Below are 56,674 nucleotides of genomic sequence, written 5' to 3'. Positions count from 1 at the left end.
GTCGCCGCCGAGCGCACGCGCCTCGACAAGGAGATCGGGAAGGCCGACGCCGACGTCAAGCGCGCCGAGTCCAAGCTGGCGAACGAGAAATTCGTCGCCAACGCGGCCGAGGAGGTCGTCGAGGAGGAGCGCGAGAAGCGTGAGGCCGCACTCGCCCGCAAGGCCAAGCTGCTGGAGGCGCTGGAGCGGCTGAAGCTGGCCTCTTAGGCCGACTTCGGAAACGGCTTGCTGAGGAATTTCGAGCCCTTGACGCCATAGCGCCAGGGCAGCTCGACGGCCTTGGTGATGCCGATCCGGATTCCGGCCACCACCTCCAAATCCTCCGTCCGCGCATGCAGCGCGATCGGCGGACGGTCCAGCGGCAGGGCATTGTGCGCGATGGTGATGCCGAGCGCTTCGGTCAGCTTGCCCGGGCCCGAGCACAAGGTCTGCAGATCGACCGCATGGCGGCGGCGACGCATCGCGGCGATGCCATGCGTCGGCTCCAGCGCGCGGATCAGGACGGCGCTGGCCGAGCCTTCTTCCTCACAGACGAAGTTCACGCACCAATGGATGCCGTAGGAGCGGTAGACATAGGCAAAGCCGGGCGGGCCGAACATCACCTGGTTCCGCGGCGTCGGGCCGTTGTAGGAGTGCGCCGCCGGCTCGGTATGATGATAGGCCTCGACTTCGACAATGAGGCCGCCGACGCCGTCGACCAGCATGGTCGCACCGATCAGGTCGTGCGCGACCTCGTGGACGTTGCGCGCGAAAAAGGCACGCTTCAAGGCTTTGCCGAGCCGGGGAATAGAGGTCTTCGAGACTGGAGCCATTCGAGGTGAGAATCGCCAGAGAACAGAGCAGGATATTGCCCATATCTGCCATGTTCCCTGAAGCAGGGCGAGCCGGGTTGCGATGCGTGGCGAGACCGACTAGGTAGGACCTGAACAGACCGGACACCCCATGGTCGTTATTGTCGATACCATCTCGAACCCGCTGCGCCCGCGTCATCCCGAAAAGGTGAACCGCCCCGATTCCGCTTCGCCGCCGAAGCCGGACTGGATCCGCGTGCGCGCGCCCAACACCCGCGGCTATGCCGACACCCGCAACATCGTGCGCGCCAACGGCCTGCACACGGTGTGCGAGGAGGCGGGCTGCCCGAATATCGGCGAGTGCTGGGACAAGAAGCACGCGACTTTCATGATCATGGGTGACACCTGCACCCGCGCCTGCGCCTTCTGCAACGTCAAGACCGGCATGCCGAACGCGCTCGACGCGGCCGAACCGCAGAACGTCGCCGAGGCTGTGGCCAAGCTCGGCCTTGCCCATGTGGTCATCACGTCCGTCGACCGCGACGATCTCACTGATGGCGGCGCCGAGCATTTCGCCCGGACCATCCGCGCGATCCGCGCCGCGTGCTCCTCGACCACGATCGAGATCCTGACGCCCGACTTCCTGCGCAAGGAGGGCGCGCTCGAGGTCGTCGTCGCGGCGAAGCCCGACGTGTTCAACCACAATCTCGAGACCGTGCCGTCGTGCTATCTCACGGTGCGGCCGGGCGCGCGCTATTTCCATTCGATCCGGCTGTTGCAGCGGGTCAAGGAGCTCGATCCCACCATCTTCACCAAGTCCGGCATCATGGTCGGCCTCGGCGAGGAGCGCCACGAGGTGCAGCAGGTGATGGACGATCTGCGCTCCGCCGACGTCGATTTCCTGACCATCGGGCAATACCTGCAGCCGACCCGCAAGCATCACGCCGTGATGCGCTATGTGCCGCCGGACGAGTTTTCGTCCTACGAGAAGGTCGCCTACACCAAGGGCTTCCTGATGGTGTCGGCGAGCCCGCTCACCCGTTCGTCGCACCATGCCGGCGAGAATTTTGCGAGACTGAAGGCCGCGCGGGCCGCGACGGCCCGCTGAATCGCCATGCCTAAATTTTCGAGCAAGCGCCGTGTCGATCACAGCGCGTCCGAGATGTTTGATCTGGTCGCCGATGTCGAGCGCTACCCGGAATTCGTGCCGCTGTGCAGCACGCTGAAGGTCCGTCAGCGCATGGCGAAACCCGACGGCACCGAGGTGCTGGTCGCGGACATGACGGTGTCGTTCAAGCTGGTCAAGGAATCCTTCACCAGCCGCGTGACGCTCGACCGTGCCAATTTGAAGATCCTGGTCGAATATCTGCAAGGTCCCTTCAGCAATCTGGAAAACCGCTGGACGTTCGAGCCCAAAGGCCAAGAAGAGGGCAGTGGCGTGTGCGACGTCGGTTTCTTCCTCGCCTACGAGTTCAAGAGCCGCATGCTGGCGCTGCTGATGGGTTCGATGTTCGACGCCGCATTCGCGCGATTTTCCATCGCGTTCGAGAAGCGGGCGGACGCGATCTACGGCCGGCGGAAGCTGGCGTCGTCGTAGTGGTTGCGATGGGGCACACTCCCTCCGCCGTCATTGCGAGGACTTGCTACTAAGCAATCCAGAATCCCTCCGCGGAGAGACTCTGGATTGCTTTGCTTCGCTCGCAATGACGAAGATGATCAATCCACCGCCTTCACCACATCCGGCGGCTGCGAGGCATAATACGGCCGCGGCCTGCTCGATCTCCTGCGGCATCATCGCACGCGCAATGTTGCGCATCTGCAAACACAGGTTTGCAGTCTCGCGACGTATCTCGCCCGAGTTTGCTTTTTGGCGCCGCCCCCAATTGTCAAGGGCGCAGGGAAGACCGGGTGCCGGCAGGCACCCACGGTCCACTGTGCGAAGGTTGCGCTACAAGAGGCTGCACAGCGGCATACAGGTGAAGCCCAACACACGGCCTTCCCTGCGCAGTGGTTTGACGGCTTATGCCGTGTTCTCCCCGGGGGACGACACGGTTTTGCCGTACGCTGATAGCACCGGTCGTGCGCGCGACGCCTTCGCTCACGGTTGCCCGCCCTACGATGCCCTTCGCGCCGATGCTGCCTGCGTCCACCGCAGCTCATCCCGCGTTTCGTGACGATCGCGATACGCCCCTCTGACAGGGATGAGGTGGCGCATGACTACGCCAAAGCCGAATTTCGGTAAAGTGGAATATTTTCGCTTGGGCGGATTGACCCGTTATTTGTGCGTTTTGCCCGTCGGGCAACACAACGGATGGTAGCTCCGGATCGCGCTTCGCTCCATCCGCGCTACTTGTGTTCCCTCCACGACAATCGCAGGGATCATTTCGCGCCGCCACGAGTTCTCTCGGGATTGTCCCGGGTTGGAGACCTCATGACCATCAATTTCGACACGCTGAAAGCATCGCTGGTCCTGTACGGATTGAATGCGATCTACGCGATCCTGCTGCTCGCTGTGGGCTGGTATCTGTCCGGCACCATGCAGCGTTTCGTCACGCGCGTACTGAACGTCGGGCATCGGGTCGATCCGCTCGTGACGTTGTTCGTCTCCAGCGTGACGCGCTATGGCGTGCTGGCAGTGGTCGGCATCGCCGCACTTCAACTGTTCGGTATCCAGACCGCGAGCCTCGTTGCCGTGCTGGGCGCGACATCACTCGCCATTGGGCTCGCGTTACAGGGCACGCTGTCCAATCTCGCCGCCGGCGTGATGCTGCTGTTGTTCCGGCCCTTCCACATTGGCGATGACGTCGAAGTCGCCGGCAAGGCTGGGAAGGTGAAGTCGCTGTCGCTGTTCATGACGGAACTGGTCGCGCCCGACAACACGCAGATCCTGTTGCCGAACGGGCAGGTGTGGGGCGCAGCCATCGTCAACCACAGCGCCTATCCCGGCACCGGCGAGGTCACCGTGGCGTTTCCGGTCCCGGCAGGTGCTGCCAATGCGCTAGCCGACCGGATCCTGAAGGAGTTGCGCAGCGACTCCCGCATCGACGATCAGGCAGAGCCTGCCGTCCGCGTCTCCAAGGTCGTCGACGTCGCCAATCCGGCAGCGCCGATCCTGGAATTGACGGTCAGCGCAAAGGCGAAGCCGTCCGAAGCCGATGCGGTCAAGCAATGCGTGCTCGATCATGCGAGTGCGTTGCTCGCGGCTGCGTGAGGGATCTCAACCCCGCGGCGAGCGCGGAGTCCTGCGCTTCACGGCGTGCCGGCGCGGCGAGCGCGTCACACGTGGTCGCAGGCGGGTTGCTGCGGCGGCGCGTTTCGGCTTGGCCGTAACTTGCGGCCCGCGGGCGAGGTCCATCAGCATGCGCAGCGCCTCGACCACCGAGCGGGCGCGCACCGCGGTACGGCCGATGGCGCCAAAGCGATGCTCGCGGTGGACGATGCGACCGTCGCGCGCGGCGACGGCAAAGTGAACGAGGCCGACCGGCTTGCCCGGCGTGGCGCCGCCGGGGCCGGCGATGCCGGTGATGGCGACGGCGAGATCGACGCCGGCTCGCTCCAGCGCGCCGACCGCCATAGCTGTTGCGGTCTCCTTGCTGACGGCGCCGAAATTCGCGAGCGTGCCCGCCTCGACCCCTAGCATCGCGCGCTTGGCGTCGTTGGAATAGGTGACGAAGCCGCGGTCGATGACATCAGAGGAACCGGGGATGTCGGTCAACGCGCCCGCCACGAGCCCGCCGGTGCAGGACTCAGCGGTCGCGATCGTCAGCTTGCGCATGCGGCACAGATCGAGCAGCGAACGGGAAAGGGCGCGTGCGTCGCTGCCGCCCATGATCCTACATGCTCCAATTCTTGTCGTTGAATGGCAGGCGGATGGTGGCGCTCGCGGTGGCCGCGATGCCTTCCTCGCGGCCGGTGAAGCCGAGCCGCTCGCTGGTGGTCGCCTTGACCGCGACGCGGGAGATGTCGACGCCGGAAATCTCGGAGATGCGCGCCCGCATGGTGTCGCGCAACGGGCCGATCTTCGGCCGCTCGCAGATCATCGTCACCTCAAGATTGGCGATGCGGCCGCCGCGCTGGGTGACGCGCTCGATGGCGTATTTCAAAAACTGGTCGGAGGAGGCGCCCTTCCATTTCGCATCGCTGGGCGGGAAGTGCGAGCCGATATCGCCGTCGGCAAGCGCGCCGAGGATGGCGTCGACCAGCGCATGCAGGCCGACATCGCCGTCGGAATGGGCCAGGAAGCCTCTGGTGTGCGGCACGCGCACGCCGCAGATCATGAGATGGTCGCCCTCGCCGAAAGCGTGCACGTCATAGCCCGTGCCGGTCCTGATGTCGCCGAGCAGGCTGGCCAGCCGCGCTTCCTCGCGCACGAAATCCTCAGGGGTGGTGAGTTTCATATTGGCAACATCGCCTTCAAAGGTTGCAACCGTCAATCCCGCCCATTCGGCAATCGCGGCATCGTCGGTGAAATCGCTGCGCCCGTCCTTGGCCGCGCGACGATGCGCCTCGAGGATGATTTCGAAACGAAAGGATTGCGGCGTCTGCGCGATTCGCAACCGGGCCCGGTCCGGCGTGTCCTCGACATTGCCGTTCTCGCCGGTAAGCTTGATGGTGTCGGTGACGGGAACGGCGGGGATCGCGGCGCCGGTGCGGCTGGCCGCATCGATCGCGCGAGTGATCACGCCTTCCGAGACGAAGGGGCGCGCGGCGTCGTGGATCAGGACGATGTCGGGCTTGTGCTTGGCGAGGGCTTCGAGACCGGCGAGCACCGAGGCCTGCCGGGTCGCGCCGCCATTGGCCGGGACCTCGTGCCTGAGCCCTGCGACCGCTGTCGTGAAGATGGCGCTGTCGTCGGGGTTCACGACCGGCTGAACCGCAAACACGTCCGCGTGGCGGCTGAAGGCCTCCATGGCGCGATAGATCACGGGCACACCGCCGATCTCGCGATATTGCTTGGGACCACCGGCGCCTGCGCGCAGGCCGCGTCCGGCCGCGACGAGAACGACTGCGGTGCGCTGTGATTTCGCCATAGGACTCAAATACTCATTTGGTGATGAAGAGAGTCGGGGAGTGGGGTGATTGCCGCATGCCTCTAGCACGGCAGGCCCGCAAAAAAAGGGGGTTTCCCCGGATTGTGGGAAACAGCATTTTGTTGCACTGCACTTGAAAGCTTTGCAGAACTGTCTAAACTGTAGGCATGACGCTTGACTGCACAAGAATTGTGCGCAAGATAGGTCATGGCAGGCGCGATGATGCCCTGCCTACGTAACGAGATCCCTGTGACCGGTTCGGCAGTATCAGGCTCTAAGCCGCTGAAAATAGGCGACATTGATGTCGCCACTCCGGTCTTCCTGGCGCCGATGTCGGGGGTGACTGACTCGCCCGTCCGCCGGCTGGCCGCCGAGCTCGGGGCCGGCCTGGTCGTGTCCGAAATGACGGCCAGCGACGAACTCGCCAACGGCCATCGGATGTCCCGGTTGCGCTGCGAAGCCACCGGAATCGGTCCGCACGTGGTCCAGCTCGCCGGTTGCGAGACGCATTGGATGGCGGAGGGTGCCCGGATCGCCGAAGCCGAAGGCGCCGACATCATCGACATCAACATGGGCTGTCCGGCCCGTCACGTCACCGGCGGCCAGTCCGGCTCGGCCCTGATGCGCGACCTCGACCATGCCGTCAGCCTGATCGAAGCGACGATCGCGGCGGTGAAGGTCCCGGTGACGCTGAAGATGCGGCTCGGCTGGGACGACCGCAGCCGCAACGCGCCGGAACTGGCGCGGCGCGCGGAAGCATCAGGCATCAAGCTGGTCACCGTGCACGGCCGCACCCGCTGCCAGTTCTACAAGGGCGAGGCCGATTGGGACGCGATCCGCGCCGTGCGCGCGGCCATCTCCATTCCGCTCGTCGTCAATGGCGACATCACGACTTACGAGAAGGCGCTCGCGGCGCTCGAGGCCTCCGGCGCCGATGCCGTGATGATCGGCCGCGGCGCGCAGGGCCAGCCCTGGCTGCCCGGCGAGATCGGCCGACGCCTGAAGGGCGGGGCCGCCGAAGCCACACCGTCGCTCGAGACGCAGCTGCATTATGTCCGCACGCTCTACGAGGGCGTCTGCGCGCTCTACGGCCTGCGCATCGGTCTCAGGCACGCACGAAAACATCTCGGCTGGGCGCTCGATGTCGCGGCCGATGTGAGCCGTGCGCCGGCCGAGAAGCTGAAATCCTGGCGCCAGAAGATCCTCACCTCGGAGGATCCGCGCCTCGTCCACCGGTCACTGCAAGATGCCTTCGACGACTTCGCATGGAGCGCCGCTGCATGAGCTCAGCCGCTGAACATCGTCGGCCGCTTCCGTCCGACAGCGACGCCATCCTGGACGCACTTCCCAATCCCGTGCTCATGATCGGGCCGGACGGCAAGATCGTCGCCGCCAACATCGCAACCGAAGCCTTCTTCGATATCTCGACGCAGTTTTTGAAGCGGCAGTCGCTGAAAGAGCTGGTGCCGTTCGGCAGTCCTTTGCTGGCGCTGATCGACCAGGTGCGCTCGTCGAACGCGCCCGTCAACGAATACAAGGTCGATCTGGGCACGCCGCGCATGGGCGGAGACCGCCAGGTCGATCTGCATGTAGCCCCGCTGACGGAGCGGCCCGGCCATATCGTCGTGATGCTCCAGGAGCGCTCCATCGCCGACAAGATGGACCGCCAGCTCACCCATCGCAGCGCCGCGCGCTCGGTGATCGCGCTCGCCGCGATGCTGGCGCACGAGATCAAGAACCCGCTCTCCGGCATCCGCGGCGCGGCCCAGCTTCTGGAGCAGCAGGCCTCCTCGGAAGACCGCATGCTGACGCGGCTGATCTGCGACGAGGCCGACCGCATCGTGACGCTGGTCGACCGCATGGAGGTGTTCGGCGACGAACGTCCCGTGGTGCGCGGTCCCGTCAACATTCATTCGGTGCTCGATCACGTCAAACGGCTGGCGCAGTCCGGCTTTGCCCGCAACATCCGATTCGTCGAGGACTACGATCCGTCGCTGCCGCCGGTGCTGGCGAACCAGGATCAGCTCATCCAGGTGTTCCTCAATCTGGTCAAGAACGCCGCCGAAGCCCTGATCGACGTTTCCGACGGCGAGATCCAGCTCACCACCGCGTTCCGTCCCGGCGTGCGCCTGTCAGTCCCCGGTCAAAAATCCCGTGTATCCCTGCCGCTCGAATTCTGCGTGAAGGACAACGGACCAGGCGTGCCGGACGATCTTCTGCCCAACCTGTTCGATCCCTTTGTAACCACCAAGCAGACCGGCTCGGGTCTGGGTCTCGCCTTGGTCGCAAAGATCATCGGAGATCACGGGGGCATCATCGAATGCGAATCTCAGCCGCGTAAGACCACCTTCCGCGTGCTGATGCCGATGTATTCCACATCGGTGAAACATGCCGATCAAAGCAGTCGCGACGGCTCTGCCGGGAAGTCGTCGTCTGCGTCACAGGGGGCAAAATGAGGATTAACGATGCCCGCAGGTAGCATTCTCGTTGCTGATGACGACACCGCCATCCGCACGGTTCTCAATCAGGCACTATCCCGCGCCGGCTACGAAGTGCGGCTGACCGGCAATGCCGCGACGCTGTGGCGCTGGGTCAGCCAGGGGGAGGGCGATCTCGTCATCACCGACGTGGTGATGCCCGACGAGAACGCGTTCGACCTGTTGCCGCGGATCAAGAAGATGCGGCCGAATTTGCCGGTCATCGTCATGAGCGCGCAAAACACCTTCATGACGGCGATCCGCGCCTCAGAGCGCGGGGCGTACGAATATCTGCCAAAGCCCTTCGACCTGAAGGAGCTGATCGCCATCGTCGGTCGCGCGCTGGCCGAGCCGAAGGAGCGGGTCTCGACGCCGAACGAGGACGCCGAGATGGAGGCGATCCCGCTGGTCGGCCGTTCGCCGGCGATGCAGGAAATCTATCGCGTGCTGGCGCGCCTGATGCAGACCGACCTCACCGTGATGATCACGGGCGAGTCCGGCACCGGCAAGGAGCTGGTGGCGCGCGCGCTGCACGACTACGGCAAGCGCCGCAACGGCCCGTTCGTCGCGGTCAACATGGCGGCGATCCCGCGCGACCTCATCGAGTCCGAACTGTTCGGCCATGAGCGCGGCGCCTTCACCGGCGCCAACACCCGCGCCTCCGGCCGGTTCGAGCAGGCCGAAGGCGGCACGCTGTTTCTCGACGAGATCGGCGACATGCCGATGGAGGCCCAGACCCGCCTGTTGCGCGTGCTTCAGCAGGGCGAATACACCACGGTCGGCGGCCGCACCCCGATCAAGACCGACGTGCGCATCGTCGCGGCTTCCAACAAGGATTTGCGCGTGCTGATCCAACAGGGCCTGTTCCGCGAAGATCTGTTCTTCCGCCTCAACGTCGTGCCGCTGCGGCTGCCACCGTTGCGCGAGCGCATCGAGGATCTGCCCGATCTCATCCGTCATTTCTTCGCGCTCGCCGAGAAGGACGGACTGCCGCCGAAAAAGCTCGACTCGCTGGCGCTGGAGCGGATGAAGCAGCACCGCTGGCCGGGCAACGTGCGCGAGCTCGAGAACCTCGCCCGTCGCCTCGCGGCGCTCTATCCGCAGGACGTGATCACGGGCTCGGTCATCGACGGCGAGCTGGCGCCACCCACGATCAGCCCGGGTGCCGCAGTCCAGCAGGGCGTCGACAATCTCGGCGGTGCCGTGGAGGCGTATCTCTCCTCGCACTTCCAGGGCTTCCCGAACGGCGTGCCGCCGCCCGGCCTCTATCACCGAATCCTCAAGGAGATCGAGGTGCCGCTGCTCACGGCCGCACTCGCCGCCACCCGCGGCAACCAGATCCGCGCCGCAGATCTGCTCGGCCTCAACCGCAACACGCTGCGGAAGAAGATCCGGGATCTCGATATCCAGGTCTATCGGAGCGGGGGCTAAATTAGTCTTCGCGGAACGGACGGTGGCTCAGCTCCCCCTACCAAAGCGGAGCTGAGCCTGTCCGGATCGCGTTGGCCGTTGTGGCTGACGCGGTGGACAGAAGTCCTGATCAGACTGAAATGTTCCGCTGGAACATTCAAATGGTCATCCAGCCGCGGGACGCGGCCTCAGCCCTATCTGACAGACCGGTCTGATGCCGGCATCATGCTGGCGACATGTGCCGACGGCTCCTGCAGACCGGGGCCGTTGACCAGAAGGTCGGCGGCCACGATCAGAAGCAGCACGGCCGACACCATTACCGCGAGAAAGAATCTATCCATGCCGGTCAAGCCGCCGGGGCGGGCATCCGTTCCCGCAAGCTAGGTCTGTCAAGGGAGCAGCCTGTGGATGCGCCGGTCGGTCGCGGCGGGAGCGCCGCGGAATTGTCGCAATTCGGCAACAATGTGGTACGAATACATCAGTGTCCGCCCCGCCGCGGCCCCCCGTTTTCAGCACCCATTGCCGGAATGATCAGCGCAGACACCTCGGCCGCATCCTTTGACACGGCCCCAGCGGAAGAGCCCCGGCGTTGGTCGGCGCGACGCTGGCTGGCGCCGTTCGCCGTGGCGCTGGCACTGCTGTCGGCCTTCCTGACCTTCGTGGTCCTGACCGGACTGACGAACATCGAGCCGACGCCGGCGGTTGTCCGCTCGTTCTATCTGATCAATGCGGGCACGATCCTGCTGCTGGTCGGGATCATCATCCGCGAGCTCTGGCAGCTGATCCTGGCGCGACGGCGGGGCAGGGCGGCGGCGCGCCTCCATGTCCAGATCGTCAGCCTGTTCTCGATCGTGGCGGTGCTGCCCGCGGTGCTGGTCGCCGTCGTCGCCAACGTCACCATCGAGCGCGGCCTCGACCGCCTGTTCTCCGGCCCGACCAAGGAGGTGATCCAGAACTCGCTGACGATCGCCCGGGCCTACATGCAGGACCATGCGCAGCTGATTCGCGGCGATATTCTCGGCATGGCCAACGACATCGCGCATGCGCGGCCGCTCTACGACCAGGATCGCCGCTCGTTCCGCGAGCTGCTGACCTCCAGCGCCGGCTCGCGCAATTTGCCGGGCGCGATGATCATCGACAAGAACACCAACATTCTCGAATCCGCCGACACCGGCATGCGGCTGGCCTATTCGCCGCCGGCACCGGACTTCCTCAGCAACGTCAACGAATCCGAGCCCGAGATCGCGGTGCTGCCCGATGCGAGCTTCGTCGCCGCGGTGGTCCGCTTGCGCGCCTTCAGCGACACCTTCCTCTACGTCGCGCGGCCGCTCGATCCCAACGTCGTCAACCAGCTCAAGCAGACCGAGGTCAGCGTCGCCGAATACGCCCAAATCGAGTCGCGCCGGCTCGGCATTCAGGTCGCGTTCGCGCTGATGTTCGCGGTGATCGCACTGACCATCCTGATGGCCTCGGTGCTGATCGGCCTCAACTTCGCCAACTCGCTGGTTTCGCCGATCCGGCGGCTGATGAACGCGGCCCAGACGGTCTCGACCGGCGATCTCCATGTGAAGGTGCCGGTGCACCAGTCGGAAGGCGACCTCGCCCAGCTGGGCGAAACCTTCAACAAGATGACGGAGGAGTTGCGCAGCCAGCGCGACGAGCTCGTCAACGCCAGCGACCTCATCGACAGCCGCCGCCGCTTCATCGAGGCGGTGCTATCCTCCGCAAGCGCCGGCATCATCGGCGTGGATACCTCAGGCAGCGTCGGCATCCTCAACCGTTCCGCCGAAAAGCTGATCGGGCACTCCGAAGCCGAGACGCTCGGCCATCCGCTCTCGGACGTGCTGCCGGAGCTCGAGGAGATGATGAAGACGGCGCGGGAAGGGACCCAGCGCCTGGTGCAGGGCCAGATCACGATCACCCGCGACGGGCAGGAACGCAATCTGTCGGTCCGCGTCAGCGCCGAGAAGACCAGCCAGCCGCACGACAGCTACATCATCACGCTCGACGACATCACCGAGCTGGTCTCGGCGCAGCGCACCTCGGCCTGGGGCGACGTCGCGCGCCGCATCGCCCACGAGATCAAGAACCCGCTGACGCCGATCCAGCTCTCGGCCGAGCGCATCCGCCGCAAATTCGGCAAGGCCATCACCGAGGCCAAGGACAAGCAGATCTTCGAGCAGTGCACCGATACCATTGTGCGCCAGGTCGACGATATCCGCCGCATGGTCGACGAGTTTTCGCGCTTTGCGCGGATGCCGAAGCCGGTGATGGAGGGTGAGGACGTCGTGGACACCGTGCGGCAGGCGGTGTTCCTGATGAAGGTCGCCCATCCCGAGATCGATATCGAGGCCGAGTTCAAGGAAGACCCGCTGCGCGCCCAGTTCGACCGGCGGCTGATCTCGCAGGCGGTCACCAACATCGTCAAGAACGCCACCGAGGCGATCGAGCAGGTCCCCCTGGAGGAGCTCGGCAAAGGCCGGATCGACGTCGTGGTCTCGGGCGAGGGCGAGGACGTCCTGATCGACGTCGTCGACAACGGCATCGGCCTGCCCAAGGTGGCGCGCTCGCGCCTGCTCGAGCCCTATGTGACAACACGCGCCAAGGGCACCGGCCTTGGGCTCGCGATCGTCGGCCGCGTGCTGGAAGACCACGGCGGGCGCATCGAACTGAAGGACGCTTCCGACTTCCGCGAGGGCCAGCGCGGCGCCTGGATGCGGATGCGGTTTGCGATCTCCGGCGCTCCCGCGAAAAGCGAGGAGGCCGAACCGGCCGCCGATGCAACGACCAAGCCGGAAATCAAGGAAGCGGTCACGGAATCCGTCAAGGCACCGGAAACAAAAGAGCCGGCCGCCGAAACCAAAGAGCGGGCTGAAAAGACCAATGATTCAACGAAGATCGAAGCCTCAACAGGCAACTGAGAAAACAGGCGCGACCCATGGCAAGTGAAATTCTGATTGTCGATGATGAGGCCGATATTCGGGATCTCGTTGCGGGCATCCTCGAAGACGAGGGTTTCGTGACCCGGACCGCGCGCGACAGCGATACGGCGCTCACGGAGATCGCCAACCGCAGGCCGCATCTGGTGTTCCTCGACATCTGGCTGCAGGGCTCCAAGCTCGACGGCTTGCAGCTGCTGGAGCAGGTCAAGAAGGACAACCCCGATCTGCCGGTCGTGATGATCTCCGGCCACGGCAACATCGAGACCGCGGTCGCCGCGATCAAGCGCGGCGCCTACGACTTCATCGAGAAGCCGTTCAAGACCGACCGGCTGATCCTGGTCGCGACCAGAGCGCTGGAGAACTCGCGGCTCAAGCGCGAGGTCAAGGAATTGAAGCAGCTCGCGCCGAGCGCAAGCTCGCTCGTCGGCCGCTCGCCCAGCATGAACCAGCTGCGCCAGACCATCGAGCGCGCGGCCAAGGCCAACAGCCGCATCCTGATTGTCGGCCCCGCCGGCGCCGGCAAGGAGCTGACCGCGCGCACGCTGCACACGGCCTCGGGCCGCGCCGAAGGCCCCTTCGTCGTCATCAACGCCGCCGCGATCACGCCGGAGCGGATGGAGCACGAGATGTTCGGCACCGAGCAGTCCAACGGCGAGCACGCGCGCAAGTCCGGCGCGCTCGAAGAGGCCCATGGCGGCACGCTGTTCATCGACGAGATCGCGGACATGCCGCGCGAGACCCAGAACAAGATTTTGCGCGTGCTGGTCGAGCAGTCGTTCCAGCGCGTCGGCGGCACCGCCAAGGTGCAGGTCGACGTGCGCATCATCTCATCCACCGCGCGCAACCTCGAAGAGGAGATCGCGGCCGGCCATTTCCGCGAAGACCTCTATCATCGGCTCTCGGTGGTGCCGATCCGCGTGCCCGCGCTGTCGGAGCGGCGTGAGGACATTCCGGAATTGATCGACTACTTCATGGAGCAGATCTCGGCGGGCAGCGGCCTGCCCAAGCGCCAGATCGGGCAGGACGCGATGGCGGTGCTGCAGTCGCATGTCTGGCCGGGCAATGTGCGCCAGCTCCGCAACAACGTTGAGAGAGTCATGATTCTGGCCGCGGGCGGGCCGGAGGTCATCATCACTGCCGATATGTTGCCGCAGGACGTCGGCTCCATGGTGCCGGCGATGCCGACCAGCAACAATGGCGAGCACATCATGGGCCTGCCGCTGCGCGAAGCGCGCGAGGTGTTCGAGCGCGACTATTTGATTGCACAGATCAGCCGTTTTTCAGGAAATATTTCTCGTACGGCCGAGTTCGTTGGCATGGAGCGCTCGGCGTTGCACCGGAAATTGAAGGCGCTCGGTGTCGGCTAGCGCCGCGACGTCGCGGGGATAGGCGAGGAAAATCATCGATTTCCGTAGTTTTTCGGGGCAATACGGCGTGGGCTGACGCGTGAAGCGGCTTGCCTAATAAGCTCACCTGTCCTCTAATTGCACAGCTGTTCCTTCCGAGGGGGATCTCATGAGGGACGGCAACCGGGAGAGGCTCCGAATTTCACAAAGAGGGCCGCAACCGGCGCAATAAAAAGAAACTCAAAGCGAGAAAAAAACAATGGCGGCAGACCGCGCACAAAACCTGCAGGACACCTTCCTTAATCACGTTCGCAAAACCAAAACGCCACTGACGATCTTTCTGGTCAACGGAGTGAAGCTCCAGGGCATCGTGACCTGGTTCGACAATTTCTGTTTGCTGCTTCGGCGCGACGGTCACTCGCAGCTCGTCTACAAGCATGCGATCTCGACCATCATGCCGGGCGCTCCGATCCAGTTGTTCGAAGGCGGCGAGGATCAGCCGGCTTGAGAGTGATCTGATTGGAACCCCGGAATTTCGACGGGGATGCCGACCGTCCGCGGTCGGCAGGGGATAAGCAGACGGGGCGGGTGCTTGTCATCGGCCCCTATTTGCGGGTGCGCGCAGGCAATGCCAACGCGCAATCGGAGAGCCATATCCTGCGTGATGCCGAGGCCCGCCTCGATGAAGCCGCGGGCCTCGCGCGCGCGATCGATCTCGTCATTGCCGACGCCATCATCACGCCGATCAGCCAGATCCGGCCCGCGACTTACATCGGCAAGGGCAAGGTCGAGGAGATCGCCGGGCTCGCCAAGAGCCTCGATGTCGACCTCGTGGTGATGGATTGCGCGCTGGCGCCGATCCAGCAGCGCAATCTCGAGAAGGAGTTGCACGCCAAGGTGCTCGACCGCACGGGCCTCATTCTGGAAATCTTCGGCCGCCGCGCCAAGACCAGGGAAGGCTCGCTCCAGGTCGAGCTCGCGCATCTCAACTACCAGCGCTCGCGCCTCGTCCGCTCCTGGACCCATCTCGAACGCCAGCGCGGCGGCTTTGGATTCATGGGCGGTCCCGGCGAGACGCAGATCGAAGCCGACCGCCGCCTGATCCAGGAGCGTATCTCCAAGCTCGAGGGCGACCTGAAGAAGGTGCAGGCGACGCGGCGTCTGCATCGTGCAGGACGCCAGCGCGTGCCGTATCGCGTGGTCGCGCTGGTCGGCTACACCAATGCCGGCAAGTCGACGCTGTTCAACCGCCTGACCCGCGCCGACGTGCAGGCGGCCGACATGCTGTTCGCCACGCTCGACCCGACCCTGCGCGCGCTCACCCTGCCGCATGGCGGCAAGGCGATGCTGTCCGATACCGTCGGCTTCATTTCCAACCTGCCGACACAGCTCGTCGCCGCCTTCCGCGCCACGCTGGAGGAGGTGCTGGAGGCCGACGTAATCCTGCATGTGCGCGACATCTCGCACGACGACGCCGAGGCGCAGCAGAGCGACGTCGATGCCGTGCTGCGCCAGCTCGGCATCAATCCTGATGACAGTGGCCGCATCATCGAAGTCTGGAACAAGATCGACCGTTACGATACCGAACAGCGCGAAGAGCTTTTGAACATCGCCGCGCGCAGGCCGGAGGATCACCCGGCGATGCTGGTCTCGGCCGTGTCAGGCGAGGGCATCGACGCACTGCTTGCCGCGATCGAGGAGCGGTTAGCGGCAAAACGCACCACGCTCGACCTCTCGATCGACGCCGCCGACGGCGCCGGCATCTCCTGGCTGCACCGCAACGCCGAAGTGCTGGCCAAGGAGCTGCACGACGGCCGCTTCGACATGACGGTGCGGGTGGACGAGACCAAGCGGGATATCGTGGTCAACCGCTTCGACGCCGTGCCGCGCGTGGCGTGATCTCTCCCCAGGTGGTCCCGGACAAGTGCGCCCCAAGCACGCGCCGATCCGGGATCCATAATCACAGCAAGCAGTTCGGTGCACGGTACTAACCTCGTCGTGCTGCGGAGAGATCACGCGGTATGGGTCGCGGCCTCGCGTGCGCAATTGCGCACTCGGCCAGGACGACATTGGAATTAGCGGCGTGCTTCCTTGCGTCCCTCTGACTCCGGCTTTTCCTCGCCCTTCGCCGCATTCCACAACGCGTCCATCTCCGCCAGCGACGCCTGCTCGAGGGTCCGCCCCTGCGCCTCCAGCGCCCGTTCGATATAGGCAAAGCGCCGCTCGAACTTCGCGTTGGTCGCACGCAGCGCGGCTTCGGGATCGGCATCGACATGGCGGGCGAGGTTGACGAGTGCGAACATCAGGTCGCCGGTTTCTTCCGCGAGGCCTTTGCTGTCGTTGCGATCGAGGGCGGCCTCGATCTCGTCGGCTTCCTCGCGGATTTTCGCCAGCACCGCGCGCGGATCGTTCCAGTCGAAGCCGACGGTGGAGGCCTTGCGCTGCAGCTCCATGGCGCGCGTCAGTGCGGGCTGGCCGGCCTTCACGCCTGACAGCAGCGATTTGTGCGAAATCTCCTCCGGCGGCCGGCGCGCGGCGCGCTCGGCTTTCTCCTCGGCCTTGATGCGGTCCCAGACGTGCTTGACGTGAGAGGAGGCGAGGTTGCCGTCCTTGTCGGCGAAGACGTGAGGATGGCGCCGGATCATCTTGCGGGTGATGGCCTCGACGACATCGCCAAAAGCGAACGCGTTCCGCTCCTCGGCCATCCGGGCGTGAAACACCACCTGCAGCAGGAGATCGCCGAGCTCCTCGCAGAGATCGTCGAGATCGCCGCGGCTGATGGCCTCGACCACCTCATAGGCCTCCTCGATCGTGTAGGGCGCGATGGTCGCAAAATTCTGCTCGAGGTCCCAGGGGCAGCCGGTGACCGGCGTGCGCAGCGCCGCCATGATCTCGATCAGACGGGAAATGTCGCGGGAAGGGGTCATTGCGGGGCAGTCTCCTGGCTCTCAAGCCTTATGCCAAAAGCGGCCCGCCGTTCCCAGCGGCATGCGGCGGAACAGGGTGATTTCCACCGATTGGCGGGCCAGATTGGCGAGCAGCGTGCGCAGTGCTAAAGCGCGGCCATGAGTGACGCATTTTCACCCGAAACCGCGCTGGTGCTGTTTTCCGGCGGCCAGGATTCCACCACCTGCCTCGCCTGGGCGCTGAATCGTTTTGCGCGCGTGGAGACGCTGGGGTTCGATTACGGCCAGCGCCACGCCATCGAGCTTGCCTGCCGCGACCAGCTGTTCGACGGCATCAGGGGCCTGCGCGCGGATTGGGCTTCTAGGCTCGGCGAGAGCCACACGCTGTCGATCCCGACGCTGGCGGCCGTGTCCGAGACGGCGCTGACGCGCGACGTTGCGATTGCGATGGGCGCCGACGGGCTCCCCAACACCTTTGTCCCCGGCCGCAACCTCGTATTTCTGACCTTCGCCGCGGCGCTGGCCTACCGGCGCGGGATTACGCACATCGTTGGCGGGATGTGCGAGACCGACTATTCCGGCTATCCCGACTGCCGCGACGACACCATTCGCGCCATGCAGGCGGCCCTCTCGCTCGGCATGGCCCGCAAGTTCGAGCTGCATACGCCGCTGATGTGGATCGACAAGGCCGCGACGTGGCAGCTCGCGCACGATCTTGGCGGCGATGGGCTGGTCGATCTCATCCGCGAGCAGTCGCACACCTGCTATCTCGGCGAACGCGGCGCGCAGCACGATTGGGGCTATGGCTGCGGCGAGTGCCCGGCGTGCAGCCTGCGGGCGAAGGGGTGGCGGGAGTATGTGGCGGGACGGTGACACGATAGACTCGGTGTCATCACCCGCGAAAGCGGGTGATCCAGTATTCCAGAGACGGTGCTTGAGCCGAGAAGCCGCGGCGTACTGGATTCCCCGCCTGCCGCCTACGCTAAAAGCTTCGGCGCCCCTGGACCTCAACCTCGGCGAAGCCTTGGCGTAGCCGGGTCGCGGGGAATGACTGTGTTGGTTGGGACAACGTGGGCCCACACAGCGCGCAACCAGCTTACCGAAAATCCTCCGGCCGCAGCTCGATCGGCTTGCCGTGCGGGGTGCGATCTGCCGCATGGTCCCATGCGTCGCGGTAGCGATGCAGCGTGTCGGTCGAGGCAACGCCTTTGCGCGCAACCAGTCCTTCCAGCGTGGCGAGCCAATGCAGATAATAGGTCTCGCCCGTATCAGGATCGCCGGCGGCTTGCGCGCGCTTGATCTCGGAGGCCAGGGCTGCTGCCCATTCGGGCCAGGTGAACACGCCGCGCTCGTGCAGGGTCAGCGCCATCGCAAACGCGTGCGCCTCCCAGGGCGCGCGGAACACCGGGCCGTCGTCATCGCGGGGAATGCTCGGGATCGCTGCCGTCGCGGCCGCAGCAAGCGTGCTGCCCATTACGCCGGGTCCAGATAGGGTTCGAACGCGTCGATGGAAACCTTCAAGGTCGGGTCACCGTCCGCACCCCAGAGATCGCGGCCCTCAAACACCACCGTGTAGAGCCATTGCGGATTCTCGCCGAGCTCCATCGCCGCCGAATCCGGAAACACGTGACAGCCGTGGTTGAGCTCGACGACACCGACATGGCCGCGCACGTAGCGCGGCAGCCGCGTGTGCGTCGCCGGGTGGATGTTTTTCGCGCGCACGCGATCGCCGATCCCAAACTTGGCCGGCGCCGGAGCAGGGCGGGCGAACTTGCCGCGCACCATGGTGCGCTCGACATCGTCGCGCTCCAGCCTGCCGTGCTTGAGCGCCTTGGCCGGATGCACCGCATGCCCGGCGGCAACGTCCTCCCGGGTGAGATAGCCCTTCTCGATCAGCATCTCCTCGAGCCCGAGGAACCATTTCTTGTAGTAGGAGCTCGAGAGATAGACGTGCGGCGGGATCGTCTCCCGATAGAAGCGCGAGGTGTCGATGTTGAAGGCGCCGGCCGCGCCCATCGCGCGCACCATCGCCAGCACCCGCGCTTCCCATTCCGCATGGAACACCGGCTCGTTCGGCTCGGCCTCGACCTTGCCGAACCCGTCCATGCCGCCCATGTCATGCACGCCGTTCATGACGGCGATCCGGGAAAGCCGGTGCCGATCATGGAATCGCGCGTGACGAGCCCGGCGAGCCGTTCCTCGCTCCAGCCGTCGGTGCCTTCGGGGCGCATCGGCAGCACCAGGAAGCGGGTCTCTGCGGTGGAATCCCAGACACGGATCTCGATGTCCTTAGGCACCGCGACGCCGAAATCGGCGAGCACGCCGCGCGGGTCCTTCACCGCGCGGGAGCGGTAGGGCGCGGCCTTGTACCAGACCGGCGGCAGCCCCAGCATTTCCCAGGGGTAGCAGGAGCACAGGGTGCACACGACCATGTTGTGACGCTGCGGCGTGTTCTCGACCACGACGAGATGGTCGCCGACGCGGCTGACATGGCCGAGCGTGCCGATCGCCTTGGAGCCGTCCTCCAGCAGTGCCTTCTTGAACGCCGGATCGCTCCAGGCCTTGGCGACGACGCGCGCGCCGTTATGGGGGCCGATCCTGGTCTCATAGGCCTGGATGATGGCGTCGAGCGCGGCCGGCTCGACATAGCCTTTCTCGGTCAGGATCGTTTCGAGCGCACGCACGCGCAGCTCGGTCTCCGACAGCTCGGAATGGTCGTGATCGTGGTGATGACGATGCTCGCTCATGGAGCAAAGATAGTCCCAGAATCCGGGCGTTGTCGAGGCGAAGACTCTGCTAACATCGCACCATGGGCTGGGCTGCAAGAACCGGAATAGCCGCCGCAATCGCGGCTCTTGGCGCATTCGCGGCGCAGGATGCGCGCGCCGCGAATGGCGCCTATGCGGTCGATGCCGCCGACATTTCCGAGGTCGGCTCCTGCAAAGTGGAAAGCTGGATGTCGAGTGCGACCAACACCGATTTTTCCGCGGTCGCCAATCCCTCCTGTGTCGTCGATCCCTTCAGGCCGATCGAGCTGAGCATGCAGACCATCCGGGCCCGGAGCGATGGCGACTGGAGCACGACGGTCGCTCCAAAAGCCAAGACGAATTTCGTCCCGACCGGAATAGGCCGGTGGGGATTGTCGGCGTATGGCGGCGGATCGTTCGATGCGGCGACCGGCGATGCCCTGTCCGCCTTTGTCGTCATCCCCGCGACCTTCCGCCTGTCGGAGACCATGCGCATCAACGTCAATGGCGGCTGGCTCTGGGATCGCACGGTGGATCGCCACTACCTGACCTGCGGCATCGGCTTCGATTGGAAATTCACCGACACCTTGCAATGGACGATCGAGGCGTACGGGCAAGCCGGCGCCTCCGAGATCGCAAGCGTCGTCCAGCCGCGTTTCCAGACCGGCGTCCGCTACCGACCGAACGAGATATTCTCCGTCGACGTGATCTACGGCCACAACATCAGCGGCGAAAATGCCAACTGGATCACCATCGGCACCACGATCCGGTTTCCGGTTCGCGGCGGCGAGCCCGAGCATCACCGCACCGGGCATCTGTGAGCACGAGGAAAATCAGGGCCGGGGAGGCAGAACGTCGGCCAGGGCATTGATCGCGCCGCGGACAATCCGTATACGCCGCGTTGGGACAAAAGCGGCTCGTTCAACGGGCCGGTAGAACACGACGGCAATCGAGGGGGAGGGCCCATGACCGCTAGCTCGCAGGCGCCTGAGGCGAAAGGGTTTCGCTGGAAGCTGATCGCGCCGATCGCGGTGTGGCTGGTGATCTATCTGTGGCCGGTGCCGACAGGGCTCAATGTCAATCAGTGGCACTATTTTGCCGTCTTCGCGGCCGTCATCACCGGGCTCATCCTGGAATCGATGCCGGTCGGCGCGGTCGGCCTGATCGGGCTGACGGTTGCCGGCATCAGTGGCTATATCGATCCCGATCCGACCAAGTCGCTGCGCTGGATGCTGGCGGGCTTTGCCGAGAGCACGGTGTGGCTGATCGTCGGCGCCTTCGTGTTCTCGATCGGCTATCGCAAGAGCCAGCTCGGCCGGCGCATTGCGCTCGTTCTGGTACAAAAGCTCGGAGGGAACACGCTCGGCCTCGGCTACGCGGTCGCGATGTCGGACTTCCTGCTGGCTCCGGCGACGCCGTCCAACACCGCACGTAGCGGCGGCATCGTCTATCCCATCATCAGCAACATCCCGCGCATCTACGGCTCCGAACCGGGGCCGACCGCCGGCAGGATCGGCACCTACGTGATGTGGACCGCGTTCGCGTCCACCGCCGTGACCAGCTCGCTGTTCTTCACCGCGCTTGCGCCCAATGCGGCGGCGCTGGCGATCGCCAAGAAGACCGTCGGGGTCGAGGTGAGCTGGGCGCAGTGGTTCATGGGCTTTGCGCCGCTCGGCATCCTCCTGATGGTGCTCGTCCCGCTGCTCAGCTACGTGGTCTGCCGCCCCGAGGTGAAGCGCAGCCCGGAAATTTCCGAATGGGCGGCAAGGGAGCTCGCGGAGATGGGCCCGATGTCGCGCAACGAGTGGATCATGCTGAGCCTGATCGTGCTCGCGATGTTCCTGTGGATCGCGGGCTCGAGCCCGGACATCCGCGTGCCCGTGCTCGGCTCCAACTTCGTCAACGCCACCACCGTGGTGTTCATCGTGATCTCGCTGATGCTGGTGACCGGCGTGATCGAGTTTGCCGACATCGTCGCCGAGAAGAGCGCCTGGGAGGTGTTCTTCTATTTCACCTCGCTGTTGACGCTGGCCTCGGGCCTCAACGAGATCGGCTTCATCAAATGGTTCGCGACCGAATACGCAAAACCGCTCGCCGGGCTGTCGCCGTCGACCGCGATGCTCCTGCTGGTCGCGCTGTTCTTCTGGATCCACTATTTCTTCTCGAGCATCACCTCGCATGCCGCCGCCGTGCTGCCCGTGGTGCTCGCGGTCGGGTCCGGCATCCCCGACCTGCCGGTCACGACGCTCGCCATGCTCTGCATGTATTCGCTCGGCCTGATGGGCGTGATCTCGCCTTACGCGACGGGTCCGGCGCCGATGTATTTCGGCAGCGGCTATATCGGCAAAGGCCAGTTCTGGGGTTTTGGGCTGATCTTCGGGGTGCTCTATTTCGCGGGGCTGCTGCTGATCGTCCTGCCCTGGTTGCAGATCCGCTGAGCCGGGCTGGAGGCTGATACCCCGGCAGATGAATTTTCTTCGCCGGGGCGGGATTTGGAAAACTTCGTCCAAACCCCCGCAAATATCTGACATTGCAAGAGAGACCTGAAAGGGCGATGGTGCGTGCTGCGGTGCGGCGCGCTCGACCCGAGCCCTCATCGCGGTTTCACTCTCCGTCGCTCGATGCGACCCGGTTCCCGGATGCCCCAGAGGCAAGCGGAACTATTGTGCATGAAGGCCGCCTCCATGAACGCCCACCCGTCGCTCGCGATCGGACAGCCGATCGAAACGCTTGACGCGATCTCACCCGCCGCGACTGCGCCTGACGCGATGGTCCGTTTCGAAGGCATCTCGAAGATCTATCCGGCCTATCGCGGCAAGCCCGGCGTCAATGCCCTGCAAAACATCGACTTCGCGATCCCGCGCGGTTCGATCACCGGCGTCATCGGCCGCTCCGGCGCCGGCAAATCGAGCCTGGTCCGGCTGATCAACGGGCTGGAGAAGCCGACCACGGGCCGCGTCGTCGTCGATAGCAGAGATATCTCTGCGCTGGCTGGCCGCGAGCTGCGGCTGGCACAGCGCTCGATCGGCATGATCTTCCAGCACTTCAATCTGCTCTCCTCGCGCACGGCAGCCGCCAACATCGCGCTGCCGCTGGAGATCGCCGGCTGGGCCAAGGCCGATATCCGCACGCGTGTGGCTGAACTTCTCGCTCTCGTCGGTATCGCCGACAAGCACGACCGTTATCCGTCCGAACTCTCCGGCGGCCAGAAGCAGCGCGTCGGCATCGCGCGGGCCTTGGCGACGCGGCCGAGCGTGCTGCTGTCGGACGAGGCGACCTCGGCGCTGGATCCGCAGACCACGCGGGCGATCCTCGATCTGCTTGCGAACATCAACCGCGAGCTCGGGGTGACCATCGTGCTGATCACCCACGAGATGTCCGTGGTGCGCCAGCTCGCCAGGGAAGTCGTGGTGCTCGACGCCGGCCACGTCGTCGAGAGCGGCCATGTCGCCGACATCTTCACCCACCCGAAGCATCCGATCACGCAATCCTTCCTGGCCGAAGCGATCGGCGACAGCCTGCCGGTGTCGCTGGCGAGCCGGATCGTTTCGGAGCGGCCTGCTGGCGGACAGGCCGTGATCCGCGTCCAGGTGCGCGGGGCAGGGGCCGGCGACACGCTGGTGGCACGGCTGGCGCGCGAGCTCGGCCTCGACGTCTCGCTGCTGTCGGCCCGCATCGACGAGATCGGCGGCCAGCATGTGGGCTCGCTGACGCTTGGCATTCCTCCCAGCATTTCTGGCGGCGACGACGCGACGACGCGGACGCTCGCCTGGCTCTCACAATATCAATTCCCCGCGGAGCGTCTCGGCTATGTCGCCTGAACTCATCAACCTGATCATCCAGGCCACCGGCGAGAGCCTGTACATGGTCGGCATCGCGGCGCTGATCGGCACCGCCTTCGGCCTGCCGCTCGGCGTCTTTCTCGCGACCAGCCGGAAAGGCGAGCTGTTCGCGGCGCCCGTCGTCAATCGCGTGCTCGGCATGGTCGTCAACGCGACGCGGTCCACGCCCTTCATCATCCTGGTCGTGGCCATCATCCCGTTCACACGCCTCGTTGCCGGAACCTCGATCGGATCGACGGCCGCGATCGTGCCGTTGACGATCGCATCGGCGCCGTTCATCGCGCGCCTGGTCGAGGCCGCGATCCGCGAGGTCGATGGTGGCCTGATCGAGACGGCGTCCTCGTTCGGGGCCTCGCCGATCCAGATCGTGCTCAAGGTGCTGATCCCCGAAGCGCTGCCGGGTCTTCTGCTGGCGCTGACGCTGGCGGTGGTCAGCCTGCTCGGCTACTCCGCCATGGTCGGCGCCGTCGGAGGCGGGGGCCTGGGCGACCTCGGCATCCGCTACGGCTATCAGCGCTTCATGCCGGAGATGATGCTCGCCGTCGTCGTGGTGCTGATCGCGCTGGTGCAGCTGGTCCAGAGCGCCGGCGATTATCTCGCGCGCCGGGTCAATCGCCGGCTGCGGCATCGCTGACACCGGTTGGGATCGGCCTCACATCGGGTATTTGATGAGGTTCTGAAACACCAGTGTCGCCCGGGCGAGCGTCGCGCCCACCAGGCCAGGGCCCTATGATGGCGCAGGCTCGCGACTGAGGAGATGCGCGCGATTTCGCGATGAACCGAGCCAATTGTTTCCCGGTATTGCCAACGAACGAGAGCGCCGTCCGTTTAGACTCATTCCACAGCGCAGATGAGCGCATAGGTCGCACGCGCTGTGCGCACCTCTGGAGAGATTCTAACGCTGTTCCTATCGCACTCCCAAACCGCCTGAGTTAGGGCGGGGCGTCAAGAACGATCCCCCTGCGATGGCCTTGGCAACGGGGAAGCCGGACCAGTGAGATGAGACCATGAGAGCGATATTCGGCAGGCTGCATCGCTGGGCCGGACTGCTCACGGCCGGCTTCCTGTTCTTCTCCGGCATCACCGGCGCGATCATCTCCTGGGATCACGAGATCGACGAGGTCCTGAATCACCACCTGTTCGAGGTCAGCAGCAAACGCTCGGCGATTCCCTCGATCGATCTGGCGAAGATGATCGAGCAGCGCGATCCCCGCGCGCGCGTGGTCTACCTCTTCATGACGCCGGAGGAGGGCCACTCGCTGTGGTTCTTCGTCATGCCGCGGATTGATCCCGCGACCGGCAAGCGTTACGCGCTCGACTACAATCAAATCTTCCTCGACCCCAACACCGGCATGGAGCTCGGCCGGCGCTATTGGGGCGCGGTGTGGCCGGTGACGCGAGAGAACTTCGTCTCGTTCCTCTACAAGCTGCACTACACCATGCACATCCCGGAATTCTGGGGCAGCGACCGCTGGGGCATGCGCGTGCTCGGCGTGATCGCCATCATCTGGACCATCGATTGCTTCGTCGGCTTCTACCTGACGCTGCCCTCGCGGCGGAGCGCCAGGGCGGCGCGGGCGCCCCAAGTCACGCGACAGCTCGAACGCGGCTTCTGGGCGCGCTGGGCGCCGGCCTGGACCATCAAGACCTCGGGCAGCACCTACCGGATCAATTTCGACATCCACCGCGCCTTCAGCCTCTGGACCTGGGGCGTGCTGTTCATCATCGCCTTCACGGCGTTCTCGCTGAACCTCTATTTCGAAGTGTTCTCGCCGCTGATGAAGATGGTGTCGAACTACACGCCGACGCCCTATGAGCAGCGGCCGTATCGCGATCTCGACGATCCCATCGAGCCCAAGGTCACTTTCGCCGACATTGCGGCGCGCGCGGCGGCCGACGGCAAGGGGCGAGGGTGGACCATCCCGGTCGGCTCGATCAATTACGGCCCGGCCCATGGTGTCTATGCCGCCGCCTTCTTCCATCCGGGCGATGATCACGGCGCCGGCGGCGTCGGCCCGGCGCAGCTCTATTACGACGGCGAAGACGGCCGCCCGATCGGCGAACGGCTGCCCTGGGTCGGCACCGCCGCCGACATCTTCGTGCAGGCGCAATTCCCGCTGCATTCGGGCCGCATCGTCGGGCTGTTCGGCCGCATCCTGATCTCGATCATGGGGCTGGTGGTGGCCGCGCTCTCGGTCACCGGTGTCGTGATCTGGTGGCGCAAGCGCCGCGCCCGCGTCCGGGTGCAGGAGACAACGGCGATGCGCCTCGGCCGGCAGCTCACGCCGGCGGAGTAGAGCTCAGGCCCTAGCGGATGAACCTTCCCGCCCGGCACGGGCACAAAGACTGGAGATCGCTCCCAGTCTTGCCGGAAATCGCATGAGATCGCTTGCCTTGCTCTACCTGCTCGTCTTCGCCACGCCCGCACATGCGGCCACGCCCGAGCAGCGCTATCTCGACCTGCGCGATCGCTACATCGCAAAGTTCTCGAAAGCGAAGGAGAGCGAAGAGACGTCTAAGCAGCACGATGCGGCGCTCAAGGAGTTGACAGGCGTACTGCGCGGCCTGGTGGGTCCGGTCGCGATCAAGGGGCTTCCGGTGGACGGCAAGTCGAATGCCGACACGCTCTTCAAAGGCGACTCCGGCTTCGGCCATCTCGACGGTCTCGGCTTCGCCTCCGAAGGAGACAAGATGCAAGCCGTCGTGACCACGACGGCGCTGCTCAAGCACTGGCTGCGCGAGCACGGCGAGGACGGTATGCCGCGGGAGATCGGCGCCGCGCTCAAGTCGGACCGCTTCTACTATTATGCCATCCAGGACTCCGCCTTCGCCAAATATGCCGAGCTGCCGATCGCGAAGCCCGCGGGGGTGAGCGCCGCGGTCGCCGTACTGGGCGTGCGCGGCAATGGCGATCTGAAGGGACCGCCGCATGAAATCGACGTCGTCGCGATCCAGGGCGAGAAGGTCTTCTTCATCGCTGCAAGCGACGCCGTGAAGACCGCTGAGATCCCGGCCTGCGAAACAATCTGGAAGCAGATGATGGCCAGGAAGACCCCGCAGGACGCCATGGCCCGCAAAGATCAGGCGATGGAGGCCTACACAAAGTGCTTCGCCAAGGAAGCACCAAGCCAGAGCTGGTTCTCCGCCGCCGTGACGAAGGCCCAGAGCCAGTTGGAGCTGCTGCCGCCGCGCTAGTTTCACTCCTTTGCAAACTCAGTTCCTCATCCTGGGGCCTCACGGCTGACGAAACCCATGCCGTGGGCGAGGAAATCGGTGCAGTCGCGCTGGTAAGGCGAGCAGCAACTTCCGACGCGATCATCCAGTTACTTTTGGGCCCTACAGCTTTGCTAGGCTAGCCATGGCTCAAGAATGCGCAATCGGAAATTGCAGACCGTCCTGCAGGCGCAACCGAGGCGGAGCAGCGCGAAATCGCCCCAGGCCGGCATCGACGACGTCGTCGGCACACACGGTGCTCGGATTCGGCGGCGCCCATGGAACTTGGTCGCGACGAGGGGGTTGCATTGCGGTTGCAACCGAACGGGTAGAACACTTGAATCGCCGACAATTCCTGGAAGCCGCGGCATTGACGCCATTGGTGACATTACCATCTGGCGCAGTCTATGCGGCATCGGCGGCGGAGTTGCCGTTTGGCCCCTCCTATGTCCGCGAGCTTGCCCGCAATTTGGCGAGTAAGCCCTTTGCGCCACCAGAGGAAAAGGTCCCGGACGCGCTCAAGGATCTCACCTACGATCAGTACCGGTCAATTCGCTTTCTGCCGGAGCGCGCGGCTTGGCGCAGCGAGAAGCTGCCCTTCGAGGTTCAGTTTTTCCACCGCGGTTTTTTCTATAAAAACAGCGTCGACATTTACGAGGTCTCCGGCGGACGAGCCGTACCGATCAGGTACCGGCGCGACGATTTTGCATTCGGCGACAATATCGGCCAGGTACCGGACGCCGATCTCGGATTTGCCGGCTTTCGCATTCACGCCCCGATCAATCGGGCTGACTACTACGACGAGGTTTGCGCGTTTCTCGGCGCCAGCTACTTCCGTGCCGTTGCCAAAGGCGAGACCTACGGCCTTTCCGCGCGCGGTCTGTCGATCGATACCGGCGAGAGCAAGGGAGAGGAATTTCCCCTCTTCAAGGCCTTCTGGCTGGAGAAGCCCGCGCCGGGTGCCACATCCGTCGTGGTACATGCGCTACTTGACAGCAAGAGCGCTACGGCAAGCTATCGCTTCACGATCAGGCCGGGCGCACCGACGGTCTTCGACGTGGAGATGTCGCTCTATCCGCGGATCGAGCTGCGACATGCCGGCCTGGCGCCCATGACGAGCATGTTCTTTTTCGGTCCGAACGACCGACACGATGTCGACGATTTCCGCCCTGCCGTGCACGACTCCGATGGGCTCGCCGTGTTCAATGGAAAGGGCGAGCAACTCTGGCGTCCTCTAAACAATCCACGCGATCTGCAGGCCAGCACATTCAATGACCTCAATCCTCGCGGCTTCGGCCTGATGCAGCGGGAACGAAACTTCTTTGCCTACGAGGACATCGAATCGCGCTTTGAGCGTCGCCCGAGCCTCTGGGTCGAACCGATCGGAGATTGGGGAGAGGGCAGTGTGGTCCTCTTTGAGATCCCGACCAAGGAGGAAGTTCACGACAACATCGCCGCCTTCTGGCGCCCGAAAACTGCTCTCCAGGCCAAGAGCGAAAACAACTACACCTACCGTCTGCACTGGGGTCCGGACGCGCCGAAGCCCAATTCACTGGCCCGGTTCACCCGCACAGGCGTTGGCGCGCGGGGCGACGACAGCAAATTGTTCGTGCTCGAACTCCTCGGTGACAAGCTGAAGGAGGTCGATCCTGACAAGGTGAGGGGCGCCGTCAGCGCCGACAAATCCGAGATCAAGAACGTCGTCACACAGCCAAACCCGGAAACCGGCGGCTGGCGCCTGAGTTTTCAATGCGCCGTGAAGGACGCACCGATCGAGTTGAGGGCGGTCTTGATGCAGGGCGATCAACCCATCTCCGAAGTCTGGGTTTACCGATGGGCGCCTTGACCTCGTCGCCTGCGCTTTCGCCCGACCTCGGCGTTAGGTATCTTCCCGATGAAACGCCTCTCCCGATGCGGCCTTGCCGATTGGACGGGACCAATCGTGCCGATCCCGCGCGACTGCGGACCACCCCTGCCGTTGCAGCGCGGCGCCTGTTCATTCTCGGCGGAACGGCCGCGATTACCGCCGCCGGCGCCCTTGAGATGTACGATGTCCTCAAGGTTGGTGGCGTCACAGTCCTCGAAGGCATGGTGTTTGGACTGTTTCTCGTGCTGCTCGCCTGGATCGCGTTTTCGTTCGTGTCTTCATTAGCCGGCTTTTTTGTGCTCCTGCGGGGCCGACCGGATGTGCTGCCAATTGACGGCGACGGTCCGCTGCCCGCGATCACCGGCCGAACGGCCATGCTGTTGCCGACCTATAACGAGGATCAGCATCATCTCATGGCGCGACTCCGCGCGATGTACGAGTCGGTCGGCGAAACCGGACAGGCTCCGTTGTTCGATTGGTTTCTGCTCAGTGACACGACAGACCCGGACATCTGGATTGCCGAGGAGCTTGCGTTTCTGGAACTGCAGCGCAACTGCGGTTCGGGCCATCTCTACTATCGTCACCGATCCGACAACACCGCCCGAAAGTCCGGCAACATCGCCGAATGGGTGAGGCGGTTCGGTGGCGCCTACGACTACATGATCATTCTCGACGCGGACAGTCTGATGAGCGGAGAGACCATCGTTCGGCTGGCGGGCGCGATGGAAGCAAACCCGCAAGCCGCGCTGATTCAAACGCTTCCGGTCGTCGTCAATGCGCGAACCCTGATTAGCCGGCTTCAGCAGTTCTCGGGTCGTTTGTACGGTCCGCTGATCGCGGCCGGGAACGCCTGGTGGCACGCCTCAGAGGGCAACTACTGGGGACATAATGCCATCATCCGGGTGCAGGCTTTTGCGCAAGAGGCGGGCTTGCCCGAATTGCGCGGGAGGAAGCCTTTCGGTGGCCATATCCTCAGCCACGATTTTGTCGAAGCCGCACTAATGCGACGGGCGGGGTGGGGGATTTTCATGGCCCCAGGTCTCGGCGGGAGTTTCGAGGAGGTGCCACCGTCGCTGCTGGATTTCGCGGCGCGTGACCGCCGCTGGTGTCAGGGCAATCTCCAGCATCTTGCCGTTCTGCCGGCCCGAGGCCTGCACTGGGTCTCCAGGCTTCACCTGTTGACCGGGATCGGCTCCTATCTAACAGCCCCCCTGTGGTTGCTGTTTCTATTGTTCGGAATCCTGATCTCCTTGCAGGCCTATTTCGTCAAGCCGGAGTACTTTCCCAAGGGCTTTTCGTTGTTTCCAACGTGGCCCGCACAGGATCCCGTGCTTGCCGCCTGGGTCTTTGCCGCGACAATGGGGCTGCTCATCGTGCCCAAATTGCTGGCCTACCTCGTTCTGCTCACCAAGCGCGCGGAACGGCAGGCATTCGGCGGCGGATTTCGCGTGCTGCTGGCGGTGGTTGCCGAGAGCCTGCTTGCCGCCCTGATTGCCCCATCGATGATGATCTTTCAATCGACCGCCGTGGCGGAGATCCTGCTGGGGCGGGACGCGGGCTGGCAAGTGCAACGGCGAAGCGATGGCAGGATCACGCGCGATGAAGTCTATCGCAAATTCACGGTGCCGACCCTATGCGGTCTGGCCATGGCGGCAAGCGCCTATGCCGTGTCGCTTCCGCTGCTGCTCTGGATGTCGCCGGTGATCATCGGCCTGGTTTGTGCCATTCCGATCGGTGTCGTCACGTCCACGGCACCACGAATGGCGCGCCTGTTTGCGACCCCCGAGGACAATCGCGCGCCGGCACTGCTGCAGAGGGCGAGAGAGCTTGCCAGCCTGGCTCGGATCGAGGCCCACGGCGCTCTGATCGAACTTAGACAGAACCCCGTGTTGCTGGGACCGCACCTGCAGTCCCTCGAAGCGCCGCCTCGCAAATCGGGCCAGATCGACATAGATCTCGCGATCGCCCGTGCCAAGATTGAGCAGAGCGACGATTTCGATGAAGTCGTCAGCAATCTCAGCGCACGCGAGACCCTTGCCGTGCTGAAGCACCGGCATGCCCTTGAGCAAGTCATGCGAATGCCGCGAGCTACCGCTTCCGCAGAAGTCTAGGTCATGGCGTTGTAGGTCACGGCGTTGACGACCCGGCTGGCTCGGGCCGAGGGCGAAATGTCTCCTGTAAGCGCGGTGGGTGGTGCCAGCCTACAGCGCACTGCTCCCCAAATTCCAGCCGCGCCCACCCTCGCCGAAAATCTCGTATCCCGTCGCCGTCACCGCGACCGTATCCTCCAGCTTGATAAACCCGCGGCTGGGATGCTTCATCGTGGTCTCGATCGACACCACCATGCCGGGCTCGAGCGGCAGGCGGGCGTCGGTGTCGTCGTAGGGGATTGGGCCCTTGGCGGTCAGGCGAGGGGCCTCGTGGCTGACGAGGCCCATGCCGTGGGCCAGGAAATCGGTGCAGTCGCGCTGGGTGATCTGGGCGAGCTGCCGCTCGGCCGCGACGTAGATGTCGCCGCCCATGGCGCCGGGCCGGACCGCGGCGAAGGCGGCGCGCTGGACCGCCTCGATCTCGGCAAGACAGTCCTTCAATTCGGCGTCGGGATCGCCGAGCACGGCCATGCGCGCGAGATCCCCGATATAGCCGTGATAATTGCCGCCGGAGTCGAGCGACAGCACCTCGCCTTGCTCCCAGCGCTGCGCCGACGGCGCGCGGTTGTGGCTGTTGCCGCAGGCGAGCAGGCAGTATTCGAAGGTCAGCCCGCGGTTGGCTTCGGAGATGCGCAACGCATCCGACAATTGCTGCTTGGTCGTGCCCGGCCCGTGCCCGGCGATCACCTCCAGCATGGACGCGATGACGAGCTCGGATGCCGTCTTGAGTTTTGCAAGCTCGTCCGCCGACTTCACCGCGCGCAGTCGTTCCAGCACCAGCAGCGCGTCCTTGAGCTCGGCGCCGGGCAGGGCATCGACGAGCGCCTGGCCCGCATCCATCGGCAGGAACGCCATCTCGACCCCGACCCGCTTCAAGGGTACGCCGGCGTCGCGGATCAGGCTTACGGCCCGCGTGACCGCATCGACCGAGCCGTTGGACTCGGTCCGGACCTGCGCCACCCATGGCGGCGCAACGCTGCGCTGATGGGTCTCCAGCCGGTGTCCGATATAGACGGCTTTCTCCGGCGCGCCCTTGGGATAGACCAGGACCGGCAGATAGCGGCTGACGCCCAGCGCATCCATGTAGTCGAAGAAGATCGCGCGCTCGGCACCCAGCAGGTACTGCACATTGTGCTTGGAGGTCGCGACCAGGACGTCGAGGTGAGCTGCCTCCATCAGGCGGTCGAGCTTGGCGGCGTCGAATGGAATGGCGCGCGAGCGGTCTGCGCGGGCGACGTGCTGCGGCATGATGAACCTCCCAATGCTGCCGTGGCCTCAACCGCTGCGTCGGTTTGCCCGGGGCTTGTTGGCGGCAAGTGTGAGCCGAGAGAGGGGTTCCTGGGTAGGTGCGCATTTATCTGGCCTGATCTGCACAGCCATATCCATGATTCGCATAAGGTATATTATGGAATATATTTATATACAATCAGATCAATTATTTAGCCAGAACTCCTACCACCGCGCCTTCGCTCGCCGCCCGTTTGCTGCCCGCCCGTCACACGTCGTCCCAACTCTCGACGCCTACTGTGCATGGGGTTGTTTTCGCATTTTTGAATCCGGCCCATGCCTCCGAAAGCCGATATTGCCGTGACGATGTCCGGCTGCAATAAGCGAGGCTTCGCGAGATCGCAGATGACCTTCTGACTCGACGTCCGTATAGGTTTGCATCTCAGAACAACAACAAACCTCCCGAGGAAGCAGACCCATGAGCTTTTCCCGCCGCACGCTTCTCAAGGCCTCCGCCGCGACCGCGGTCCTGGGCGGCCTCAGTGCGCCCCATGTGGCCCGCGCCCAGAGCGCCGAGTTCACCTACAAATACGCCAACAACCTGCCGGACACCCATCCGCTGAACGTGCGCGCCAAGGAGATGGCCGCGGCGATCAAGGCCGAGACCAACGGCAAGTTCGACCTCCAGATCTTCCCGAACAACCAACTCGGGTCCGACACTGACATGCTGAGCCAGATCCGGTCCGGCGGCGTCGAGTTCTTCACGCTGTCGGGGCTGATCCTGTCGACCCTGGTACCGGCGGCGTCCATCAACGGCATCGGCTTCGCGTTCCCGGACTACGACACGGTCTGGAAGGCCATGGACGGCGATCTCGGCGCCTTCGTCCGCGGCGAGATCAAGAAGGCCGGGCTCGAGGTCATGGACAAGATCTGGGACAACGGCTTCCGCCAGACCACGTCGTCGAGCAAGCCGATCACCGGTCCGGACGATCTCAAGGGCTTCAAGATCCGTGTGCCGGTGTCGCCGCTGTGGACCTCGATGTTCAAGGCCTTCGATGCGGCGCCCGCCTCGATCAATTTCGCCGAGGTCTATTCCGCGCTCCAGACCAGGATCGTCGAGGGCCAGGAGAACCCGCTGGCGATCATCTCGACCGCTAAGCTCTACGAGGTGCAGAAATATTGCTCGCTGACCAATCACATGTGGGACGGCTTCTGGTTCCTGGCCAATCGTCGGGCGTGGAGCAGCCTGCCCGAGGATGTGCGCACCATCGTCGCCAAGAACATCAATGCCGCAGCGGTCAAGGAACGTGAAGATACCGCCAAGCTCAATGCCAATCTCCAGCAGGAGCTCGCGGCCAAGGGTCTGACCTTCAACCAGCCCGCGGTCGCGCCGTTCCGCGACAAGCTGCGGTCCGCCGGCTTCTATGCGGAGTGGAAAGGCAAATATGGCGACCAAGCCTGGGACCTGCTGGAAAAGGCCGTCGGCAAGCTGTCGTAACGCGTTGGAGCCGTCATGGCTCATATCGAGGTCGAGGTGAACGGAGTGGCGGGCGAGGCGACTGTTCGGTCCCCTCGCCGATCTTCGTTGCTGGCCTCAACGGAGCGCGCACTCGGCCTCCTCGTCGAAATCCCGGCGGCGATCCTGGTCGTCGCCGAGATCGCGATCCTGTTTGCCGGCGTGGTCGCGCGCTATGGCCTGCACCGGCCGCTGATCTGGTCCGACGAGCTCGCCTCGATCCTGTTCCTGTGGCTCGCGATGCTGGGCGCGGCGGTGGCGTTCCGCCGCTCCGAGCACATGCGCATGACCGCTGTCGTCGCCAGCGCCAAGCCTGCGATGCGGGCCTGGCTGGATCTGGTGGCGACCTGCGCGGCGCTGGCCTTCCTGGCGCTGATCGTCTGGCCGTCCTGCGACTACGCCTACGAGGAAAGCTTCATCACCACGCCGGCGCTCCAGATCTCCAATATGTGGCGCGCCGCGGCGCTCCCGGCCGGGATCTGCCTGATGGCGGCGTTCGCGCTGTTGCGGCTGCTGCGCGCAGCCGATTACCGCATGGTGCTGACGGCCGTGATGTCCGTTGCTGTCGTCGTCGGCTTGTTCTGGCTGGCGCAGCCTTATCTGCGACCGCTCGGCAACCTCAACCTCGTCATCTTCTTCGTCGGCGTCGCCGGCTTCTGCGTCTTTGCCGGCGTGCCCATCGCGTTCGGCTTCGGGCTCGCCATCTTCGGCTATCTGGCACTGACCACGCGCACGCCGGTCATGGTGCTGGTCGGGCGGATGGACGAGGGCATGAGCCACCTCATCCTGCTCTCGGTGCCGCTGTTCGTATTCCTGGGGCTGCTGATCGAAATGACCGGCATGGCACGGGCCATGGTCGCGTTCCTGGCGAGCCTGCTCGGCCACGTCCGCGGCGGGCTGCATTACGTCCTTGTCGGCGCCATGTACCTGGTCTCCGGCATCTCCGGCGCCAAGGCCGCCGACATGGCGGCGGTCGCGCCCGTGCTGTTCCCGGAGATGAAGCAGCGCGGCGCCAAGCCCGGCGATCTCGTCGCGCTTCTTGCCGCCACGGGCGCGCAGACCGAGACCATTCCGCCGAGCCTCGTGCTGATCACGATCGGATCGGTCACCGGCGTCTCGATCGCCGCGCTGTTCACCGGCGGCCTGTTGCCCGGCGTGGTGCTGGCGGTCACGCTGTGCATGCTGGTGTGGTGGCGCTACCGCCACGAGGACATGAGCCATGTTCGCCGCGCCACGGGTGGCGAGATCGGCAAGACCTTCGTCGTCGCCCTGCCCGCGCTCGCGCTGCCCTTCGTGATCCGCTACGCCGTGGTCGAGGGCATCGCGACCGCGACCGAAGTCTCCACCATCGGCATCGTCTATGGCGCCCTGGTCGGCCTCTTGGTCTACCGCCGCTTCGACTGGCGGCGGCTGTTTCCGATGCTGGTCGAGACCGCGGCGCTGTCGGGCGCGATCCTGCTGATCATCGGCACGGCGACCGGCATGGCCTGGGGCCTGACCCAGTCCGGCTTCTCGCGCTCGCTGGCGTCCGCCATGACCGGATTGCCGGGCGGCGCGGCGACCTTCATCGCCGTCTCGATCCTGGCCTTCACCATCCTCGGCAGCGTGCTGGAGGGCATCCCGGCGATCGTGCTGTTCGGGCCGCTTTTGTTTCCGATCGCCCGTGCCGTCGGCGTGCATGAGGTGCACTATGCCATGGTGATCATTCTCGCCATGGGTATCGGGCTATTCGCGCCGCCCTTCGGCGTCGGCTATTATGCCGCCTGCGCCATCGGACGCGTCGATCCGGCCGAAGGCATCAGGCCGATCTGGGGCTATTTGCTGGCGCTGCTGGTGGGATTGATCGTCGTCGCTGTCTTCCCGTGGATCTCGATCGGATTCCTGTAAGCCGGCGCGTGAGGGAGGTGTCGATGAGCAAGCGGCAGAACCAGTACAATACCGGCCTCGACAAGACGCCCGCCAACTACGTGCCGCTGAGCCCGTTGAGCTTCCTCGCGCGCAGCGCCGCCGTCTATCCCGATCACGTCAGCACGGTCTACGAGGGGCGCAGCTTCACCTGGCGCGAGACGCATGAGCGCTGCAAGCGCTTTGCGTCCTGGCTTGCGAACAAGGGCATCGGCGCCGGCGACACCGTGGCGGCGATGCTGCCGAACATTCCGGCAATGAACGAGGCGCATTTCGCCGTTCCCATGACGGGTGCCGTGCTCAACGCGCTCAACATCCGGCTCGATGCGCCCTCTATCGCGTTCCAGCTCGACCATGGCGGCGCCAGGATCATCCTGGTCGATCCGGAATTCTCTAGCGTGATCACCGATGCGCTCGCGCAGATGACCGGACCGAAGCCGTTCGTGATCGACGTCGACGATGCCGCATTCAACGGCGGCAAGCGCATCGGCGAGATCGAGTATGAGGCCGCCGTCGCGCAAGGCGATCCGAATTTCGCGGCGATCCTGCCGGGCGATGAATGGGACGCGATCGCGCTGAGCTACACCTCGGGCACCACGGGCAATCCCAAGGGCGTCGTCACCCATCACCGCGGCGCCTATCTGAACGCCGTCAGCAACATCCTCGCGGGCAATCTCGGCCAGCATCCGGTCTATCTCTGGACGCTGCCGATGTTCCACTGCAACGGATGGTGTTTTCCCTGGACCATTGCGGCCGCCGCCGGCATCAATGTCTGCCTGCGCAAGGTCGAGCCGACCAGGATCTTCGAGCTGATCAAGCAGCACGGCGTCACCCACATGTGCGGCGCGCCGATCGTCTACAACACGCTGATCAACGCGCCCGATGCACCGAAGGGCGCCGCCGCGCGCCGCGTCGTCGGCTTGATCGCCGGTGCCGCGCCGCCCGTTGCGGTGCTCGAAGGCGCCGAGAGCATCGGGATCAAGCTGACGCATGTCTACGGCCTGACCGAGGTCTACGGCCCCGCCTCCGTCTGCGCCGAGCAGCCCGGCTGGGATGATCTGCCCGCAGCCGAGCGCGCCAGCCTGAAGCGGCGGCAGGGCGTGCCCTACCCGCTCGAGGAAGGCGTCACCGTCATCGATCCGCAAACCATGAGGCAAGTGCCGCGCGACGGCGAGACCATCGGCGAGGTCATGTTCCGCGGCAACATCGTGATGAAGGGCTATCTCAAGAACGACAAGGCGACCAAGGAAGCCTTCGAAGGCGGCTGGTTTCACACCGGCGACCTCGGCGTGCTCGACGCGCACGGCTACGTCATCATCAAGGATCGCTCCAAGGACATCATCATCTCCGGCGGCGAGAACATTTCCTCCGTCGAGGTCGAGGACATCCTCTACAAGCACCCCGCCGTGCTGTTCGCCGCCGTGGTCGCAAAGCCCGATCCGAAATGGGGCGAAGTGCCCTGCGCCTTCGTCGAACTGAAGGACGGCGCGAGCGCGAGCGAAGCCGATATCATCGCCTTCTGCCGCTTGCATATGAGCGGCTTCAAGACGCCGAAGTCCGTCGTGTTCGGGCCGATCCCGAAAACGTCGACGGGAAAGATCCAGAAATTCCTGCTGCGCAACGAGGTGGGATCGGCGAAGGCGATCTCGACCTGAGTTGATTCCATGGACCTGCCTACGCATTGAGGAGTCCCTGCCCGGCCTAGTTGCTTGATAAAGCTGGACAGGCAAGGCAATTTCCGCCCGGAATCGCAGCAATCCGGCGAACCATCCCGCTCAGCCTTCCCGCGTGAAGGCAAAACTCCCCATTGAGGCTCTATGGCAGCCACGTCCGCCGACAAGCTGAAACTTTTTCGCATCCGGCGCGCGCCAAAAGGCGGCCGCAAGGCGGCGCCGGGCCCGGACATCGAAGGAAAAATCCTCGATGCGGCGGAGTTCGTCTTTGGGCATTTCGGCTTTCGCGGAGCGACGACGGCACTGATCGCTAAAAAGGCCTCGATCGCGAAACCCCACATCTACTACTATTTCGAGGACAAGGAGGATCTGTATCGCGCGGTGCTGGAACGCGCGATGAACATGTGGGCACGAGACATGGATAGTCTCGACATGACGTCCGATGTCGAGACTATCCTCGTGCGCTACATCAGCAGGAAGATCGATTTCTCGCGAGATCACCCGCATCTGTCGCGCATCTATGCCAACGAAATCATCAGCGGCGCGCAATTCATCGGCAGCTTTATCGAAAAAGTCTCGACCCCGTTGCTGCTCGACAAGGTCAAGACGCTCGACCAATGGGCGGCGAGCGGAGCGATTCGCCAGATCAGCGCTGTCGATCTTTTCTTCTGCATCTGGGCGATGACCCAGGCCTATGCGGATTATTCCAGCCAGATGATCATCATGAAGGGCAAGAGACAGCTTGAAGAGGCTGACTACGCCGCGGCCAAGGCGACGATCATCCAGCTCGTTCTCGGCGGACTTGGCCTTTCGGGCCATGCCGGGCCCGGCGCCTAGCCCATTGTTCGGCCGCTCGTTTTTCGCGAGCGCACCTGTTTCCCCTACCGCCGCCATTTCGCTCATGCGCGGGACATCCTGGCGAGAACCGCGACACGACCTCCGGCTGCAGCGAGGCGTTTGCGCCAATAACCGGCGCAAGTTGAAAAATTCGTGTTTGTAAAAATCTTTTATCGATCGTAAAATAGTTTTATCGATCGTTATAAAAATGGCATGTCGCTTGCTTCGATCCGATCGTCCGCAAAGTGCGGGCATCAACAGCGGGGATTTGCGGATTCCCAACGAGGGCAGTTGCTCCTGCGCCAGCAAATTCGAGGTAGAGGACATGTCATCCAAGAGCGGCGACGTTCCCACACTGATCATCACGGGGGCCCATCCAAAGCTTTACAATCACGACCTTGCTCCAACTGCGCCTGAGGGACGAACCTGGGGTGTATTCAGCCTGTTCGCGATGTGGATGTCTGACGTCCACTCGGTCGGCGGCTATACGTTCGCCGCAAGCCTCTTTTTTCTCGGCTTGACCGGATGGCAAGTCCTCATCTCGATGACGGTTGGCATCACGGCGGTCTATTTCCTGATGAACCTCATCGGTCGTCCATCCCAACGCTACGGCATTCCCTTCCCGGTCATGGCGCGCGTGTCGTTCGGGGTGATGGGGGCCAATCTTGCCGCCACGGTGCGGGGCGTCGTCGGCATCGTCTGGTATGGCGTGCAGACCTACTTCGCCTCGAAGGCGGTTCAGATTCTCATCGTCACCCTGGTTCCCTCGGCGGCCGATCTCACACATAACAGCATCGTTGGCCTGTCGACCCTCGCATGGTTCAGCTTTCTCTTCATGTGGCTGTTCCAGCTGATCATCTTCCTGAGCGGTATGGAGCGCATCCGCCGCTTCATCGATTTCTGCGGGCCGGTGGTTTACGTCATCATGTTCGCCCTTGCGATCTGGATGCTGTGGCAGAGCGGTCTTTCGAGCCTGTCGCTTCAGCTCAGTCCTCCCGCGGCCTCGAACACGGCAACGGTTGGAGTGATGGCCAATGCCGCGATGCTGATCGTCGCCTATTTCTCGGCTCTCTTGCTCAACTTCGGCGACTTCGCCCGGTTCGCCAAGGACGAGGATGCCATGAGGAAGGGAAATCTGCTCGGCCTGCCGGTCAATTTCCTGGTGTTTTCGATCATCACTGTGATCGTGACGGCCGGTACGCTGAAGGTTTTCGGGGAAGCGATCATGGATCCGGTCTTGATCGTCGAGAAAATCGGCAATCCGATTGTGGTCATCGTCGGCTCGATTACGTTCATCGTCGCCACCATGGGCATCAACATCGTCGCCAACTTCGTCTCGCCCGCCTATGACATCTCCAACCTCAATCCGGAGCGCATCAATTTCAGGATGGGCGGCCTTATCACGTCCATCCTGTCGGTGCTGGTCTGCCCCTGGCTGTTCGTCGCGAGCCCCTCGGCCATCACGCTGTTCGTCAGCGTCTTCGGCTCAACGCTCGGACCGATGTTCGGCATCATGATCGCCGACTACTATCTCGTGAAAAAGCAGATCGTGAAGGTCGAAGACCTCTACACGATGTCGCCGAGCGGCGCGTTCAACTACGAAGGGGGCTGGAATCACAGGGCGCTGATCGCGCTCACCCTCTCCGGTACGCTGTCCATCGGATTGTCCCTGTTCGGTGCCTATGGACTGATCTTCAATGTCGGCGACTGGGGATGGCTCATCGGGGCGAGCGTCGGCGGATTGATCTATCGAGCCCTCTCGAAAGAGCAAAGGTCGCTTTCCGTCATCGTCGGAGCGGGCGAATGACATTCGGAGTTGCGGGTCGACCGCCACTTGGGCGGCGCTCCCGCAACACTCTGAGCATGCGCGTTCGGTCGAACGCGCATGCAAACCCGAGACGACGTCGCAGTGATCGGTGGCGATGTCGCTACCCGTTGCCAGCCCCCTCGCCGGTCTTGGCTGGTCGCAGATCTGCAACCGCTCCCTCCAATATGGCGGCAACCTCCAGCAGCGAGATCACCAGGCGCGGCGTCCGCCTGAGCCTCTCGTCGACCGCGACGGCGAACAGATCGTTCCGCTTCCGGCTACCGAGCAATCGCCATCGTCCAAAGGCGATCTTGTGGACGTTACCGGAGACAAATCCGACAGACGCCCACAGTTGCTTGGATTCCAGCAGGAGCTCGCCGGCCATCCGATCCATCACGGTGACGATCGCGATCAGATCGTCGGTCGCGCCCGCTAGACCGTGTGCGCGGTTGCCCGGATCGATGTCGTGGAATCTCCGTTCGACCGGAGGCTTCGGCAACGGCCTGGCTTGCAATTCAGCAAGTCCGTCCAGCAGCGCGGCGAACCGGGAGCGAGCAGCGCGAACAAGATCCTCCAGGAAGGACAGATTGGTCTGCGCCGACACCGACATGGCGTGCGGTTTGATCGTTCTGAAATGCATCAATGCTCCGGAGGCAACCAACGTGAAAGTTGAAGTGTTGCCGCAATCTAGGGGCGCGGGACCCGAGACGCTTGAACGTCCTGAGCCACGATTGATCGAAACGAGCCTGCCAGGAAATCAGGCAAGGGCATCAAAACGGAGCGCAGACCGGGTCGATCGTGTTCGGCCGTGCATTGGGAGCACATCATGACCGATGATGGCCTCTACGGCGATCGGCTTGCGAAGCTATTTCCAATGATCCGCGACCCGAGCTCGGGCATCGTCAAGTCACTACAAAAGGGAACGTTCGCCGCGGTGCGGATGGCATATTCCGGACCGGTCGGCGATCCGACGCTGCCGTCGCCTCCCGACGAGGCCTTCGCACTTTGCCTTCGGCTGCGGCATCAGAGAGCCGAGACATGGCTGGATGGCCGATACGCGCCCAAGGGCGCCTTGAAGGACGAGACGAGCATATACGATCTGCGATGTGAAACGATCGTTCACTTCCGCGATCCCTTTGACTTTCTTTACCTGTATCTGCCCCATGGCACGCTAAATGAGCTGGCGAACCAGCTTGATATCGGTCGCGTTGAATATGATGTTGCCGCGGGCGCGAACTTCCTCGATCCAGTCATGGCTCATCTCGGCGGTTGCCTTCTGCCGTTGCTCGAAAGACCGCATGAGGCCAACGAGCTGTTCGTGGGCCACGTTGCGATGGCGCTGAATACTCATTTCCTCAAGAAATATGCCGTTGGCCGACCTCGCGATCGCTCTTACCGCAGCGGATTGGCGCCATGGCAACTTCGGACGGCGAAGGCACTCATTCGCGCGAATCTCGATGGCGAGATCCCGTTGGTACGGATCGCCAGCGAATGTGCCTGTCAGCCGCCCACTTTGCCCGCGCTTTCCGAGTCAGCACAGGAACACCGCCGCACCGATGGTTGATGAATCAGCGGATCGAGCAAAGCAAGGCACTGCTGCTAGGCTCGCCGCTGTCGCTCACGGAGATTGCCATCAAATGCGGCTTCGCGGATCAGAGCCATTTTACCAGAGTATTCTCAACCGCAACGGGGGCCACACCAGGCCGCTGGCGATTGGTTCGCAAGGGCTAATATCCAAATGTGGAGCGACGCCATGATTTTAGCGCGGGGCAGTCGATCCCAGCGGCGTTCCAGTCCCTCCCTCGTCAGGGCTTCATCATCGGCGGCACGGCATTGGCGCCGAACGCGGCGCTGACAGGCGTGGCGCTCGAGCTGCGGGACCTGAGGGGCTGGTCTGCCTCGGCGAATGTCGACAGCGAAGTGTCGAGCCTGGTGCGCTCCTACACCGGCAAGGCCATCCTGCGTTACGCCTGGTGACCCTGCCGCGAGATCGAGCGAAATGCCTCTGCGTCGCTACATCTTCTTATAGGCGTCAATCAGCGCCTGGCCGTCGGGCCCAGCTTTCTTGAGCCAGTCGGAGGTGAGCTGTTCGCCGATCTTCTGGAAGCCGGCCTTGAGTGCGGGGGTCGGCGGCTCGACAGCCATGCCCTTGGCCTTGAGCTGGTCGATGTACCAGGTGCTCTTGTCCTCCCAGGCCTTCCAGCCGCGCGTTTCCGCGGTCGCGGCGGCCTTGAGGATGGCCTCCTGGGTCGGCTTGTCGAGCGCGTCGAACGCGGCCTTGTTGACGAAGGTGTAGTCCTTCGGGATCCAGGCCTGCACGTCATAGAAGTACTTCAGCGACTCCCATGCCTTCGCATCGTAGCCCGTGCCGCCCGACGACATGAAGGAGTTCACGACGCCGGTCGCAAGTGCCTGCGGCAGCTCGGCGGCCTGGATGGTGACGGACTGCGCACCGACCAGCTCGCCAATGCGCGCGGTTCCAACGTTATAGGCCCGCCATTTCAGGCCCTTCATGTCTTCGATCGTCGCAAGCGGCTTGCCGACATAGACGCCCTGCGGCGCCCACGGCACGACGAACAGCAGCTTGAGGCCCTGCGCATCGAGCTTTTTGGCAATCAACGGCTTCGACGCCTGATACAATTTCATCGCCTCCGGGAAGCTGGTCGCGAGAAACGGCACCACGTCGATCCCGAACACCGGATCCTCGTTCTCGTGGATCGACAGCAATACTTCGCCCATCTGCGCCTGCCCGGTCATCACCGCGCGCTTGATATCGGGCGCCTTGAACAGCGAGGCGCCGGGATGAACCGTGATCTGGAGCTTTCCGGACGTGGCGGCTTCGACGTCCTTGGCGAACGCGACCAGATTTTCCGAATGCGGATTGTCGGCGGGATACGCTGCCGGCAGATTCCATTTGGTTTGAGCCAAAGCGGGTGTTGCGGCCAGCATGACGCCGGCTATCAGGCCTGCACGGGCTAAACGAGACTTCATCGGACTTCTCCTCACGGTCAATTTGAAAGCCAGGCGCGGTCAATCGGGGAAAGCGAGCTTGGGCAGAAACAGAACGATCTGCGGATACTCCGTGATGATGAACACGGCGACCAGCAGGAGGATAAAGAACGGGAATGCCGCCCGCGCAACGGTGAAAGTGTCGCGCCCGCTCATGTTCTGGAGCACGAACAGATTGAAGCCGACCGGTGGCGTGATCTGCGCCATCTCGACGTGGATGATGAGGTAGACGCCGAACCAGACCAGGTCGAGACCGGCCTGCTTGACCATTGGCAGCACGATCACGGCGGTGAGAACGATCATCGAGATGCCGTCGATCAGGCAGCCGAGGATGATGTACATGATGCTCAGATACAGCGCGAGCATGCCCGGCGTGAGCTGTTGGCCCTGAACCCAGGTGGCGAGTGCCGCCGGAATGCCCGTATAGGCCATCGCAGCCGTGGTGTAGGCCGCGCCCGCCAGGATCAGCATGATCATGCAGGTCAGGCGCGTCGCGCTCATGATGCTCTCGAGGAAGTTCTTGCGCGTGAGCGTGCCGCTCCACCACGCCAGCAGCAGCGCGCCCGTGACGCCCCACGCGGCGCACTCCGTCGCCGTCGCAAAGCCGAGCACCAGCGAGAGGAAGACCGCCAGGATCAGCAACAGGCAGGGCGCAAGCCTCGCCGACTCGCGCAGCTTCTGGCGAAACGACATCGGGGGATCACGCGGCGGAATCTTCTTCGGGTTCAGCAGCGACCAGATGATGATGTAGCCGGAATAAAGCACCATCACGAGCACCCCCGGCAGAAAACCGCCCAGGAAGACCTGAAGCACCGAGACATTCGCCGTGACCGCATAGACCACCATCGGGATCGACGGCGGGATCAGGAGTCCGAGCGTGCCGGAGCCCGCGAGCGAGCCGAGACTCAAGCCCTTGTCGTAGCCACGCTTGTCGAGCTCGGGCAGCGCGATCTTGCCAATGGTCGCACAGGTCGCCGCCGACGAGCCCGACACCGCCGCGAAGATGCCGCAGCCGATCACGTTGACATGAGTGAGGCGCCCGGGCAGCCACTGAACCCAGGGCGACAGGCCCCGGAACATTTCTTCCGACAATTTGGTGCGGAAGAGGATCTCGCCCATCCAGATGAACAGCGGCAGCGCGGCCAGTGTCCACGACGAGCTGGCGCTCCATGTCGTGGTAGCGAGCACCGCGCCGAGCGGCAGACTCGTCGTCAGTGCCATCGCCACGAATCCGACGAGGCCGAGCGAGACCGCGATCCAGACGCCGCTTCCCAACAGCAGGATCATGACGCCGAGCAGGACGAACGACAGCTCGATCATGCCGAGATTGGCCATCGTCAACCTCCGCCGCCCTGCGAGATGCGCTCGATGAATTCGTCCGGGGTCTCGTCCGGCGAGCCCTTCTCGTAGCTCGGCCGGTTGCCGCCGACGACACTGACCATTTCATCGATGAGCGCGATCGACAGGATCACGAGACCGCCGGCAAAGCCGAGCTGCGGAATCCAGAGCGGCAGCGCGACGACGCCCTGCGCCACGTCGTTGAAGCGCCAGGAATCATAGGTCATCTGCACGGCATGCCGGGTGAAATAGAGAACGAAGGCAGTGGCAATGCCAAGCGCCACGATCTCCGCCACCTGCTTGGTCCGACCGTGCAGACGCTCCAGCAGCAGGCCGACGCGGATCATCTCTCCACGCTTGAAGGTGTGTGCGAGGCCGAGGAAAGCCATCGCGGCCATGCACCAGGAGGCGAAATCATCGCCGGCGGGAATGTTGATCGCAAACTGGCGCCCGACCGACATGATCATCATGATTGCGAAGATCGCAACCATGAAGACGCCGGCGGCGTAGCCCGCACCGAGATAAAGGAGATCCAGAGCGCGTCGCACCAGTCCCCGGTTCGTTACATCGTCCCCTGCCAACGCGATCCCCAATCTTCACACGCGGCGATTCAAACGGTCCCGGCGCAAACGGTCCCGAAGACGGCACATCGCGTGCCAGTCCTGCATGAATATCGCCCTGCCCAGCGCCTGTCTTTCAGACGTTAGATCAACATGATGGGGCCCACGTAAGCAAGGAGTATGCCGGCTCGTGCCGGAATTTCCACCGCAGGTTCAGCGCGTCTCCAGCCGCAGCCCGTCATAGGCCGGCACCACCCCCGCCGGCAGCGACTGCCGGATCACCTCGTAATCGACGTCGGCAGTCATGTTGGTGATGACGGCGCGCTTCGGCTTGAAGCGGTCGATCCAGGACAACGCATCGTTGATGCTGAAATGGCTGACATGGCTGGTGTAGCGCAGGCCATCGACGATCCAGAGGTCCAGATTTTCCAGTGCGCTCCAGCTCTCGCGCGGGATGTCGTTGAGGTCGGGCGTATAGGCGGCATCGCCGATGCGATAGCCGAGCGCGGGAATGTTGCCATGCTGCACCAGGAAAGCGGTCATCGTCACCGCGCCGCCCTTCCCCAGGATGGTCTGGCTTTCACCGGCCTCGATCGAATGCCCCGTCAGGATCGGCGGATAGTCGCTGCCCACCGGCGAGACGAAGCAATAGGAGAACCGCGACATGATGTCGTTCGCAGTCGTCTGATTGAGATAGGTCGGAATCCGCCGGCGCATGTGCATCACGACCGAACGCAGATCGTCCATGCCGTGAGTCTGGTCGGCGTGCTCGTGGGTCAGGAACACTGCATCGATGTGGTCGACATTGGTCGAGAGCAATTGCTCGCGCAGGTCCGGCGAGGTGTCGATCAAGATGCGCGTGGTGCCGTCGCCCGAGGCCTGCTCGACCAGCAGCGAACAGCGGCGGCGGCGGTTCTTGGGATTGTTGGGATCGCAGGCGCCCCAGCCGAGTGCCGGGCGCGGCACGCCGGCGGAGGAGCCGCAGCCCAGGATCGTCAACGTCAGCGTCATGCGGCTCCCAGTTCTAAGCTTTCACCCTGGAGAACAGGCGAAAGAAGTTTTCGCTTGTCTGGCGCGAGATCTCGTCAAACGACACGCCGCGTGTTTCGGCGAGCACTTTTGCGACCTCGACCACATAGGCCGGCTCGTTGCGCTTGCCCCGGAACTTGCCGGGCGCAAGATAAGGTGAGTCTGTTTCAACCAGAATACGGTCAGACGGCAGTTCGGCCGCAAGCGCGCGCAAGGCTTCGGACTTCTTGAAGGTCAGGATGCCCGTGAAGCCGATATAGAGCCCGAGCGACACTGCCTTCAACGCCAGTTCGCGCCCGCCGGTGTAACAATGCAATACGGCGCGAAACGATCCCTTCGCAGCCTCCTCCTCCAGGATGCGGCCGCAATCCTCGTCCGCCTCGCGGGTGTGGATCACCAGCGGCAGCCCGGTGGCGCGAGCGGCGGCGATGTGGGCACGAAAGCCCCTCGCCTGCGCCTCCGGCGAGCCGTTATCGTAGAAATAGTCGAGCCCGGCTTCGCCGAGCGCGACGACCTTGGGATGCTGCGTCAGCGCGATCAGCTCGTCCGGCGCGATGCCGTCTTCCTCATCCGCGTTGTGCGGATGGGTGCCGACCGAGCAATAGACGTCGTCATAGCGCTCGGCGATGGTCAGAAGCTGGTTCAGCTTTCGCACTCGCGTCGAGATCGTGACCATGCGGCCGATACCGGCCGCTCGCGCGCGCGACACGATCCCGTCGAGATCTTCCGCAAAGTCTGGAAAATCCAGATGACAGTGGCTGTCGACCAACATCAAACGAACGCCCTAGGCTGCCGGCTCGATGTAACGCGGGAACGCCGGCGTCGGCGCCGGCAGCGTCGTACCGGGCGCGATGCGCGTTGCACCGCCGAGCGCGGCGAAGTTGCGTTCCCCTTCGGGGATACCGAGGCTGTCGAGCAGCAATCCCGAGGCCGTCGGCATCACAGGCTGGGCCAGGATCGCGATCTGGCGCACGACTTCGGCGGTGACGTAGAGCACCGTCTTCTGCCTGACGGGATCGGTCTTGGCCAGCGCCCACGGCGCCTCGCCCGCGAAATAGCGGTTGGCCTCCGCCACCACGGCCCACACGGCGTTGAGCCAGTGATGGATCTGCTGGCTCGCCATCGCTTCGCGTGACGCGGCGATCATGCCGTCGGCCATCGCCAAAATCGCCTTGTCGTGGTCGCTGAATTCGCCGGGCTCCGGGAGCAGGCCGCCGAGTTGCTTGGCGATCATCGACAGCGAGCGCTGCGCGAGGTTGCCGAGATCGTTGGCGAGATCGGCATTGATGCGCGCCACGATGGCCTCGTGATTGTAGTTGCCGTCCTGTCCGAACGGCACCTCGCGCAGGAAGAAATAGCGCATCTGGTCGACGCCGTACTGGTCGGCGAGGTTGAAGGGGTCGACCACGTTGCCGACCGACTTCGACATCTTCTCGCCCCTGTTGAACAGGAAGCCATGCGCATAGACCCGCTTCTGCACGGGAATGCCGGCCGACATCAGGAACGCGGGCCAGTACACCGCATGGAAGCGGATGATGTCCTTGCCGATGATGTGCACGTCGGCCGGCCAGTAGCGCCAATTCTTGTCGCTCTCGTCGGGGAAGCCGACGCCGGTGATGTAATTGGTGAGCGCATCGACCCAGACATACATCACGTGCTCTTCGTCACCGGGCACCTTGACGCCCCAATCGAAGGTGGTGCGCGAGATCGAGAGATCGCGCAGGCCGCCCTTGACGAAGCTCACCACCTCGTTCTTGCGGGAGTCAGGCCCGATGAAATCGGGACGATCCGCGTAGAGCTTGAGCAGCTTGTCCTGATAGGCGGACAGGCGGAAGAAGTAGCTCTTCTCCTCGACCCATTCGACCGGCGTGCCCTGCGGCCCGAGCCGCACACCGTCATCGTTCAGGCGCGTCTCGTCCTCGGCGTAGTAGGCTTCGTCGCGGACCGAATACCAGCCGGCATAGGTGTCGGCATAGATGTCGCCGTTCGCCTCCATGCGGCGCCAGATCTCCTGGCTGGAGCGATGATGCTGCTCCTCTGTGGTGCGGATGAAGCGGTCGAACGACACGTTCAGACGCTCGTCCATTTCCTTGAAACGGGTGGCATTGCGGGCCGCAAGCGCGGACGGGGTCAGGCCCTCGTTCTGCGCGGTCTGGATCATCTTCAGACCGTGCTCGTCGGTGCCGGTCAAGAAGAACACATCCTTGCCGTCGAGCCGCGCGAAGCGGGCCAACGTATCGGTCGCGATCGCCTCATAGGCGTGTCCGATATGCGGATGGCCGTTGGGATAGGCGATCGCGGTCGTGATGTAGAAGACGTCGTCGCGCGCGGGGGCAGCCACGGGCGTGATGGCCTGCGGCGCTGCAACGGGCTTCGGTGCGCGCGGCACCTTGGGCTTCGATACTTTGGGCTTCACAGCCGGCGTGGCGACAGGAGCCGGCGCGGCGGTCATGGCAGGCGCACCCACCCTCGCCTTCTTGGTCACCTTCTTCGCAGGAGCCTTGACCTGCTGCTTGGCGGAATTGCTGGCGGCCTTCTTTTTCGAGACCTTCTTTTTCGAGACCTTCTTGGCAACGACCTGCTTCTTCGCAGCCTTCTTTGCGGACTTCGCCGCGCTCTTCTTCACGCGCTTCTTGGCGACAGTCTTTTTGGTCTTCGTGGCTTTCTTGACCTTCTTGGCAGCTTTGCGCGCGAGCGCCTTCACAGCCTTCTTCGCGGATTTCTTTACGGGCTTCGTGGCAGCCTTCGTCTTGCTGCTCTTGCCTTTAGCGGTCTTCTTAGCTCGCGTTGCCACGACGAATTCCTTTTACCGGCTTCTCGAAATTTGGAAACGAACCTGCGCCTAGCGCGTTGCGTCCGCCAGCCAGCCGAACACCGAGAAAACCAAGGGCTTTCGCTCCAGATTGTAGGTTTCGGTGTCGCGTGCGGCGCGGACGATCTTTTCCCATACCTCAGCTAGGCGCGCAAGGCGCGGCAGGTTCTGGTTGGCATTGGCCTCGTCGGCATGCAGGCGTTCCGCGATCCAGCGATCGATGCCGTCGATGAAAGCGGCAAGCGCAACGCGGTCGCTGGTGCCGAGCGATTCGCCGAGCGTGTGCAATTCGCGCGGATCGACCTGCGGCAGTCGCGCCAGCAGCGCGGCCGTGCGCTGCTGGAGCTTCAGGGCATCACCGCCGAGCAGCGTCAGCGCCCGCGCGACGCTGCCCTCGGAGGCCTCCGCCGCCTCGCGCAACGCCGGATCGTTCGGATCGATGTCTGCGGTTGCAGCGGCCGCACCAATCACATCGTCGGCTGCGAGCGCGCGCAGACGCAGCTTGCGGCAGCGCGACTGAATTGTGGCGAGCACGCGCGCCGGCGCGTGGCTCACCAAGAGGAACAGCGATTGCTGCGGTGGTTCCTCGAGAATTTTCAGCAGCGCGTTGGCGGCATTCGGATTGAGCTCGTCGACGGTGTCGACGATGCAGACGCGCCAGCCTTCGGCCGCTGCGGTCGATCCGAAGAATCCGATCGTCTCGCGCGTCTCGTCCACGGTGATCACGGTGCGCATCACGCCGCGATCGTTCGCGGTGCGCTCCAGCGTCAACAGGCCGCCATGCGAGCTGGCCGCAACCTGCCGCGCCACGGCGTTCTCAGGATCGATCGCGAGGCTCTCGGCGCGCTGCACGGCGGGCGCCAGCGGCTGGCCGTGGGCGAGCACGAAGCGCGCCATCCGATAGGCCAGCGTCGCCTTGCCAATGCCTTGCGGTCCGCCGATCAGCCAGGCATGCGGGATGCGCCCGCTGCGATAGGCGGCAAGCAGCGCGGTCTCGGCCTCGCGATGGCCGAACAGAAGGCTCGTCTCGCGCGGATGCGGAATGGCGGGTTCGCGCTCGGTCTGACGCGGGCTCATATGGACACCACCGATGCCGGCGTCGGAAGGAGGCGATCGCGCAACGCGGTCCAGACGCGTCCGGCAACCGTATCGGGGTCGGAATTGGCGTCGATCAGCACGCAGCGCGCGGGATCGTCGGCCGCGATCTTGCGATAGGCCTCGCGCAGACCCTGATGGAAACCGAGCTTCTCGGCCTCGAACCTGTCTGGCGTGCCGCTGCCGCGGCGTGCGGCCGCGCGCTGCAGGCCGATCTCGACCGGCAGGTCGAGGATAAGGGTGAGGTCCGGCTTGAGATCGCCGATCGTGACCCGCTGCATCGCGTTGATCAGCGCCGCCGGCACGCGGCCGACGCTGCCCTGATAGGCCCGCGTCGAGTCGGCGAAGCGGTCGCACAGCACCCAGGTGCCCTGGTTGAGCGCGGGCTGGATCACGGTGCGGACATGGTCGTCGCGGGCGGCCGCGAACAGCAGCGTCTCGGCCTCAGGTCCCAAAAGCTTACCCATGCCTGACAGCACCAGATGGCGCATGATCTCGGCGCCCGGCGAGCCGCCCGGCTCGCGCGTGACGAGGATGCGCATCCTTGCCGCCTTGAGACGGTCGGCGAGCTTCTTGATCTGGGTCGACTTGCCCGTCCCCTCGCCGCCTTCGAAGGTGACGAAGCGTCCGCGTCCGGACGGCCACTTTACCGCGCTTTCACTCATGATCAGAGCTTCTCGGCGCCCGCGCGGAACATGCCGATCACGAGCTCGCTGGCGCCGTCGATTGCACGCCGCATGGTCGAGCCGGTACCGATCGCGTCAGCGGCATAGACCGGCGTCTCCACCGCGATGTTGCCGCTGCGCCAGACCCTGACCACGCCGACCTTATGGCCGGCCTCGACCGGCGCGCGCACCGGACCACTATAGACGACGCGCGCGATCAGCTTGTCGCTGCCGTTCTTGTGCACCATCACCTTCACGGGCGTCTTGGCGACCAGTTTCACCGAGCGGCTCTCGCCGCCGAACACCTTGGCGTAGCCTACCGGCTGGTCGGCCGCCATCAGCGTACGGGTCTCGAAATTGCGAAAGCCCCATTCCAGCATCTTCTTGGCTTCCGTGGCGCGGTCCTCGGGGTCTTCAAGCCCGTTGACGACGACGATCAGCCGCGTGCCGTTCTGCACCGCCGAACCGACCATGCCGTAACCACCTTCCTTGGTGTAGCCGGTCTTCAGACCGTCGGCGCCTTCCATCGAATTGAGCAACGGATTGCGGTTGGGCTGGCGGATCTTGTTCCAAGTGTACTCTTTCTCGCCGAACAGTTTGTAGAATTCGGGGAAGTCGAGAATGATGTGCCGGGCAAGGATGCCGAGCTCGCGCACCGTCATCTTGTTGCCGGGGTCGGGCAAGCCGTTGGAATTGCCGAAGGTCGACTTCGTCAGGCCAAGCTCGCGGGCGCGCTTGGTCATGAAATCGGCGGCGAAGATGCGTTCATTGCCGGCGATGCCTTCGGCCAGCGCGATGCAGGCGTCGTTGCCGCTCTGGATGATCGCGCCGTGCAGGAGGTCGTCGACAGAGACCTTGCTGTTGATGGCGGCGAACATGGTCGAGCCGCCCGAGGGCGCCCCGCCTTTGCGCCAGGCATTCTCGCTGATCCGGTATTCGTCGGTCGGCTTGACGTCGCCCTTCTTGATGGCGTTGAAGACGACCTCCGCCGTCATCAGCTTCATCATGCTGGAGGGCGCGCGCAGCTCGTCGGCGTTCTTCTCGAACAGCACGCTGCCGCTGGAGGCTTCGATCAGGATCGCGGTCGGGGCATCGCCGTCGAAGCCGGAATCTTCCGTTTTCTTGGCGCCCTGAACGCTCTGGTTGGCGGCGTAGAGCGCCCCGCCCCAGCCAATGCCCGCGATCAGAACCGCAGCGATCAGCCCGCGCGCCAGCGCTCCGGCGGTGAACCGGGTGCGACGAGACGAAGAAAGACGAAATGCCATGGCCAAGCCCTGAGAGCGGCGTTCTAACAGTTGGAACCGGTGCGAACAACACGGGGCTGGCCGCTTGTCCGGAGATTGCACGATTCTCGTCGCGCCCCTATCGTGGCACCTTATAATTCCTGACCAAACCCCTGAAACAAGGCGGAAAAGCGATGTCCTCCACCCGTGTGATCAAGGCCAACGGGATCGACCTGTTCATCCGAGAAGCCGGTCAGGGTCCGCTGGTGGTGCTGTGCCATGGCTGGCCGGAACTCTCGTACTCCTGGCGCCACCAGATCCCGGCGCTGGCCGAAGCCGGGTTTCGCGTCGTCGCCCCCGACATGCGCGGCTATGGCCAAAGCTCAGCGCCGCCCGACGCGACGGCCTATTCGATCTTCGACACGGTCGGCGACGTCGTCGGCCTCGTGCAGGCGCTCGGCGAGAGCAAAGCCATGGTGGTCGGCCACGACTGGGGAGCACCGGTGGCGTGGCACGCGGCGCTGTTTCGGCCGGACGTCTTCACGGCGGTCGCCGGCCTGAGCGTGCCGCCGCCGTTCCGCGGCCGCGGCAAGCCGCTCGACCTTCTGCGCCAGGGCGGCGTCACCAATTTCTATTGGCAGTATTTCCAGGCGCCCGGCGTTGCCGAAGCCGAGCTCGAGCATGACGTCGCGCGCACCATGCGCATCGTGCTCGGCGGGCGCGGCCTGGCCGATCCCTCCGGGGCCATGTTCGTGCAGGAGGGCAAGGGCTTTCTCGGCCATGCGACCGCCGAGGAGCCGCTGCCCGACTGGCTCAGCGAGGCTGATCTTGCCTATTTCACCGAGACCTTCCGCAAGTCCGGCTTTCGCGGCGGGCTGAACTGGTATCGCAATCTCGACCGCAATTGGGAGCTGACGGCGCCCTGGCAGGATGCCCAGATCCACCAGCCCTCGCTCTTCATTGCCGGCTCGAAAGACGCCGTCATCACCGGCCTGATCGGGGCCAAGCGCATCAACGAGCTCGAGCGCGTGCTGCCCAACCTGACGCGAAAGCTGATCATCGAGGGCGCCGGCCATTGGGTCCAGCAGGAGCGGCCCGAGGAGGTGAATGAGGCGCTGGTGAAGTTTCTGCGCGAGCATACGCAACGCTAGCACGTAAAGTGCTTCCGCATTTCGATATGCGCAGGACTGCTTTCGCCGTCCTCGACAAAGCCGAGCCGGATATAGAGACGCCGCGCCGCCGTGTTGCTCGCGAGGACTATCAACGTGAGCAACATTGCGGACTGTTCTCGCGCAGCCGCTTCGACGGCGTTGATGACCTTGGTCCCGATCCCCTGACCGCGATCGGACGGCAGCAAGCCGATGTCGATCACATGCCAACGCTGACTCGCGCAATGCAGCAGTAGCCGTCCGATCGCCTTGTTCCCTCTGACAATGATGAGTGAAACGGCATCGGGATACTGCGTGGAATAACCGGTGCTCTGGGCGCGAAACTGCTGGTCGAGCACGCGATCGAGCATGGGGTTGGTCAAGCCCGCAGCGCCGAATGCGTCCCCGCGTATCCGGCCGACGAGATGGCGGAGGAAAGCCTGGTCGGCTGGCGACGCCGGTCGAAGCTGCAGGCTTGCGTCGTCGGGAAGGATGCGAAGCGCTGAGCCCTGCCCTGTCGCCATTTGCTCAACTGAAAGACGGAAAGATGCCGGAGTAGGCGATGCACCACACGATGGCCAGGGTCGGTTGCATGTTGTCGTGCGGAAGTCCTTGTCCGGTCATCGTGACGGTGCTGAACGTCAAGTTGAGAGTGGCCGGCGGAGGCACGAAGCCGTTGAAGCCAGGATCAATCGCCACCATGTTCGAACTCGTTCCGGGTCCAGCCACCGCATTCTGCGCCGTTCTGCTGCCCAGTTGCAGGGTGTGGGTATGTGTTGCCATCTGGTCGCTGCTCAAGCTCACAGCGGCACTGCCGAGCGCCTCGCCGACGACGCGCTGCGTCAACCCGGGTCCTTGCCCCTGGCTGATCGTGACCGAGCCGTTCAAATTCGGCAGCGCGAAATTGGTCGTGCCGTTTCCGCCGTAAGCCGTGCCGATCAGCGCGAACAGCGGGGTGAAAGCCTGGACGGAGACCAGCTGCCCGAGGCAAGGCAACCACATGTTGTTGAAGCCGCCGGTCGCCCAGGGGAATGGAAACGCCTGGATTTCCCCGATAAAGGGATCTGACATGATGTCTCTCCTTGAGACTGAAGGGCGGGTGCGGACGGACTAACCTGTCGCGGGGAAGATGCCCGAATAGCAGATGCAGTAGTTGGCGACGACGGTCGGCATCATGTTGTCGTGCCCGAGGCTGTTGCCTGCCGTGGTCACGCAAGCCGCCATGATCTCATATGGAGCAGCGTTCGCGATCGGCGCGTAAAGTGTGCCGGATGAAGCAGTCGCCAGATGCACGGTCGGTCCTGGCGTTGCCGTCGTGGCTGTCGTGGTCGAGGACAGCAGCGCATGACTATGCGTCGGCATTTCCGCCTCGGTCAGCGTATGTGCTTCTTCGCCCGCGATCTGGCCAAGTGCGAAATTCGGAAGCGTGGGGCCAGCGCCTTGCCCGATCGGAACACGACCGCGAAGATCAGGCAGGTTGAAGGTCTGCGCTCCGTCTCCGCCATAGGCTGTGCCAATCACGGCATAAAGCGTGTCGTATGACGAGATCGGCAAAGATTGGCCGTTGCACGCCAACCAGCCGTTGGGCACCCGCGGAAAACCGAACAGCCGGAGCTCGCCAATAAACGGATCTGCCATCGCGTTGGATCCTTCTGTCTCGCACGCTGCGGACGAGCCGGGTGCGCAAATGCCTGAAATTTCGAGGCGTCGTATTTCGTTCGCGAGAAATTCCTCGCAGAGCGCTTAGTTTCGCGATGGATACACGCCCTGCGTCGCGATCAGATAGTTGATGACCAGGTAGGGCTGAAGATTGTTGTGCGGCTGGCCGTTACCCTCGTTCGCCAGATTTGTACCCGCAGCCAACGGCGTCTCGGTAATATTGGCTGCCAGGAAAATATATCTGTCCGCCGGCGCCGTGGTCGTTGCGAAGATGTTGTTGGTGGGAGCAGCGCCACGTCCCTGTCCGTTGGCATCCGTCGCCTGAACGAGATGATTGTGCTGTGGGAGCTGAAGTCCCGTCATGTTGACCGACACCGATCCGCCGGTCACGCCGACAGGATATTGCCCGCCCTGGCCGCTCGAACCGAGAACGGCGCGCCCGCGAAGATCGGGAAGCGCGAATGTCCTCATCCCGTCGCCGCCATAGTAGGTGCCAAGCAGTGAGAACAACGCCGAATTGGTCTGGATCGCGAGCAGCGCGCCGTTACAAAGCGCCCAGCCTCTCGGCACGTTGACGCCAGCAAAGGGCATGATCTGCCCCAGAATAGGCTGGTACGGCATGGCCCCTCCCCAAGGACACGCGGCTCATCGCGTGGTGATGCGTTGAATATCCACCGCGGCGAGTCATGAAATCATAGGATGAATTCGTTTTCGTGCGCCCGCAAAGATTGTCAGACATTACATTGCCCGAGTCAAGCGCAGCACGAGCTATCAATCTGTCTCTCACGGTTGGGTTGAATTCCGGGGTTTCTCCGTGTGCTCGCGTCGGAGCTCCGCCAAAACCCACGATTGTTGCACGTATGCAACGAACCAGATGAAAACACGCGTGATGGTGGCGCAACGGCAGGTTTCATCCGCCTTGCAGCTTGCCGCATGATAAGCCCGTGGCCTAAGTGGTGGTACTGCAAAATAACAACCATTACGCAACAACACTTTATGCAGCATTTGAGACGGGGATTGGCGGCAAGGGCGCTCCGCAGAGCGTCCGTTGCAGGGAGGACTGGTGGCGTATTTTGCCGCGATGAGTCTTGGCTGGCGTTCGAAGGGGATCCGCGCGGTTACGCGTAGTGCCTTGCAGCTAATATGCGTGGTTGCGGCCCTCGTATTGGGTTCGACGGTCGCACAGGCAGCCTGCAATTTCTCGAGCGGCTCGGGAACTGCCGCCACGATCACGATGACCGGGACCGGCGCGGGGAACGCGGTTGGTCTCTGCGTGAGCAACGACACGGTGCGATGGGGCCTGTTCGGCTCCTCGAACGGCAGCAATCCGAACATCGATACCTTCCAAAACTATCCGATGACCGCCGGCGGTTTGAGTTTAACGAACCTGAGCTACACGTCAGCCAAGGCCACCTACACCCTGGTTCCCGTCAACAACGGGTCCAACAATTTTCACACGGACGAATACGATATCCAGATCAACTCGCTGTCAGGAGGCGGCACCGACACGATCACACTTTGGTACACCAGCTCGTGCTCGCAGACCGTTCCCTGTACCTCCGGAGTTCATAGCACCGACACCTCGTTCACGATCACGGTCAACCTGCCTTCGCCTTCGGTGACATCGATTTCACCCACGTCGGGTCCGACGGCGGGTGGCACCAGCGTCGTCATCACCGGTGCCAATTTCACCGGGACGACCGGCGCCGCTGGCGTGAAGTTCGGCGCCAACAACGCAACGAGCTACGTCGTCAATTCCAATACACAGATTACCGCGGTCGCGCCGGCCGGCTCCGTCGGCACCGTCGATGTCACCGTGACCACCAATGGCGTGACATCTGCGACATCGGCCGCCGATCATTACACTTACGTCGCCGCTCCCACCGTGACATCGGTTGCTCCGACAGCGGGGCCGACTGGCGGCAGCACAACAGTGACGATTGGCGGCACCGGATTCGTCGTCGGCGCCACCACGGTCAATTTCGGCGGCGCAGCCGGGACCGGCGTCACGGTCAATTCCGCCACCTCCATCACCGTAACCTCGCCGCCCGGAGCTGCGGGGACCGTGGACGTCACGGTGACGACTGCTGGCGGCACTTCGGCCACCTCTGCGAGCGACAAGTTCACCTATCTCGCCGCTCCCACCGTGACATCGGTTGCTCCGACGACGGGGCCGACTGCCGGCAGCACAACAGTGACGATTGGCGGCACCGGATTCGTCGTCGGCGCCACCACGGTCAATTTCGGCGGCGCAGCCGGGACCGGCGTCAACGTCACTTCCGCCACCTCCCTCACCGTGACCTCGCCGCCCGGAGCTGCGGGGACCGTGGACGTCACGGTGACGACTGCTGGCGGCACTTCGGCCACCTCTGCGAGCGACAAGTTCACCTATCTCGCCGCTCCCACCGTGACATCGGTTGCTCCGACGACGGGGCCGACTGCCGGCAGCA

The 56,674-nt window shown here is 63.9% G+C and carries 53 protein-coding genes (1 of these 53 running past the window's edge); 30 read left to right on the top strand and 23 right to left on the bottom strand.

What is annotated here, in order from left to right; genetic code table 11:
• On the top strand, positions 1 to 207 hold the final stretch of the coding sequence (locus QCM77_RS18640; protein ID WP_279664604.1) for a valine--tRNA ligase. It extends 2,670 nt beyond the left edge of the window; 207 of the gene's 2,877 nt are visible here — the last part of the coding sequence; its start codon lies beyond the left edge, outside the window; it ends in the stop codon at positions 205 to 207.
• On the opposite strand, the gene QCM77_RS18635 is transcribed toward QCM77_RS18640, so the two are convergent.
• Entirely contained in the window at positions 204 to 812 is a 609-nt protein-coding gene (locus QCM77_RS18635; protein ID WP_279664602.1) for a DNA-3-methyladenine glycosylase, read from the bottom strand. The genes QCM77_RS18640 and QCM77_RS18635 overlap by 4 nt on opposite strands.
• A 130-nt stretch (positions 813 to 942) precedes the next feature.
• On the opposite strand from QCM77_RS18635, the gene lipA reads away from it, so the two are divergent.
• The 3 genes from lipA (at position 943) to QCM77_RS18620 (ending at position 4,002) form a co-directional block, all read left to right on the top strand.
• Complete coding sequence (lipA, locus tag QCM77_RS18630; protein WP_279664600.1) at positions 943 to 1,899, top strand: lipoyl synthase; 957 nt, start codon at positions 943 to 945, stop codon at positions 1,897 to 1,899.
• A gap of 6 nt (positions 1,900 to 1,905) precedes the next feature.
• The gene (locus QCM77_RS18625; RefSeq protein ID WP_279664597.1) at positions 1,906 to 2,388 is read left to right on the top strand and encodes a type II toxin-antitoxin system RatA family toxin; all 483 of its coding nucleotides are present in this window, start codon (positions 1,906 to 1,908) and stop codon (positions 2,386 to 2,388) included.
• 834 nt (positions 2,389 to 3,222) lie between these two features.
• The gene (locus QCM77_RS18620) at positions 3,223 to 4,002 is read left to right on the top strand and encodes a mechanosensitive ion channel family protein (RefSeq protein WP_279664595.1); all 780 of its coding nucleotides are present in this window, start codon (positions 3,223 to 3,225) and stop codon (positions 4,000 to 4,002) included.
• Between the two features lie 6 nt (positions 4,003 to 4,008).
• Here the strand turns inward: QCM77_RS18620 and QCM77_RS18615 are convergent, their stop codons facing one another.
• The gene (locus QCM77_RS18615; RefSeq protein ID WP_279664593.1) at positions 4,009 to 4,620 is read right to left on the bottom strand and encodes a CinA family protein; all 612 of its coding nucleotides are present in this window, start codon (positions 4,618 to 4,620) and stop codon (positions 4,009 to 4,011) included.
• A 4-nt stretch (positions 4,621 to 4,624) separates the two neighbouring features.
• Positions 4,625 to 5,821: a bifunctional 2-C-methyl-D-erythritol 4-phosphate cytidylyltransferase/2-C-methyl-D-erythritol 2,4-cyclodiphosphate synthase gene (locus tag QCM77_RS18610; protein WP_279664591.1), complete on the bottom strand. Its 1,197-nt coding sequence runs from the start codon at positions 5,819 to 5,821 to the stop codon at positions 4,625 to 4,627.
• 282 nt (positions 5,822 to 6,103) lie between these two features.
• On the opposite strand from QCM77_RS18610, the gene dusB reads away from it, so the two are divergent.
• From dusB to ntrC, 3 genes are read left to right on the top strand one after another with little or no spacing between them, the layout of a single operon-like run.
• Positions 6,104 to 7,105, top strand: a complete 1,002-nt coding sequence (dusB, locus tag QCM77_RS18605; RefSeq protein ID WP_279664729.1) for a tRNA dihydrouridine synthase DusB — start codon at positions 6,104 to 6,106, stop codon at positions 7,103 to 7,105.
• The gene (locus tag QCM77_RS18600; RefSeq protein ID WP_279664588.1) at positions 7,102 to 8,277 is read left to right on the top strand and encodes a two-component system sensor histidine kinase NtrB; all 1,176 of its coding nucleotides are present in this window, start codon (positions 7,102 to 7,104) and stop codon (positions 8,275 to 8,277) included. The genes dusB and QCM77_RS18600 overlap by 4 nt, the downstream gene beginning before the upstream one ends.
• Before the next feature lie 9 nt (positions 8,278 to 8,286).
• The gene (ntrC, locus tag QCM77_RS18595; protein WP_279664586.1) at positions 8,287 to 9,729 is read left to right on the top strand and encodes a nitrogen regulation protein NR(I); all 1,443 of its coding nucleotides are present in this window, start codon (positions 8,287 to 8,289) and stop codon (positions 9,727 to 9,729) included.
• Positions 9,730 to 9,902: 173 nt separating this feature from the next.
• Here ntrC and QCM77_RS18590 read toward each other — a convergent pair whose 3' ends face one another.
• Positions 9,903 to 10,049 (bottom strand): hypothetical protein, encoded by a 147-nt coding sequence (locus QCM77_RS18590; RefSeq protein ID WP_279664584.1) that lies wholly within the window; start codon positions 10,047 to 10,049, stop codon positions 9,903 to 9,905.
• A 186-nt stretch (positions 10,050 to 10,235) separates the two neighbouring features.
• On the opposite strand from QCM77_RS18590, the gene QCM77_RS18585 reads away from it, so the two are divergent.
• From QCM77_RS18585 to hflX, 4 genes are all read left to right on the top strand, one after another.
• Entirely contained in the window at positions 10,236 to 12,629 is a 2,394-nt protein-coding gene (locus tag QCM77_RS18585) for a sensor histidine kinase (protein WP_279664581.1), read from the top strand.
• A gap of 17 nt (positions 12,630 to 12,646) precedes the next feature.
• The gene (ntrX, locus tag QCM77_RS18580) at positions 12,647 to 14,017 is read left to right on the top strand and encodes a nitrogen assimilation response regulator NtrX (RefSeq protein ID WP_279664578.1); all 1,371 of its coding nucleotides are present in this window, start codon (positions 12,647 to 12,649) and stop codon (positions 14,015 to 14,017) included.
• Positions 14,018 to 14,255: 238 nt separating this feature from the next.
• Complete coding sequence (hfq, locus tag QCM77_RS18575; RefSeq protein WP_007591126.1) at positions 14,256 to 14,504, top strand: RNA chaperone Hfq; 249 nt, start codon at positions 14,256 to 14,258, stop codon at positions 14,502 to 14,504.
• Positions 14,505 to 14,515: 11 nt separating this feature from the next.
• Positions 14,516 to 15,895, top strand: a complete 1,380-nt coding sequence (gene hflX / locus QCM77_RS18570; RefSeq protein WP_279664525.1) for a GTPase HflX — start codon at positions 14,516 to 14,518, stop codon at positions 15,893 to 15,895.
• A 176-nt stretch (positions 15,896 to 16,071) separates the two neighbouring features.
• Here the strand turns inward: hflX and mazG are convergent, their stop codons facing one another.
• Positions 16,072 to 16,923: a nucleoside triphosphate pyrophosphohydrolase gene (mazG, locus tag QCM77_RS18565; protein WP_279664524.1), complete on the bottom strand. Its 852-nt coding sequence runs from the start codon at positions 16,921 to 16,923 to the stop codon at positions 16,072 to 16,074.
• 138 nt (positions 16,924 to 17,061) lie between these two features.
• Between mazG and queC the strand changes: the two genes are divergently transcribed.
• Positions 17,062 to 17,775 carry a 7-cyano-7-deazaguanine synthase QueC gene (gene queC / locus QCM77_RS18560; protein ID WP_279664523.1) on the top strand — a complete coding sequence of 238 codons (714 nt, stop codon included), beginning with the start codon at positions 17,062 to 17,064 and terminating at the stop codon, positions 17,773 to 17,775.
• Positions 17,776 to 17,998: 223 nt separating this feature from the next.
• Here queC and QCM77_RS18555 read toward each other — a convergent pair whose 3' ends face one another.
• From QCM77_RS18555 to nthA, 3 genes are read right to left on the bottom strand one after another with little or no spacing between them, the layout of a single operon-like run.
• Positions 17,999 to 18,376 (bottom strand): nitrile hydratase accessory protein, encoded by a 378-nt coding sequence (locus QCM77_RS18555; protein WP_279664522.1) that lies wholly within the window; start codon positions 18,374 to 18,376, stop codon positions 17,999 to 18,001.
• Positions 18,376 to 19,035 carry a nitrile hydratase subunit beta gene (gene nthB, locus QCM77_RS18550; RefSeq protein WP_279664520.1) on the bottom strand — a complete coding sequence of 220 codons (660 nt, stop codon included), beginning with the start codon at positions 19,033 to 19,035 and terminating at the stop codon, positions 18,376 to 18,378. Before nthB ends, QCM77_RS18555 begins: the two co-directional genes overlap by 1 nt.
• On the bottom strand, positions 19,032 to 19,649 hold the full coding sequence (nthA, locus tag QCM77_RS18545) for a nitrile hydratase subunit alpha (RefSeq protein ID WP_279684489.1): 618 nt from the start codon (positions 19,647 to 19,649) through the stop codon (positions 19,032 to 19,034). Before nthA ends, nthB begins: the two co-directional genes overlap by 4 nt.
• Before the next feature lie 62 nt (positions 19,650 to 19,711).
• On the opposite strand from nthA, the gene QCM77_RS18540 reads away from it, so the two are divergent.
• The 8 genes from QCM77_RS18540 (at position 19,712) to mdoH (ending at position 30,682) form a co-directional block, all read left to right on the top strand.
• A complete protein-coding gene (locus QCM77_RS18540) occupies positions 19,712 to 20,470 on the top strand; it encodes a PA4824 family protein (RefSeq protein WP_279664518.1) in 759 nt (252 codons plus the stop codon).
• A 144-nt stretch (positions 20,471 to 20,614) separates the two neighbouring features.
• Positions 20,615 to 22,087: a DASS family sodium-coupled anion symporter gene (locus tag QCM77_RS18535; protein WP_279664516.1), complete on the top strand. Its 1,473-nt coding sequence runs from the start codon at positions 20,615 to 20,617 to the stop codon at positions 22,085 to 22,087.
• Positions 22,088 to 22,318: 231 nt separating this feature from the next.
• On the top strand, positions 22,319 to 23,470 hold the full coding sequence (locus tag QCM77_RS18530) for a methionine ABC transporter ATP-binding protein (protein WP_279664515.1): 1,152 nt from the start codon (positions 22,319 to 22,321) through the stop codon (positions 23,468 to 23,470).
• Positions 23,460 to 24,125, top strand: coding sequence for a methionine ABC transporter permease (locus QCM77_RS18525; protein ID WP_279664514.1), 666 nt, complete (start codon positions 23,460 to 23,462; stop codon positions 24,123 to 24,125). The genes QCM77_RS18530 and QCM77_RS18525 overlap by 11 nt, the downstream gene beginning before the upstream one ends.
• A gap of 373 nt (positions 24,126 to 24,498) precedes the next feature.
• Complete coding sequence (fsrB, locus tag QCM77_RS18520) at positions 24,499 to 25,788, top strand: siderophore utilization protein FsrB (RefSeq protein WP_279664512.1); 1,290 nt, start codon at positions 24,499 to 24,501, stop codon at positions 25,786 to 25,788.
• 82 nt (positions 25,789 to 25,870) lie between these two features.
• Entirely contained in the window at positions 25,871 to 26,686 is an 816-nt protein-coding gene (locus QCM77_RS18515) for a hypothetical protein (RefSeq protein ID WP_279664510.1), read from the top strand.
• Positions 26,687 to 27,041: 355 nt separating this feature from the next.
• Positions 27,042 to 28,550, top strand: coding sequence for a glucan biosynthesis protein G (locus tag QCM77_RS18510; RefSeq protein WP_279664725.1), 1,509 nt, complete (start codon positions 27,042 to 27,044; stop codon positions 28,548 to 28,550).
• The gene (gene mdoH / locus QCM77_RS18505) at positions 28,538 to 30,682 is read left to right on the top strand and encodes a glucans biosynthesis glucosyltransferase MdoH (RefSeq protein ID WP_279684488.1); all 2,145 of its coding nucleotides are present in this window, start codon (positions 28,538 to 28,540) and stop codon (positions 30,680 to 30,682) included. The genes QCM77_RS18510 and mdoH overlap by 13 nt, the downstream gene beginning before the upstream one ends.
• Positions 30,683 to 30,772: 90 nt before the next feature.
• Here mdoH and QCM77_RS18500 read toward each other — a convergent pair whose 3' ends face one another.
• The gene (locus QCM77_RS18500; protein ID WP_279664506.1) at positions 30,773 to 31,969 is read right to left on the bottom strand and encodes a M24 family metallopeptidase; all 1,197 of its coding nucleotides are present in this window, start codon (positions 31,967 to 31,969) and stop codon (positions 30,773 to 30,775) included.
• 457 nt (positions 31,970 to 32,426) lie between these two features.
• Between QCM77_RS18500 and QCM77_RS18495 the strand changes: the two genes are divergently transcribed.
• The 5 genes from QCM77_RS18495 (at position 32,427) to QCM77_RS18475 (ending at position 39,686) form a co-directional block, all read left to right on the top strand.
• Positions 32,427 to 33,446, top strand: a complete 1,020-nt coding sequence (locus QCM77_RS18495) for a TRAP transporter substrate-binding protein (protein ID WP_279664503.1) — start codon at positions 32,427 to 32,429, stop codon at positions 33,444 to 33,446.
• Positions 33,447 to 33,461: 15 nt separating this feature from the next.
• A complete protein-coding gene (locus tag QCM77_RS18490) occupies positions 33,462 to 35,351 on the top strand; it encodes a TRAP transporter large permease (protein ID WP_279684487.1) in 1,890 nt (629 codons plus the stop codon).
• 23 nt (positions 35,352 to 35,374) lie between these two features.
• The gene (locus QCM77_RS18485) at positions 35,375 to 37,024 is read left to right on the top strand and encodes an acyl-CoA synthetase (RefSeq protein WP_279684486.1); all 1,650 of its coding nucleotides are present in this window, start codon (positions 35,375 to 35,377) and stop codon (positions 37,022 to 37,024) included.
• Positions 37,025 to 37,186: 162 nt separating this feature from the next.
• The gene (locus QCM77_RS18480) at positions 37,187 to 37,879 is read left to right on the top strand and encodes a TetR/AcrR family transcriptional regulator (protein ID WP_279684485.1); all 693 of its coding nucleotides are present in this window, start codon (positions 37,187 to 37,189) and stop codon (positions 37,877 to 37,879) included.
• A gap of 325 nt (positions 37,880 to 38,204) precedes the next feature.
• Entirely contained in the window at positions 38,205 to 39,686 is a 1,482-nt protein-coding gene (locus tag QCM77_RS18475; RefSeq protein ID WP_279684484.1) for an NCS1 family nucleobase:cation symporter-1, read from the top strand.
• Between the two features lie 121 nt (positions 39,687 to 39,807).
• Here the strand turns inward: QCM77_RS18475 and QCM77_RS18470 are convergent, their stop codons facing one another.
• Entirely contained in the window at positions 39,808 to 40,326 is a 519-nt protein-coding gene (locus QCM77_RS18470; protein ID WP_279684483.1) for a hypothetical protein, read from the bottom strand.
• Positions 40,327 to 40,512: 186 nt separating this feature from the next.
• On the opposite strand from QCM77_RS18470, the gene QCM77_RS18465 reads away from it, so the two are divergent.
• Genes QCM77_RS18465 through QCM77_RS18455 form a run of 3 tightly spaced genes read left to right on the top strand, consistent with a single transcriptional unit; the run spans position 40,513 to position 41,663 of the window.
• Complete coding sequence (locus QCM77_RS18465) at positions 40,513 to 41,250, top strand: hypothetical protein (protein WP_279684481.1); 738 nt, start codon at positions 40,513 to 40,515, stop codon at positions 41,248 to 41,250.
• A complete protein-coding gene (locus tag QCM77_RS18460; RefSeq protein ID WP_462804335.1) occupies positions 41,178 to 41,417 on the top strand; it encodes a helix-turn-helix transcriptional regulator in 240 nt (79 codons plus the stop codon). Before QCM77_RS18465 ends, QCM77_RS18460 begins: the two co-directional genes overlap by 73 nt.
• Before the next feature lie 9 nt (positions 41,418 to 41,426).
• On the top strand, positions 41,427 to 41,663 hold the full coding sequence (locus tag QCM77_RS18455; protein WP_279684479.1) for a hypothetical protein: 237 nt from the start codon (positions 41,427 to 41,429) through the stop codon (positions 41,661 to 41,663).
• Positions 41,664 to 41,699: 36 nt separating this feature from the next.
• Here QCM77_RS18455 and QCM77_RS18450 read toward each other — a convergent pair whose 3' ends face one another.
• The 9 genes from QCM77_RS18450 to QCM77_RS18410 all read right to left on the bottom strand — a co-directional run bounded on the left by QCM77_RS18450 (position 41,700) and on the right by QCM77_RS18410 (position 51,459).
• Positions 41,700 to 42,677, bottom strand: a complete 978-nt coding sequence (locus QCM77_RS18450) for a TRAP transporter substrate-binding protein (RefSeq protein WP_279684477.1) — start codon at positions 42,675 to 42,677, stop codon at positions 41,700 to 41,702.
• 39 nt (positions 42,678 to 42,716) lie between these two features.
• Complete coding sequence (locus tag QCM77_RS18445; RefSeq protein ID WP_279684476.1) at positions 42,717 to 44,030, bottom strand: TRAP transporter large permease; 1,314 nt, start codon at positions 44,028 to 44,030, stop codon at positions 42,717 to 42,719.
• Between the two features lie 2 nt (positions 44,031 to 44,032).
• Complete coding sequence (locus QCM77_RS18440; RefSeq protein ID WP_279664490.1) at positions 44,033 to 44,626, bottom strand: TRAP transporter small permease; 594 nt, start codon at positions 44,624 to 44,626, stop codon at positions 44,033 to 44,035.
• A gap of 180 nt (positions 44,627 to 44,806) precedes the next feature.
• Complete coding sequence (locus QCM77_RS18435) at positions 44,807 to 45,604, bottom strand: MBL fold metallo-hydrolase (RefSeq protein ID WP_279664489.1); 798 nt, start codon at positions 45,602 to 45,604, stop codon at positions 44,807 to 44,809.
• A 13-nt stretch (positions 45,605 to 45,617) separates the two neighbouring features.
• On the bottom strand, positions 45,618 to 46,394 hold the full coding sequence (locus QCM77_RS18430; RefSeq protein WP_279664488.1) for a TatD family hydrolase: 777 nt from the start codon (positions 46,392 to 46,394) through the stop codon (positions 45,618 to 45,620).
• A 12-nt stretch (positions 46,395 to 46,406) separates the two neighbouring features.
• Positions 46,407 to 48,416: a methionine--tRNA ligase gene (gene metG, locus QCM77_RS18425; protein WP_279664486.1), complete on the bottom strand. Its 2,010-nt coding sequence runs from the start codon at positions 48,414 to 48,416 to the stop codon at positions 46,407 to 46,409.
• A 48-nt stretch (positions 48,417 to 48,464) separates the two neighbouring features.
• Complete coding sequence (locus tag QCM77_RS18420; RefSeq protein ID WP_279664485.1) at positions 48,465 to 49,511, bottom strand: DNA polymerase III subunit delta'; 1,047 nt, start codon at positions 49,509 to 49,511, stop codon at positions 48,465 to 48,467.
• Positions 49,508 to 50,194, bottom strand: coding sequence for a dTMP kinase (tmk, locus tag QCM77_RS18415; protein ID WP_279664484.1), 687 nt, complete (start codon positions 50,192 to 50,194; stop codon positions 49,508 to 49,510). Before tmk ends, QCM77_RS18420 begins: the two co-directional genes overlap by 4 nt.
• 2 nt (positions 50,195 to 50,196) lie before the next feature.
• Positions 50,197 to 51,459 (bottom strand): D-alanyl-D-alanine carboxypeptidase family protein, encoded by a 1,263-nt coding sequence (locus QCM77_RS18410; protein ID WP_279684475.1) that lies wholly within the window; start codon positions 51,457 to 51,459, stop codon positions 50,197 to 50,199.
• Between the two features lie 152 nt (positions 51,460 to 51,611).
• Here QCM77_RS18410 and QCM77_RS18405 point away from each other — a divergent pair, with 152 nt between their 5' ends.
• Positions 51,612 to 52,568: an alpha/beta fold hydrolase gene (locus tag QCM77_RS18405; RefSeq protein WP_279664482.1), complete on the top strand. Its 957-nt coding sequence runs from the start codon at positions 51,612 to 51,614 to the stop codon at positions 52,566 to 52,568.
• Here QCM77_RS18405 and QCM77_RS18400 read toward each other — a convergent pair.
• The 4 genes from QCM77_RS18400 to QCM77_RS18385 form a co-directional block, all read right to left on the bottom strand.
• Positions 52,565 to 53,089 (bottom strand): GNAT family N-acetyltransferase, encoded by a 525-nt coding sequence (locus QCM77_RS18400; protein ID WP_279664480.1) that lies wholly within the window; start codon positions 53,087 to 53,089, stop codon positions 52,565 to 52,567. The genes QCM77_RS18405 and QCM77_RS18400 overlap by 4 nt on opposite strands.
• Positions 53,090 to 53,093: 4 nt before the next feature.
• The gene (locus QCM77_RS18395) at positions 53,094 to 53,636 is read right to left on the bottom strand and encodes a phage tail protein (protein WP_279664478.1); all 543 of its coding nucleotides are present in this window, start codon (positions 53,634 to 53,636) and stop codon (positions 53,094 to 53,096) included.
• 39 nt (positions 53,637 to 53,675) lie between these two features.
• On the bottom strand, positions 53,676 to 54,203 hold the full coding sequence (locus QCM77_RS18390) for a phage tail protein (protein WP_279664476.1): 528 nt from the start codon (positions 54,201 to 54,203) through the stop codon (positions 53,676 to 53,678).
• 105 nt (positions 54,204 to 54,308) lie between these two features.
• Complete coding sequence (locus tag QCM77_RS18385; protein WP_279664475.1) at positions 54,309 to 54,845, bottom strand: phage tail protein; 537 nt, start codon at positions 54,843 to 54,845, stop codon at positions 54,309 to 54,311.
• 526 nt (positions 54,846 to 55,371) lie between these two features.
• On the opposite strand from QCM77_RS18385, the gene QCM77_RS18380 reads away from it, so the two are divergent.
• The coding region (locus QCM77_RS18380) for a beta strand repeat-containing protein (RefSeq protein ID WP_511337204.1) at positions 55,372 to 56,674 on the top strand (1,303 nt) is incomplete at its 3' end.

The organism is Bradyrhizobium nivariense, assembly GCF_029846695.2.
GTDB lineage: Bacteria > Pseudomonadota > Alphaproteobacteria > Rhizobiales > Xanthobacteraceae > Bradyrhizobium.
Note: the sequence above shows the minus strand (reverse complement) of the source record. Positions and strands in the feature narration are given on the sequence as shown.

Coding starts and splice junctions, on each gene's coding strand:
- QCM77_RS18635 (WP_279664602.1), bottom strand. CDS start 812: ATGGCTCCAGTCTCGAAGACCTCTATTCCCCGGCTCGGCAAAGCCTTG.
- lipA (WP_279664600.1), top strand. CDS start 943: ATGGTCGTTATTGTCGATACCATCTCGAACCCGCTGCGCCCGCGTCAT.
- QCM77_RS18625 (WP_279664597.1), top strand. CDS start 1,906: ATGCCTAAATTTTCGAGCAAGCGCCGTGTCGATCACAGCGCGTCCGAG.
- QCM77_RS18620 (WP_279664595.1), top strand. CDS start 3,223: ATGACCATCAATTTCGACACGCTGAAAGCATCGCTGGTCCTGTACGGA.
- QCM77_RS18615 (WP_279664593.1), bottom strand. CDS start 4,620: ATGGGCGGCAGCGACGCACGCGCCCTTTCCCGTTCGCTGCTCGATCTG.
- QCM77_RS18610 (WP_279664591.1), bottom strand. CDS start 5,821: ATGGCGAAATCACAGCGCACCGCAGTCGTTCTCGTCGCGGCCGGACGC.
- QCM77_RS18600 (WP_279664588.1), top strand. CDS start 7,102: ATGAGCTCAGCCGCTGAACATCGTCGGCCGCTTCCGTCCGACAGCGAC.
- ntrC (WP_279664586.1), top strand. CDS start 8,287: ATGCCCGCAGGTAGCATTCTCGTTGCTGATGACGACACCGCCATCCGC.
- QCM77_RS18590 (WP_279664584.1), bottom strand. CDS start 10,049: ATGGATAGATTCTTTCTCGCGGTAATGGTGTCGGCCGTGCTGCTTCTG.
- QCM77_RS18585 (WP_279664581.1), top strand. CDS start 10,236: ATGATCAGCGCAGACACCTCGGCCGCATCCTTTGACACGGCCCCAGCG.
- ntrX (WP_279664578.1), top strand. CDS start 12,647: ATGGCAAGTGAAATTCTGATTGTCGATGATGAGGCCGATATTCGGGAT.
- hfq (WP_007591126.1), top strand. CDS start 14,256: ATGGCGGCAGACCGCGCACAAAACCTGCAGGACACCTTCCTTAATCAC.
- mazG (WP_279664524.1), bottom strand. CDS start 16,923: ATGACCCCTTCCCGCGACATTTCCCGTCTGATCGAGATCATGGCGGCG.
- queC (WP_279664523.1), top strand. CDS start 17,062: ATGAGTGACGCATTTTCACCCGAAACCGCGCTGGTGCTGTTTTCCGGC.
- QCM77_RS18555 (WP_279664522.1), bottom strand. CDS start 18,376: ATGGGCAGCACGCTTGCTGCGGCCGCGACGGCAGCGATCCCGAGCATT.
- nthB (WP_279664520.1), bottom strand. CDS start 19,035: ATGAACGGCGTGCATGACATGGGCGGCATGGACGGGTTCGGCAAGGTC.
- nthA (WP_279684489.1), bottom strand. CDS start 19,649: ATGAGCGAGCATCGTCATCACCACGATCACGACCATTCCGAGCTGTCG.
- QCM77_RS18540 (WP_279664518.1), top strand. CDS start 19,712: ATGGGCTGGGCTGCAAGAACCGGAATAGCCGCCGCAATCGCGGCTCTT.
- QCM77_RS18535 (WP_279664516.1), top strand. CDS start 20,615: ATGACCGCTAGCTCGCAGGCGCCTGAGGCGAAAGGGTTTCGCTGGAAG.
- QCM77_RS18530 (WP_279664515.1), top strand. CDS start 22,319: ATGAAGGCCGCCTCCATGAACGCCCACCCGTCGCTCGCGATCGGACAG.
- QCM77_RS18525 (WP_279664514.1), top strand. CDS start 23,460: ATGTCGCCTGAACTCATCAACCTGATCATCCAGGCCACCGGCGAGAGC.
- fsrB (WP_279664512.1), top strand. CDS start 24,499: ATGAGAGCGATATTCGGCAGGCTGCATCGCTGGGCCGGACTGCTCACG.
- QCM77_RS18515 (WP_279664510.1), top strand. CDS start 25,871: ATGAGATCGCTTGCCTTGCTCTACCTGCTCGTCTTCGCCACGCCCGCA.
- mdoH (WP_279684488.1), top strand. CDS start 28,538: ATGGGCGCCTTGACCTCGTCGCCTGCGCTTTCGCCCGACCTCGGCGTT.
- QCM77_RS18500 (WP_279664506.1), bottom strand. CDS start 31,969: ATGCCGCAGCACGTCGCCCGCGCAGACCGCTCGCGCGCCATTCCATTC.
- QCM77_RS18495 (WP_279664503.1), top strand. CDS start 32,427: ATGAGCTTTTCCCGCCGCACGCTTCTCAAGGCCTCCGCCGCGACCGCG.
- QCM77_RS18490 (WP_279684487.1), top strand. CDS start 33,462: ATGGCTCATATCGAGGTCGAGGTGAACGGAGTGGCGGGCGAGGCGACT.
- QCM77_RS18485 (WP_279684486.1), top strand. CDS start 35,375: ATGAGCAAGCGGCAGAACCAGTACAATACCGGCCTCGACAAGACGCCC.
- QCM77_RS18480 (WP_279684485.1), top strand. CDS start 37,187: ATGGCAGCCACGTCCGCCGACAAGCTGAAACTTTTTCGCATCCGGCGC.
- QCM77_RS18475 (WP_279684484.1), top strand. CDS start 38,205: ATGTCATCCAAGAGCGGCGACGTTCCCACACTGATCATCACGGGGGCC.
- QCM77_RS18470 (WP_279684483.1), bottom strand. CDS start 40,326: ATGCATTTCAGAACGATCAAACCGCACGCCATGTCGGTGTCGGCGCAG.
- QCM77_RS18465 (WP_279684481.1), top strand. CDS start 40,513: ATGACCGATGATGGCCTCTACGGCGATCGGCTTGCGAAGCTATTTCCA.
- QCM77_RS18460 (WP_462804335.1), top strand. CDS start 41,178: ATGTGCCTGTCAGCCGCCCACTTTGCCCGCGCTTTCCGAGTCAGCACA.
- QCM77_RS18450 (WP_279684477.1), bottom strand. CDS start 42,677: ATGAAGTCTCGTTTAGCCCGTGCAGGCCTGATAGCCGGCGTCATGCTG.
- QCM77_RS18445 (WP_279684476.1), bottom strand. CDS start 44,030: ATGGCCAATCTCGGCATGATCGAGCTGTCGTTCGTCCTGCTCGGCGTC.
- QCM77_RS18435 (WP_279664489.1), bottom strand. CDS start 45,604: ATGACGCTGACGTTGACGATCCTGGGCTGCGGCTCCTCCGCCGGCGTG.
- QCM77_RS18430 (WP_279664488.1), bottom strand. CDS start 46,394: ATGTTGGTCGACAGCCACTGTCATCTGGATTTTCCAGACTTTGCGGAA.
- QCM77_RS18420 (WP_279664485.1), bottom strand. CDS start 49,511: ATGAGCCCGCGTCAGACCGAGCGCGAACCCGCCATTCCGCATCCGCGC.
- tmk (WP_279664484.1), bottom strand. CDS start 50,194: ATGAGTGAAAGCGCGGTAAAGTGGCCGTCCGGACGCGGACGCTTCGTC.
- QCM77_RS18410 (WP_279684475.1), bottom strand. CDS start 51,459: ATGGCATTTCGTCTTTCTTCGTCTCGTCGCACCCGGTTCACCGCCGGA.
- QCM77_RS18405 (WP_279664482.1), top strand. CDS start 51,612: ATGTCCTCCACCCGTGTGATCAAGGCCAACGGGATCGACCTGTTCATC.
- QCM77_RS18400 (WP_279664480.1), bottom strand. CDS start 53,089: ATGGCGACAGGGCAGGGCTCAGCGCTTCGCATCCTTCCCGACGACGCA.
- QCM77_RS18395 (WP_279664478.1), bottom strand. CDS start 53,636: ATGTCAGATCCCTTTATCGGGGAAATCCAGGCGTTTCCATTCCCCTGG.
- QCM77_RS18390 (WP_279664476.1), bottom strand. CDS start 54,203: ATGGCAGATCCGTTTATTGGCGAGCTCCGGCTGTTCGGTTTTCCGCGG.
- QCM77_RS18385 (WP_279664475.1), bottom strand. CDS start 54,845: ATGCCGTACCAGCCTATTCTGGGGCAGATCATGCCCTTTGCTGGCGTC.